Source organism: Achromobacter sp. ACM03 (assembly GCF_014851665.1).
Taxonomy (GTDB): domain Bacteria; phylum Pseudomonadota; class Gammaproteobacteria; order Burkholderiales; family Burkholderiaceae_B; genus Achromobacter; species Achromobacter aegrifaciens.
The window spans coordinates 1539091-1595103 of record NZ_JACVAD010000002.1 but is presented as its reverse complement, the minus strand read 5'-3'; the positions used below and the strand labels follow the sequence as shown (position 1 = coordinate 1595103).

The window sequence follows — 56013 nt, the reverse complement described above, 5'->3', positions numbered from 1 at the left end:
TGCGTGATCCTGCTGGTGGTGCCGCTGTTCACCAGCAATATCGTGCGCGCCTTCGGCTGGATGGTGCTGCTGGGCCGCAACGGGCTGGTCAACCAGGCCCTGGTGGGCGCGGGCATCGCCGACCGTCCGATGCGTTTCATCGGCACCGAGCTGGGCATCCTGATCGGCATGGTCTACGTGCTGCTGCCCTTCGTGGTGCTGGCGGTGGGCAATGCGCTGGCGCGGGTCGATCCCGCCTGCGAGCAGGCTTCGGCCGACCTGGGCGCAAGTCCCACGGCGACCTTCTTCCACATCACCTGGCCGCTGACCCTGCCCGGCGTGGTGTCCGGCGCCATCATGGTCTTCACCCTGGCCGTCAGCGCCTACGTGACGCCTGCGCTGCTGTCGGGGGGACGTGTGTCGGTGCTGTCGATGCTGATCTTCCAGCAGTACAGCACGGTGTTCGACTTCCATTACGGCGGCGCGCTGAGCATGGTGCTGCTGGTGTTCACCCTGATCCTGGTGGCGCTTGCCAACCGCGCCGCCGTCCTGCCGGGAGCCGCGCGATGATCGCCCGCAACCTGATCCGCCTGGTCGCCCTGGGGGTACTGGCCTACCTGGCCCTGCCGCTGGTGGTGATCCTGGGTTCCTCGTTCACGTCCACGCCCTACCTGGCGTTTCCGCCCAAGGGCTTCACGCTGGAGTGGTACCGCACGCTGCTGATCGAGGCCGGCTACGTCGCCGCGTTCACGACCAGCACGGTGCTGGCGCTGGCGGCCACGGCCGCGGCCGTGCTGCTGACGGTGCCGGCCGCGCTGGCGGTGGCGCGCTACGAGTTCCCGGGCAAGGCCGCGCTGACCTCGGTGCTGATGTCGCCGCTGGTGCTGCCGCACATCGTGCTGGGCGCGGCGCTGCTGCAATACGGCGCGTACTTCGGCCTGACGCGCAGCTTCCTGTCCCTGCTGATCGGGCACATCGTCATCATCGCGCCCTTCGTGCTGCGGTCCACGCTGACCCTGCTGACGCCGGAGCAGCGCGCGCTGGAAGAAGCCTCGGCCGACCTGGGCGCGAACCCGTGGACGACCTTCTTCCTGGTGGTGCTGCCGCAGATCCGTCCAGGCATCGTCACCGGTTCGATCTTCGCGTTCATCTCTTCCTGGATCAACGTGGAGCTGTCGATTTTCAACACCACGGCGGACTTGAACACCATCCCCGTGAAGCTCTTCAACTACGTGCAATACACGATAGATCCGACCATCGCAGCCGTATCGGGCGCCACGATCGTGGTTGCGGTGATCGCCATCGTCATCCTGGATTTGACCGTCGGGCTGGACATGCTGTCCGAACGCGGCAAGTAACCTTTCTTCCCTACCCTACTGTCTGGAGCCACAGTCATGCGCAAGCAAGACGCGTTCGATGTCATCTATACCCATACCGAAGGCGAGCCCCTGTGCATCGTGCATAGCGGCATCCCCTACCCCGCCGGCTCCACCATCCTGGAGAAGCGCGCCTTCCTGGAGCAGAACTACGACTGGCTGCGCAAGGCGCTGATGCGCGAGCCGCGCGGCCACAAGGACATGTTCGGCGTGTTCCTCACGCCGCCGTCCAGCCCCGAATACGACGCGGGCCTGATCTACATCGACGGCACCGAGTATTCGCACATGTGCGGCCACGGCACCATCGCGGTCAGCATGGCCATGGTGGCCAACGGCCTGGTGCCCCGCGGCAAGGACTGCATCACCAAGATCCGCTTTGAAACCACCGCCGGCCTGGTCGTGTCGGAAGTGGCTTCCGAGGGCGACAACGTGCTGTGGACGCGCTTCGAGAACGTGCCTGCCTACGTGGCCGCGCAGGACATTCCGGTGGAATTGCCCGGCTACGGCAAGCTGTCGGCCGACATCGTCTGGGGCGGCAATTACTTCGGCATCGTCGACCTGTCGGGCTGCGACCTGCGCATCTCGCCGGACAACGGCACGGAGCTGTCGCGCATGGGCCTGATCGTGCGCGACCAGCTCAATGCCCGCCACCGCATCCAGCACCCGACCGAGGCCCACATCAACAACCTGAACTTCATCACCTTCTGGCACCAGCCGACCATCGAAGGCGCGTTCTACAAGAACGTGCACGTTTTCAGCGCCGGCCAGCTGGACCGTTCGCCCGGCGGCACCGGCACCAGCGCGATGATGGCCATGTTCGAAGCGCGCGGCAAGATGGGCTTGAACCAGCCGATCAAGTCGGAAGGCCTGCTGGGCAGCGGCGTGTTCGAAGGCTGCCTGCTGGGCGAGGTGGACCTGAACGGCACCCGCGCCGTGCGTCCCACGGTCAAGGGCACGGCCAGCATCCTGGGCACGGCGCGCTGGGTGATCGACAAGAACGACCCCGTCGGCGCCGGCTTCCTCATCCGCTGAAGTGCAAAGGCGCACGGACCGGTTGGCCCCGTGCGCCTTTTTCCAATGAGGGTACGGCTAGGCCTGCGCCGCGTCCTCCAGGATCATCTCGGCCCCCCGCTCGGCCACCATCATGACAGCGCCCTGCGTATTGCCGGACACCATCTTCGGCATCACCGAGGCATCCACCACGCGCAGGCCGGACAGGCCGTTCACGCGCAAGCGCACGTCAGTGACGGCTGCGGCATCGGAACCCATGCGGCAGGTGCCTATGGGGTGGTAGATGGTCTGGCCGTTGTGCCGCGCGAAGTCCAGCCATTCGTCGTAGCTGTCCACCGCCGCGCCGGGGCTGATCTCCGATTCGACATAGCGCCGCATGGCCGGCTGGCCGACGATGCGCCGGGCCGCCAGCATGCCGCCCACCAGGCTGTCACGGTCCACCTGGGCCGACAGGAAGTTGGGCCGGATCGCCGGCCCCGCCTGCGGGTCCGCGGACTTGATGTGGATGGATCCGACCGACTCGGGCCGCAGCTGCGCCACGCCTATCGTCATGCCAGGATGCCGGTCGAGGATGCGTTCGGCCGCGTTGGCGTAGCTGGCGTGCACGAAGAAGTACTGCACGTCGGGCGTCGGCAGGTCCGGCGCGCTTTTCACGAAGCCGTGCACCAGTCCCGTGCCCAGGGTCAGGATGCCCTTGTGGCTGGCGTAGTAGCGCGCCACCTGCTGCGCCAGACGCCACCCACGCGACATCTCGTTCAGCGTCACCGTGCCTTTCACTCGCCAGTTCATGCGCGTGGCAAAGTGGTCGATATAGTTTTCACCGACCTGCGGCTGCGCCAGCACCGGTGCGATGCCGAACGCTTGCAGCAAGGCGGGATTGCCTACGCCGGACAGCTCCAGCAGTTGCGGCGACTGCACCGCGCCCATGCACAGCAGCGTCTCGCGCCGCGCGCGCACGATGTGCTCCTGTCCATTCTTGCGGTAGGCCACGCCCACGCAGCGCTTGCCCTCGAACACCAGCCGCGTCACGTGCGCGCCGCATTCTACGGTGAGATTCTTGCGGCCGGAAGCGGGTTTCAGGTAGCCGTCCACCACGCTCCAGCGCCTGCCCCGGTGCTGCAGCACCTGGTAGTAGCCCACGCCCTCCTGGCTGCCGCCGTTGTAGTCGGGATTCAATGGCTGGCCGTCTTCCTGCGCCGCCTGTAGGAAGGCGTCCGATATGGGAAAGCGTTCGGCGACTTCTTCCAGATGCATGGGACCGTTCTTGCCGCGGCTGGCGTCGCCGGGTTCGTAGCATTCGATCTTGCGGAAGATGCGCTCGGCCTGGCTGTAGCCCCAGCCGGTGGCGCCCGCGGCCTCCCAGCCGTCGTAATCCTGCGGCTGGCCTCGGACGTAGATCATGCCGTTGATCAACGTCGACCCGCCCACGCCCTTGCCGCGCGGCACGGCGATGGTGCGGCCATGGACGTTGTCTTCCGGCTCGGTGGCGAAGCGCCAGTTGTATTCCGGGTTCACCAGCAGCTTGGAAAAGCCCGCCGGAATCGAGATCCACATGCTGCGGGCTTCATGCCCGGCCTCCAGCATCAACACGCGGTACTTGCCGTCGGCGCTCAGGCGGTTGGCCAGGATGCAGCCCGCCGTGCCGCCCCCGGCAATGATGAAGTCGTAGTCGCTCATACCCGTCAGCGTCCTGCGCCGGCCGGCTGGTCCGCCGCCACGCCCAGCATCTGCGCCATCAGCTCGATCTGGCAGGCCAGCATCGGCGCGCCGTAGTGCACCTTGCAGCCGCGAGCCTGCGCCGCCAACAGCAAGGCCGTGTCCTTGGGTTGCATGATGACTTCGCAGACCAGTTGGTCCGGCGTCATGCGGCTGGCGTCCAGCGGCAAGGCATCGTCCGGCTTCATGCCCAGCGAAGTGCCGTTGACCACCAGGTCATGCCCCGAGGGGTCGGCCGTACCCACATCGATCCGGGCGCCGGGATGCAGCGACAGGATGCGCGCCTTCAGATCCTCGGCCTTGGCCGTGGTGCGATTGGCGATGGTCAGCCGCGACACGCCGGCCTGGACCAGCGCGAAACCGATAGCGTTGGCCGCGCCGCCCGCCCCCGCCAGATAGGCGCTCTTGCCCTGCGGCGACACGCCCGCGCTTTGCAGGCCGCGCACGAATCCCTCGCCGTCCAGCATGTGCGCCACCAGCTTGCCGTCGGCCTCGCGGCGCACCACGTTGGCCGCGCCGATCTTGCGCGCCACGGGGGTGGCGTCGTCCACCAGGTCCAGTATCGCGGTCTTGTGCGGCACCGTGACGATGACGCCGCCCAGGTTCTCCAGCCGCCGCAGCCCGGCGACCACCTCCGCCAGGTTGTCCGGCCGGGCGTGGAACGGCACGCACACGCCGTCGAAGCCGATGGCGGCGAAATGCTCGTTCATGCGCTGCGGCGTCTTCACGTGGTGGATGGGATCGGCCAGGATGCCGAACAGGCGCGTGGTGCCGGTGATTTCCTTCATGTCTGTCTCCATGTCTCAGGGCCGGAGCGTGGCGCGCGCGACGTCGGCGATGCCGTCCGCGTCCAGCTTGTAGTGCGCATACAGGGTGGTGGGCGGCGCGATCAGGCTGTATTCATCGTAGACGCCATGGCGGCGCAGGCGCGTGCCTGTGCCCGCGTCGGCCAGCACCTCGGCCACGGCCGAGCCCAGCCCGCCCAGCACGTTGTGCTCTTCCACCGTCATCAGCACGCGGGACTTGCCTGCCGCGGCCAGCACGGCGTCGCGGTCCAGGGGCTTGATAGTGGGCATGTCTATCACGCCCACCGACAATCCTTCACCGCGCAGCTGCTCGGCGGCGGCCAGGGCCGCGTGCACGGTGATGCCGCAGGCGATGATGTTCAGGTCCGAGCCGCTGGAATGGACGATGGCGCGGCCGAACTCGAACGGCACGCCATCTTCGTAAACCTGCGGGTCGCGGCCGCGGCCGATGCGGAAGTAGATCGGCTCGGGCCAGTCCACCGATGCCTTGATGGCGGATGCCAGCTGCGGACCGTCGGCAGGCGAAACCACCGTCAGGCCCGCCAGCGCCCGCATCGTCGAGATATCTTCGGTGGCGTGGTGCGAGGTGCCGTAAAAGCCCAGGCTGATGCCGGTGTGGTGGCCGATCAGGCGCACGGGCAGCTTGGTATACGCCACGTCCATGCGGATCTGTTCGCAGCACAGAAGACCCAGGAAGGACGCGAAGGTCGCGACGAAGGGCATCATGCCCGTGGTCGCCAGGCCTGCCGCGGCCGACACCATGTTCTGCTCGGAAATGCCGAACTGCACATAGCGGTCGGGATAGGCCTGGGCAAAACGGTTCAGGCCGTTGGAGTACTGCAGGTCGGCCGAACCCGCGACCACCGGATGGCCGGCCGCAGCCAATTCGATCAGCGCGTCGGAAAGATAGGACAGCCCGGGGTTCACCGCGTTCAGTGCGCGGTACTGCCAGGAATCGGGAGAGAGAACTTGTGCCTGTGCCATTCAGATCTCGCGGGAAAGGATTTCTTCGACGGCGCTTTGCGCATCTTGCGGCGCCAGGTAGCCCAGGTGCCAGCCCGGCTCGGTTTCCATGTAGGAGACGCCCTTGCCCTTGATGGTCTTTGCGATCACGCAGGCCGGCCTGGCGCGCGATTCGTCCGCGCGCAGGCGGCGCAGCAAGGCGGTCAGTTCCGCCAGGTCATGGCCGTCCACTTCGTGCACCTCCCAACCAAAGGCCTGCCATTTTTCCTTCAGCGATTCCACGCCCATGACGTCGTCGACCTTGCCGTCCAGCTGGTAGCCGTTGCGGTCGATGATGGCGACCAGGCGCGACAGGCGGTTGTGGGCGGCAAAGAGCGCCGCCTCCCAGACCTGGCCTTCCTGCATCTCGCCATCGCCCAGCAGCACGAAGACGTTGAAGTCGCGCCCGCTCATGCGCCCGCCCACCGCCATGCCCACGCCATTGGACAAGGCATGGCCGATGGAACCCGAGCTGAAATCCACGCCCGGCACCTTGCTCATGTCGGGATGGTCCCCCAGCGGGCTGCCCAGGCGCGTGTAGCCGTCCAGCAGTTCGCGGGCAATGAAGCCATGGTCGGCCAACACCGGGAACAGGCCCACCGCCGCATGGCCCTTGCCCATCAGGAAGCGGTCGCGGTCGGGCCACTGAGGCTCGCCCGGACGCAGCCGCATCACGTCGTAGTACAGCGCGGCGAAGATTTCCGCGCACGAGAACACCGAGCTGTAATGCCCGACCTTGGCGATCTCGATCAACCTGATGGTCTCCAGCCGGATGTGGCGGGCCTTTTCCCGCAGCAGCCCGACCTCCCCTTCGGTGGGGACCTCCCTGTCACTCCTCATGGCGCTTCCTTTTCGCTGTTAGGATATATGATATATAATATACCCATCGCGCTCGAATTTGCCATGGCGGGATAGAATTCATCCCGAATCCACCCGCCCCCATCAATACAGCAAGCCTGAGCCTGTCATGTCCAGCCTTAAACCGGTCAAGAAAGAGAACCTCTCCGTCAGGGTCTACAACGAAATCCGCAATGCCCTGATCAACGGGCAGTACGAACCCGGCGAACGCCTGATCATTGGCGAACTGGCCCAGGAAATGGGCGTCTCCATCACGCCTGTACGCGAGGCCATCTTCCGGCTGATCAGCGAGCAAGGCCTGGAAATGCAGGCGGCCACCGCGGTCTACGTGCCTTACGTCAATTCGGAAAAGCTGCGTGAAATCCAGCAGATCCGCTTCCACCTGGAAGGCATGGGCGCGGCCGAGGCCGCCCAGCACATCACGCGCAAGCAACTGGACAACCTGATCGCGCTGCAGCGGGACTTCATCTCCTGCACCGCCAGCGATCCCAAGCGCGCCAGCTACCTGAACCGCAAATTCCACTTCGCCATCCTGGAAGCCAGCAACAAGCCCATCCTGCGCGCCACGGTGGAATCGTTCTGGGTGATCACCGGCCCCATCCTCAAGGTGTTCCACGTCAAGACCTCGGGCCTGGACTATTCGCAGAACGAGCACCGCCACGAAGCGGTACTGGAAGCCCTGGAAGCGCGCGACTCCGAAGCCGCCAGGCAAGCCATCCAGGCCGATCTGGTCTGGGGCGGCAAGATCATGATCGACTGGCTGGTCGAGCGCGAAAAGGAACTCGACTACCGCCCCCCTGCTGCCCGCAAATAGGCAAACCCGAAGGAAAATCCGATGCTGAAGATTTTTGGCGCGCCCAGCCGCTACATCCAGGGCGCCGGCGCCCTGGACACCCTGGGACAGTACGCAGCCCTGTTCGGCCGCCGCGCGGCCCTGGTCATCGACAGTTACGTGCATGGCGTGCTGGGGCCAAGAATCGAAGCCTTGTGCGCGGCGCAAAACGTGTCGCTGATACCGCTGATGGTCGAAGGCGACCTGACGCCGGCCGCGATCACGCAATTGCGCGCGCAGGCCGCGCCGGCCGGCATCGACATGGTCATCGCGGTGGGCGGCGGCAAGGCGCTGGACGCGGGCAAGGCGGTGGCCAAGTCCTCGCACTGCCATCTCATCACCGTGCCGACCGTCGCGTCCAACGACGCGCCGACCAGCAAGAACTACGTCCTGTACGACGCCCATCACAACCTCCTGGCGGTGGAGCACATGTTGTTCAACCCCACCATCGTGCTGGTCGATACCGCCGTCATCGCCACCGCGCCGGCGAATTTCTTTCTCGCCGGGCTGGGCGACGCGGTCTCGAAGAAATTCGAGGCAGAGCAATGCGGCCGCAACGGCGGCCGCAACATGTATGACGGCGCGCCGCCTCTCACCGCCCAGTTCATCGCCGACGGCTGCCTGCGCACCCTGCTGGCCGACGGCGCGGATGCCGTGGCGGTTGCCGGCAGCGGCCAGCCTACGCCGGCCTTTGAACGCGTGGTGGAAGCGATGATCCTCATGAGCGGCCTCGGTTTCGAAAGCGGCGGCCTGTCCATCGCCCACGCGCTGACGCGCGGACTGCCCAAGATCAGCGGCGTGGCGAGCGCCCCGCATGGCCTGCAGGTGGCGGTCGGCCTGCTGGTGCAGTTGGACCTGGAAAGCCGGACGGACGGCATGCTGGACGAGCTGACCCGCTGGTATGCCCTGGTGGGCCTGCCCACCACCTTGCGCGAACTGGGTGCGGCCGACATGCCGGACGACGCGGAACTGCGGCTGGCTGCGGAGCTGAGCCTGAAGGCCCGCCACGCCGCCAACTTCGACCGCGCGCTCGACACCGACACGCTGGCTGCCGCGCTGCGCCGCCGCGCCTGACGCGACAAGGAGCCGGATAGCGGCCGGCCCCTGGCCGCATCAGAACGCCACGTTGTCCTTGCCCTTCAAGTCCAGCTTGGCGCGCGCTTCTGCGGGCGTGGCGATTTCCAGGTTCAACGCCTCCAGGATGGTGCGGATGCGCTCCACCTGCACCTGATTGGATTGCGCCATCTCGCCCGGGCCGATCCACAGCGAATCCTCCAGCCCCACCCGCACGTTCGAGCCCATGGCCGCGCCTATGGTGGCCAGCGGGATCTGGCCGCGGCCGGCGCCCAGGATCGACCACTCATAGTCGTTGCCGAACAAGCGGTCGGCCGTGCGCTTCATGTGCATCAGGTCTTCGGGGTGCGGGCCGATGCCGCCGAGGATGCCGAATACCGACTGGATGAAGGGCGGCGACTTGACCAGGCCGCGGTCCACGAAATGGGCCAGGTTGTACAGGTGGCTGATGTCGTAGCACTCGAACTCGAAGCGGGTGCCGTTGGCGTTGCCCAGTGCGAGGATCGATTCGATGTCCTGGTAGGTATTGCGAAACACCAGCGAGCGGCTGTTCTCCAGATGCTCGCGCTCCCAGTCGTGCTTGAACTCCTTGAAGCGGCCCAGCATGGGGTACAGGCCGAAGTTCATGGACCCCATGTTCAGGGACGCCAGTTCCGGCTTGAAGGTGGTGGCCGGGCGCATGCGCTCTTCCACCGTCATATGCGGGCTGCCGCCGGTGGTGATGTTGATGATGGCGTCCGTTTCCCGCTTGATCCGCTCCAGGAAGGGCTTGAACAGCGCCGGATCCTGCGACGGCTTGCCGGTCTGCGGATCGCGCGCATGCAGGTGCAGCACCGCCGCGCCCGCCTTGGCCGCGCCGATGGCAGCCTCCGCGATCTCGTCGGCGGTTACCGGCAGGTGCGGCGACATGCTGGGCGTGTGGATGGCGCCCGTCACGGCGCAAGTGATGATGACTTTCTGCTTGGGCTTAGCCATTGTTGTCTCCGTTGTCCTGTTTATGGCGCATGAGGCGCATCAGTTTTTCATCGCGCCAGAAGCGGCGCTTGGCAAGATCTTCCTGCGGCAGCAAGCCGCGGCGTTCCTCCGACAGCGCTTCGACCAGCGCGCCGTCCCAGGCGACGGGTTCGCCCTGGGTCGCGCCGATGGACTGGTACAGCCCGCCGTAGCGCGCGCAATAGTCGGCGATGCCGCCCGGCGCGTTGAGGTCTATGGTTTCGAACGGCCCCATGAACGACCAGCGCAGGCCCAGGCCGTCCTTCACCGTGGCGTCGATGTCCTCGGCGCTGGCGATGCCCGCGCTGGCCAGGCGGAACGCCTCGTGCAGCAGCGCGCCCTGCAGGCGGTTGAGGATGAAGCCTTCGATTTCGCGCCGCACCAGCACCGGCTTCTGGCCGATGCCGGCCATGACGGCGCGGGCGGAATCGACGGCCTGCGGGCTGGTCCAGGGTGCGGGGCACAGTTCCACCACCGGGATCAGGTACGGCGGATTCACCGGGTGCGCCACCAGGCAGCGGTGGCGCCCGGCCAGGTGCCCGGTGAATTCGCTGGCGGGGATGCTGGACGTGGAACTGCCGATGATCGCGTCGGGTTCGGCCGCCGCGTCCAGTTCGGCAAACAGCGCCCGCTTGATCTCGACGTTTTCGGGCGAGTTCTCCTGGATGTAGCTGGCGCCCTTCAAGGCATCGGCCAGGTTGCTTGCCACATGGACGCGCCCGCCTATGGCCTCGGCGTCCTGCAGCAAGCCCTGGGCTTCAAGTTCGCGCAGCTGCTGCAGGATCAGGCCGCGGGCTTCGGCCAGCATTGCGGCGTTGACGTCATACAGGCGCACTTCCCAGCCCATGCGGGCGAACACGATGGCCCAGCCCTGGCCGATCAGGCCGGTTCCGATGATGGCGGCGCGCTGCGCCTTGGACCCGGCGTCCATCAGTAAAGCTTCTGTGTGAAGCCGTCCACCACGATGGCCTGCCCCGAGACGCTGCGGGCGGCCTCGCTGGCGTTGAACAGCACCATGTTGGCGATATCGCGCGCCGTGACCATGCGGCCCAGCGCGGCCTGGTTCTCGTACTGCGCGGCAATCTCCTCCACCGGACGGCCCAGCGTATCCGCCTTCGCCGCGATCACGGCGCGGATGCGCGGCCCTTCCACCGCGCCCGGCAGGATGGCGTTGACGCGGATGCCATAGGGACCCAGTTCGATGGCCAGGGATTTGGTGAAGCCAATCACTGCCCACTTCGAGGCGGAATAAACCGAGCGCCCGGCAAAGCCCAGATGGCCGGCCGCGGACGACAGGTTGATCATCACGCCGGCCTTGGACTCCTTGAGCAGGCCGATGGCCTGGCGCGCGCACAGGAACTGTCCGGTGATGTTCACGGCCAGCGTGCGGTCCCAGTCCGCCTTGGACAGGGTTTCGACGTAGCCAGTGGGACCGGCCACGCCGGCGTTGTTGACCAGGATGTCCAGGCCGCCCAGCTTGGCGCGGACCTGATCGAACAGCGCGGCGACGCTGTCTTCGTCCGAGACGTCGGCCAGGGCCGCATGCACGCCAGGCAATTCGGCCGGCAGCGCGGCCAAGCGCTCCTGGTTCACATCGCATACGAACACGGAGGCGCCGGCATGGCGGAACACCTTCGCCATCTCCAGGCCCAGCCCGTCCGCGCCGGCGGTGATGAGCACCTTTTTCCCGGCGAAATCCACTTCCTCGAACATGCCTCTGTCTCCTGATTCTTATGAAAAACGGCCGATTGATGATATACGATATATGAAAAAAACTGCCAGCTTATGACGTTTATTGCAACCGGGCCGTACATCGAAAAGTGTCATCCCGAAGTAGCAAAAGCACCTGGATTTGCTCGACGTCAGCCCGCTAAGTCTTTATTCATGCGGCTTTAGGGAATTCCCCGATTCGGCGGGTTACGGCCCCCACTAGAATCCAAGGCGGGGTTTGCTACCCGCCCGGCCGATATATCATATATTCAAAAAAACGGACCAAACAAGAAAGTCCGCATCCCATACCGACAAAGGAGCGTAGACAGTGTTCAAGTTCAACAAAATTGCTTTGGCGCTGGGCGTATGCGGCGCGCTGGCAAGCGGCACCGCAGCGGCCGACATGAAGGTAGGCGCCCTCTTCCCGTTCAGCGGCGCGCTCGCGCTCCTGGGACAAGAGAGCTATCGCGGCCTGGAGCTGGCCGTCAATGAAATCAACGCCGCGGGCGGGGTCAACGGCGAGAAGATCGAAATCATCAAGGCCGACGCCGTCGATCCGACGCAAGCCGTGTCGGAAACCAAGCGCCTGATTTCCTCCAACGTGGTCGGCGTGTTCGGCAGCTACGCTTCCGGCATTTCCTACGCGGCCTCGCCCGTGACCGAGCTGGCCGGCGTGCCCTATTTCGAACTGGGCGCCACCGCGCACAAGATCACCACCCGCGGCTACAAGTACCTGTTCCGCAGCAACCCCAACACCGCGCTGTACGGCGTGTCGGTGGTCAACGCGCTGCACGACACCATCGCGCCGGGCATGGGGCTGAACCCCAAGGACATCAAGATCGGCATCATCCACGAGGACGGCCCCTACGGCACCGACGTGGCCGCCACCGAGAAAAAACGCGCGCAGGAACTGGGCTATACGGTCGCGGAAGTGCTGCCGTACTCGGCCAAGACCGTCGACCTGTCCTCGTTGATCCTGCGCCTGAAGGGCGCCAAGGTCGACGTGGTGCTGCAGACGGCCTACCAGAACGACGCCATCCTGTTCTTCAGCCAGGCGCGCGCCGCGGGCTTCAAGCCCAAGGTCGTGATCGGCGCGGGCGGCGGCTATTCGCTGGCGGACACGGCCAAGGCCGTGGGCGCCGACATGAACGGCGTGTTCGACCTGGACTTCCCGCAATCCTCCATCAATCCCGCAGGCGCGCCCGGCCTGGACAAGTTCCTCGAAGCCTACAAGGCCACCTACAAGAGCGATCCCCAATCCGGCCACAGCCTGACCAACTACGTCGGCGCCAAGGCCTTCTTCGAAGCCATCGGCAACGCCAAGTCCACGGATAAGGACAAGATCCGCGCCGCCGTCCTGGCCTACAAAAAGCCGGCCGGCCAGACCGCCAACGGCTGGGCCTTCGACTTCGGCGAAGACGGCCAGAACAATGCATCCACGTTCTACGTGATGCAGTGGCAGGACGGCAAGCTGGTCACCATCGCGCCCAGCAACCTCGCACTCGGCAAGCCGGTCTTCAAGAAATAAGCGCCACGCCAGTGCTCAGGCGCTCGGGGGCGCCTGACGTATCCCGGGGTCCGCGCGCCCCGGTCCGGCCGACAACACGGCCGGGCCGGGGCCGCTACCCGCTCTAAGAGGTTGCAACATGGAACTATTCATTCAACTGGTCATCAACGGCCTGTTGCTGGGCGGCGCGTACACCATCATCAGCCTGGGGCTGACGCTGATCTTCGGCGTGGTGCGCGTCGTGAACTTCGCGCACGGCGAGTTCCTGATGATAGGCATGTACATGGTCTATCTGATCGCGGCGCAATTCGGCGTGCACCCCTATGCCGGCCTGGTGCCCGTCGCCGTCATCCTGTTCGCGCTGGGCGCGCTGACGCAGAAAGGCATCATCCAGCCGCTGCTCAACGCCGACCAGCATATCCAGATCTTCGCCACGGTGGGCGTGTCCACCATCCTGCTGAATCTCGCCCTGGTCATATTCGGCGCCAACGTCTATCGCGCGCCGGTGGAACTGGGCACGAACGCCATCGACATCGGCCCCTATTCGATGGTGACCGGGCAGCTCGTCACCTTCGTGATCGGCCTGACCCTGGCGGTGCTGCTGCACCTGTTCATGCACCGCACCTACCTGGGCCGCGCGCTGCGGGCCGTGGCGCAGCACCGCTACGCCGCCACCCTGATGGGCGTGAACGTCAACAACGTCTACGCCATCGCCTTCGGCCTGGGCACGGCCTTTGTCGGCATCGCCGCCGGCCTGCTGGCGCCGCAGTATCCGGTGTTTCCCACCGTGGGCACGTACTTCGTGCTGACGGCCTTCGTGATCGTGGTGCTGGGCGGCCTGGGCAGCCTGTACGGCGCGGTGGCCGGCTCCATGATCATCGGCATCGTGGACACGCTGGCTGGCTTCTACATCGCCCCCGACCTGAAAGAGGTCGTCTATTTCGGGATCTTCCTCTTGATCCTGGTGCTGCGTCCGAACGGCCTGTTCGGCGTCGGCACAGAGTGATCAGAGCAACAAGGAGCGAGATGTGTTTCCCGATATCCGACACCCCAAGACCTACGTCAGCCTCATCCTGCTGATTGCGATGTTCCTTGTGCCTGTGATCATGGGCACGCCCTTCTGGACCAACCTGTTCGTCCTGCTGTTCGTGTTCTCGGCCCTGTCCGTGGCCTGGAACATCGTCGGCGGCTACGCCGGCCAGCTATCGCTGGGCCACGCCGTGTTCTACGGCATCGGCGGCTATACCGCCACGCTGCTGACGCAGAACTTCGGCATTTCGCCGTGGTTCGGCATGCTGGCGGGCGCGGCGATCTCGGGCGCGGTCGCCATCCTCATCAGCTACCCCACGCTGCGGCTGCGCGGCCCGTTCTTCGCGCTGGCCACCATCGCGATCCTGGAAGTGGTGCGCCTCCTGGTGATCCACGAAGAAAGCTGGACGGGCGGCTCCAGCGGCATCAGCCTGCCGCTGAACATAGGCTGGACCTGGATCGTGTTCCGCGAGAAGGTCAATTACGTGATCATCGCCTTCGGCCTGTTCCTGCTGGTGACCTGGGCCTCCTGGTACATCCGCAAGTCGCGCATCGGCCATTACCTGATCGCAATCCGCGAACGCGAGGACGCGGCGCTGGCGGTCGGCATCCATACCGTGCGCATGAAGATCATCGCCGCGGTCGTGTCCGCCATGCTGACCAGCATCATCGGCACCTTCCACATCACCTACCTGACCTTCGTGGACCCGAGTTCGGCGTTTTCGCTGGAGCTGTCGATCCAGGTGGCCATGTTCGCGCTGATTGGCGGGCTGGGTACGGTGGCCGGCCCCATCGCCGGCACCTTCCTGGTGCTGCCCATCGCCGAACTGGCGCGCGGCTGGCTCAGCAGCGTGGGCAACGGCATGCACGGGCTGATCTACGGCCTGATCCTGGTAGCGGTGGTGCTGACCATTCCGCGCGGCCTGGCCGGCGCCTTCGGCCCGGCCATCGAGCGCTGGCTATCGCGCCTGCCCTATCTGGGCGCGCCCCGCGCCAAGCTCAAGCTGGCCGATGAACTGCGCCTGCACGGCGCCGAACGCACGGACCAGCCGGTGCTCAAGGCCGACAAGCTATTCAAAAGCTTCGGCGGCCTGCGCGCCACCAACGACGTGTCGCTGACGCTGAACCAGAACGAGATCCTGGGCATGATAGGCCCCAACGGCGCGGGCAAGACCACGGTTTTCAACCTGCTGTCGGGCTTCCTGTCGCCGGACAAGGGCGGCATCACCATGCTGGACGCGCAAGGCAACTGGGTCACCTGCAAGACGCCCGACGAATTCGCGCACCAGGGGCTGGGCCGCACCTTCCAGATCGCCAAGCCGTTCACCGGCCTGACCGTGCTGGAGAACATCATGCTGGGCGCCTTCATCCGCACGTCGAACCGTGACGAAGCCGAGCAGATCGCGCTGAAGGTCGCCGAGCAGACCGACCTGGTGAAGTACCTGGACATCGAGGCGCGCAACCTGACCGTGGGCGGCATGAAGCGCCTGGAGGTCGCCCGCGCGCTGGCGATCAAGCCGCGCATCCTGCTGCTGGACGAGGTGATGGCGGGACTGAACCCGACCGACATCGAGAAGTCGATCCAGATGATCCGCCGCATCCGAGATTCCGGCGTATCGGTGCTGCTGATCGAGCACATGATGCAGGCCACCATGGCGCTGTCCGACCGCATCATCGTGCTGAACGAAGGCGCGGTGCTGGTCAGCGGCGCGCCCAAGGACGTGGTGGAGAACCCCGCCGTCATCGAGGCCTATTTGGGCAAGGAGTACCAGGATGCTTAAGGTTTCGAATCTGTCCTCGGGCTACGGCAAGAGCCAGGTCCTGAACGGCCTGAACTTCGAGGTCCATGCGGGCGAGATCGTCACGCTGATCGGCGCCAATGGCGCCGGCAAGACCACCACCTTGAAGACGCTGTGCGGCGTCATCGCCGCCATGGAGGGCAAAGTCGAGTTCGAAGGCCAGGACTTGACCAACCGCAAGCCCTACGACATCGTCGACGCGGGCATCACCATGATTCCCGAAGGCCGCCAGCTGTTCCCGCATTTCACGGTGCGCGACAATCTGCTGATGGGTTCTTACAAGCGCGCCGCCCGCCCCATCGTGCAACGCAAGCTGGACGAGGTGCTGGGTATCTTCCCGCGGGTGCAGGAACGCCTGAACCAATACGCCGGCTCGCTTTCCGGCGGCGAACAGCAGATGGTGGCGATCGCGCGCGGCATGATGGCCGATCCCAAGCTGCTGGTGTTCGACGAGCCCTCGCTGGGCCTGTCGCCGCTGCTGGTGCAGCAGATGTTCGACATCATCCGCGGCGTCACCGCGCACGGCGTGACCGTGCTGCTGGTGGAGCAGAACGTGTTCCGCACGCTGCGGCTGGCGGACCGCGGCTACGTGCTGGAGAACGGCGCCATCGTACGCACCGGCACTGGCGCGGAGCTGCTGAGCGACCCGCATGTGAAGAAGGCCTACCTGGGCCATTGATACCAAGGATTCCTTATGTCTTTACGCTGCACATACATCGACCACGGCCAGGGCGGCGCGCCCGACTGCATGCGCCTGGCCGAACGCGACATGGAGGCCCCCGCCGGCCGCCAGGTGCTGATCGAGGTCGCCTACGCCGGGGTCAACCGCCCCGACGTGCTGCAACGCTCCGGCTCCTATCCGCCGCCTCCGGGCGCCTCGCCCCACCTGGGGCTGGAGGTTTCCGGCACCGTCGTCGCCACCGGGCCCGACGCCAGCCTCTGGAAAGTCGGCGACCAGGTCTGCGCGCTGACGCCGGGCGGCGGCTACGCCCAATACTGCCTGGCGGACGAACGCCATTGCCTGCCCGTGCCGCGCGGCCTGGACCTGTTGACGGCCGCCGCCATCCCCGAGAACTACTACACCGTCTGGACCAATGTGTTCGACCGCGCCCGTCTGGCCGCCGGCGAACGCTTCCTGGTGCACGGCGGTTCCAGCGGCATCGGCCTGACCGCGATCCAGCTGGCGCGCGCCTTCGGCGCCGAAGTCTGGACCACGGTAGGCAACCAGGAGAAGGCCGACGCCTGCCTGGCCGCCGGCGCGCACCATGCCGTGCTGTACCGCGAGGCCGACTTCGAGGCGGCGGTGCGCCAGGGCAGCGGCGGCGCGGGCGTGGACGTGATACTGGACATGGTGGGCGGCGCCTACATCAACAAGAACCTGCGGCTGCTGGCGCTCAATGGCCGGCTGGTGCAGATCGCTTTCCTGGAGGGCAGCAAGGCCGAGATCGACGCCATGCCCATCATGCTCAAGCGCCTGCAATTCACCGGCTCCACCCTGCGCCCCCGCTCCGACGAGGACAAGGGAGCGATCACCCGCGCGCTGGCGGAAAAAGTGTTGCCGCTGATGGAACAGGGGCAATGCCTGCCGCGCATCCACAAGGTGTTTCCGCTGGCGGAAGCGGCCCAGGCGCATGCGCTGATGGAAAGCAGCAAGCACATCGGCAAGATCATGCTGAAGGTGGCCGCATGAGCGGGCGCTTCAAGGACCAGGTGGCCATCGTGACGGGCGCGGTCGGCGGCATAGGCTCGGCCATCGTCGAAGGCTTCCTGGCGGAAGGCGGCCGCGTGGGTCTCATCGATTTCAATGCGCAGGGCGGGCAGGCTTACGAAAAGGAACTGCGCAAGCGCGGCCATGAAGCCTGCTTCGTGCACGCGGACGTCGCGCGCTTCGAGGAGTGCCAGGCAGCCTACGAACGCATCAGCGCAGAGCAGGGTCCGGCCACCATCCTGGTCAACAACGTCGGCATTTCACCGAAGACCGATGGACGCGCGCTGAAGGTCTGGGAGATGCCGCCCAGGGAATGGGAGAACGTGGTCGCCGTCAACCTGAACAGCGTGTTCTACATGACGCACCTGGCCACGCCGCACATGGTGCGCGAGCGCCAGGGCCGCGTGATCAACATGTCTTCCGTGGCCGGCCGCGCCTATTGCGACATCGTGGCGGCGCATTACGCGGCCACCAAAGCCGGACTGATCGGTCTGACGCGCCATTGGGCCGCCGAACTGGGCGAGCACCAGGTCACCGTCAACGCCCTGGCGCCTGGACGCATCAGCACGCCCTTGCTGAAAACCGTGCCCAAGGAAATCAATGACGCGGTTGCGCAGGTAACCGCGCTGCGCCGCCTGGGTACGCCGGAAGAAGTAGCGGATGCCTGCCTGTTCTTCGCGTCGGATCAAGCCCGCTTCGTCACCGGCCAGGTGCTGGACGTGGCCGGCGGCTGGCTGATGACCTGAGAGCATGGCGCCCGCCTGTGCTCAGGCGGGCGCCGTCTTCATTCCTGCGCGCCCAGGTGATAGACCACGGTGTCCAGCCGGCTGACGCCGGCCGCCAGGAACTTCGGTTCCTTTTCCAGGATGTCGCGGCGGTCGATGATCCTGGCGGGCGACACGCCCGCAAAAATGTTCTGCACTTCGCTGTCCACGACAGAGAACGGCGGCCCCGCCATTTCTTCCTGCGGGTAGTCCAGCGTGATCAGCAGTCCCTGATAGGCGGGCGACAGATTGCCGTAGACGTGGCGCACGTAGTCTGCGCGCATGGTGTCCGGCAACGCCACCAGCGCGGCGCGGTCATAGGCGCCCAAGCAATGCGACAGCAGTTGCGCATCCAGTTTGAAGATGTCGCCGCAGATGATTTCGATGCTGCCCGCCACGTAGTGCTTGCCATAGACGGACACGTGCGTGAGCGGCTTGAGTTCGTTTTCTTCGAAGAACTGCTCGACCGCAAGCTCGGACAGCTCGACGCCCAGCACGGAATGCCCCTGCGCCGCGATCCACACCATGTCCAGCGACTTGCCGCAAAGCGGCACCAGCACCCGGCCGTCCTTGGGCACGCCCAGCGTCGGCCAATACTTCTGCAATAGCGGCGTGACCCGCGATTGATGAAAATGCGTGCGCCCTTCGCGCCAACGCTCCAGCCAGAATTCCGCGTCCATGCCTGGTCTGCCTCCTGTGTATCGGTGCAGGGCATTGTAGTTCGGCGGCGGGCGCACAGGCCCTACATGCGCGGCAGCAGACTGCGGATGTCGTCCACGATGGGTACGGCGGCCAGCACCATGAGCACCAGCGCCAGCGGCACCGTCGAGCCGAACCCGAAGTTGAAGAAGGAATATGCCCCCGTCACGCCGCCGACGAAGAACAGCGACACCAGCACGGTGAGCACGACAAGCTTGCTGCGGTCCGCGCGCACCGGCTGCATGGAGGCCGGATCGCCCTGGGCCACGTTCCAGTAAAACAGCTTGCCCAGTTCTATGCCGATATCGGTCACCATGCCCGTCACATGCGTGGTGCGGATCTCGGAGCGCGACAGCTTGGTGATCATGGCGTTCTGCAGACCCATGATGTAGCAAAGCAGCATGACCGTGCCCGGCACGTAGAACCAGCGCAGCGTTTCCAGGTTGGCGCCCAGCAAGCCGAAGCCCAGCAACAGCACGGCTTCGTACAGCAGCGGCATCGCGTATTCGCTGGTCAGGTGCGAGCGGCGCCCAAAGTTGATCAGGAAGGCCGAGCTGGCGGCGCCGGCCAGAAAGGACAGCAGCGCCGCCAGGCCCTGCAGCACCACGATCACCCCGCCCAGCGCCAGATGATCGGCCATCATGGAGACGATGCCGGACATGTGCGAGGTGTATTGCTGCACGGCCAGGAAGCCGCCGGCGTTGACCGCGCCGGCGGTGAAGGTCAGGATGTAAGCCAGGTGCCTGTTGGCCTGGGGGCTGCGGCTGACGGCCGTCAGACGGCGTAGATACGGAATGGCCACGCGTGTCCCTTGAAGACAAGAATCCATACACAGCAATGTGCATGACATTCTAGTCGCCGCGGCACGGCGCGAGGCCTGGCACGCCCGCCGGCAGCCACGCCGGCGGCGGCCCCGCCTGTCCCCGGCGTTTTACGCCCCGCCGGATTCGCTCAGCTGCTTGCGCCGGTATTCGCCCTGGCGCACATGCATCCAGCCCGGATACTCCGGCGGCAAGGCGCTGACCTGGTCCAGCTCGGCCAGTTCGTCCGCCGTCAGGCGTATCGCCGTGGCCGCCAGGTTGTCGTCCAGCTGGTCGACGCGCTTGGCGCCGATGATGACGCTGGTCACGGCCTGCTGGTGCAACAGCCAGGCCAGGGCCACCTGCGCCACCGATACGCCGCGCGCGCCGGCGACGCGCCGCAGGACGTCGATGCTGTCGTAGGCGCGTTCCTGGTCCACCGGCGGGAAGTCGAAGGCGGCGCGGCGGCTGCCGGCTTCGGCCTGCCCGTCGCGGCTGTACTTGCCGCTCAGCAGGCCGCCTGCCAGCGGGCTCCACACCATCAGCCCCACGCCTTCGCTTTGCAACATGGGCAGGATCTCGCGCTCCAGGTCGCGGCCGGCGATCGTGTAATAGGCCTGCAGCGACTCGAAGCGCGCCAGCCCCAGGCGTTCGGCAATGCCCAGCGCCTTCATGATCTGCCAGGCGGCCCAGTTGGACACGCCAACGTAGCGCACGTGGCCATGCTGCACCAGATTGTCCAGCGCCCTGACCGTTTCTTCCACCGGCGTGGCGGGATCGAAGCCGTGGATCTGGTAGAGGTCGATATGGTCCAGCTGCAGGCGCGACAGGCTTTTCTTGACGCCGTCGATGATGTGCGAACGCGAGTTGCCGCGCGCATTGACGCCGGCGCCCGTCGGTCCGAACACCTTGGTCGCGATCACGACGTCCTCGCGGGCCACCTTCAGGTCGCGCAGCGCCTGCCCGGTGATGACCTCCGAGCGGCCCTCGGAATACACGTCGGCCGTGTCGATGAAATTGACGCCGGCATCCAAGGCACGGCCCACCAGCCGATTGGCCTCTTCCTGCTGCAGGCTGCCGATGTTGCTCCAAAACTCGCCGCCGCCGCCGAAGGTCATGGTGCCCAGGCAGAGTTCCGACACGAACAGGCCGGTGCTTCCGAATTTCTTGTACCGCATGGTTGCGCTCCTTCAAGGGCTGGGCGGGAGCCGGCGCTCCGGGATGGAATGGCCGCGGCCCGCCTGCCGGGATGAAGGAAAGTATGCGTCCAGGGGCCGGCGCGGACGCTGCTTGATCCTGCCCTTTTTTTGCCCAATCCTGCAGCGCTGGCCAGTCTGTGGCGCCTGGCCGCTCATTCCTCCGAATTTTCTGCCCATTTCTCCATGAAAAGCGCCGCAGCCTGGATGCAGGCAAGCTTAGGCATAAACTGAAAGCCACCCAATCCTCCGACTTTCTGCCGCCAACGCCCATCCGGCACGGCGCGCCACGGGAGCCCCCATGACCATCACATCCGCACTTGCCGCCAGAGTCGCCGTCCCGCCCCTGGACGTCGCCTATGAGCCGGCGCGGCGCGAACTGCTCTGCACGCTGGAACGCATGACCGGCGACCTGGAGGGTTCGCTGGACACGCCCATCGAGGGCCTGTTCCTGCACCGCATTTCGCAGCCCACCGGCGCCAAGCCCGGACTGCAGAAGGCCGCGCTGGGCGTCATCGCCCAGGGTTCCAAGCGCTTGCTCATCGGCGACGATGCCTACGAGTACGACCCCTTCCATTACCTGATTTCCTCGGTGGATCTGCCGGTCGTGGCCAAGGTGTCCGTCGCCAGTCCGACGCTGCCCTATCTGGGCTTGCGGCTGGAGCTGAACGTGGAGGAGATCACCTCGCTGATCAGCGACGAAAGCCTGCCGCCGCAGCCGCCAGCCGAGGCCGCGCGCGCGCTTTGCGTCAATCCGCTGGGCGGCGCGCTGCTGGACGCGGTGCTGCGCCTGTTGCGCCTGCTGGACACGCCACGCGACATTCCCATCCTGGCGCCCCTGGTCAAGCGCGAGCTGCTGTACCGCCTGCTGATGAACGGCCAGGGCGCGGTGCTGCGCCAATCGGTGCTGCAGGACAGCCAGCTCAACCGCGTGGCCAAGGCCATCCGCATCCTGCGCGACAACTATGCCCAGCCCCTGCGCGTGGAAGAAATCGCGCGCGACGTGCACATGAGCGTGTCTTCGCTGCACCATCATTTCAAGCAGGCCACCGCCATGAGCCCGCTGCAATACCAGAAGCACCTGCGCCTGCAGGAAGCGCGGCGCCTGATGCTGACCGATGACGCGGGCGTGGCGCTGGCGGCGCATTCCGTGGGCTACGAAAGCTCGTCGCAGTTCAGCCGCGAATACAGCCGCCTGTTCGGTTCGCCGCCCTTGCGCGACAAGCAGCGCTGGAAGGACGAAACCGCGTCGGCGCCGGCCTGAGCCGCCGGTCGGGCATCCCTAGGGGATTGCCCTAATCCTAATTTGACAACGTTACCATTAGACTGCCGCCATCAAATGACAACGTTGTCATAACCCTGATCTTTCTTCGGCGGCCACATGAATCCCTTCCTGGAAACCCTGCTCGATACTCCACTGGACGATACCTACCGGGGCATTCCTCCGGGCGAGCCCGCCGTCCCGCTGCGCGGCGTGGCGGCCCGGGGCTGGCAGCCCAGGAGCGGCAACATGGCCCTGCCCGTCCTGACGCTGGATGAGGCCGCCTTCGCCCATAACGTCGAGCAGATCTTCCAGTACGCCCGCAGCCACGGCGCGGCGCTGGCGCCGCATGCCAAGACGCCGATGTCGCCGCAGATCGTGCAGCGCCTGCTCGATGCCGGCGCCTGGGGCGCCACCGTCGCCAACCTGCAGCAGGCCGCCGTGCTGCTGCGCGCAGGCGTAACCCGCCTGATGCTGGGCAATGAGATCGGCGGCGCGGCCAGCGGCGCCCGCCTGGGCAAGCTGCTTGCCGGCTACCCCCATGCGCACCTGCTGGCATTCGCGGACTCCGCCGACACCGTGCGTTCGCTGGCCGCCGCGGCCGCTGAAGCCGGCCGGCCCGTGGAGGTGCTGGTGGAAGTCGGCGGCGGCCGCGCGGGCGCGCGCGACGATGCCGCGGTCGCAGCCATCCTGGCCGCGATCCGTGAGCAGGGCGACAAGCTCGCGCTGGCGGGCGTGGCCACCTACGAAGGCGCCGTCTCCAGCTCGGACGCGGCGCTCACCGCCAGCAATATCGCCGCGCTGATGGAGCGCGCCGCCCGCGCGTTCAAGGAAGTGCGCGCGCTGGCGCCGCACGCGCCTCTGGTGTTCACCGCGGGCGGCTCGGCCTTCTTCGACCATGTCACTCAGGCGGCCAAGGGCTGGCTGTCCGAGGACGGCAATGCCCAGCTGGTGCTGCGCAGCGGCGCCATCTTCTTCCATGACCATGGCACCTATCAGCGCGCGCTGCAGGCCATGGACGCCCGCGCGGGCTTCCTGGTCGACGGCCAGGCGCGCAACGCCGCCACCGACTTCCGGCCGGCCCTGCGCCTGTGGGGCGAAGTCCTGTCGCGACCGGAACCGGGCCTGGCGATCTGCGGTTTCGGCATGCGCGACGTGTCCTACGACCAGGACCTGCCCGCGCCGCTGGCCGCCTTCCGCGGCGGCGCGGCCCTGCCCGGCTGGGACACGCAAGCCCGCGTCACGCGGCTCAACGACCAGCACGCCTTCCTGGCCATCGCGCCGGACAGCGAACTGGCGCCGGGCGACGTGATCGAGTTCGGCATTTCGCATCCCTGCACCTGTCTGGACCGCTGGCGCGTTTTCTTCGGCCTGGACGCCGACGGCCTCGTGCAGTCGGCCTACCGCACGTTCTTCGGATAAGCCATGCAACAGCTGAACTTCCAACAGATCTGGCGCTACCGCGAACAGCTCTGGGACGGCATCCAGGTCACGCTGGAGCTGACCGTCATCGCCGTGATCGCCGGGCTGGCCATCGGCCTGGCCGGCGCCCTGCTGACGCGCCATGGCCCCAAGCCGGTCAAGCTGGCGTTGCGCGCCTATGTCGAGGTGTTCCGCAACACGCCGTCGCTGATCCAGCTGTTCGTCGTGTTCTTCATCCTGCCGGGTCTGGGCCTGCGCATGCCCCCCTTCGTAGCCGCGGCGCTGGCGCTCAGCCTGTATTTCGGGGCCTACGCCATCGAGATCCTGCGCGCCGGCCTGGATTCCATTCCGCGCAGCCAGATCGAGGCCGGCCATTGCCTGGGCCTGAGCACCTGGCAGGTGTACCGCCACATCGTGCTGGCGCCCGCCCTGCGCAACGTCTACCCCGCGCTGGGCACGCAGCTGGTCATCCTGCTGCTGGGCACCTCGCTGGCCTCGCAGGTATCGGCCGAGGATCTGTTCCATGCCGGCAGCTTCATCGAAAGCCGCACCTACCGCAGCTTTGAAGTCTATGCGGTGATCTGCGGCATCTATTTCACGCTGGTGCTGATCACCAAGGCGCTGCTGGCCCTGGCCGGCAGCCTGGCCTTCACCTGGCCCGTGCGCCGCTAGGAGTCGCGAGCATGCGTACATTTACCCTGAGTGATTTCGCCTCCCTGCTCAGCGCGCTGCAATGGACCGTGGCCCTGGTGTTGATTGCGCTGGCCATCGGCGCGCCGCTGGGCCTGGGGCTGGCGCTGCTGCGCGGCCACCGTTCGGCGCCGCTGCGCTGGCTGGCCGCGGCCATGCAGCAACTGGTCCAGGGCGTGCCGCTCCTGGGCCTGCTGATGTTCTTCTACTTCGGCATGCCGGTGTTCCTGGGCATCGAAGTGCCCGCGCTGACCGCCGTCAGCGTCGCCTTCATCATCTACACGGCGGCCTTCCTGGGCCAGATCTGGTACGGCGGCATCCAGGCCGTGAAGCACGAGCAATGGGAAGCGGCCGCCTGCCTGGGTCTGTCCAAGTGGCACCAGTTCCGCCATGTGATCGCGCCGCAGGCGTTCCGCCTGTCGCTGCCGCCCACCGTGGGCTTCCTGGTGCAGCTCGTCAAGGGCACCTCGCTGGCTTCGGTGGTGGGCTTTGTCGAACTGGCGCGCGCCGGGCAGATCGCCAGCGCCGCCACCTTCCAGCCCCTGCTGGTCTATTCCTGCGTCGCGTTGCTGTACTTCGCGGCGTGCCTGCCCCTGACGATGTGGGCCCGTAACCTGGAGGGCCGCTTCCATGGCGCTCGTTGAAGTCTCCAACATCCACAAACGCTTCGGCGCCAACGCGGTGCTCAACGGCGTCTCGCTCGAAGTCAATGAAGGCGAGATCGTCACCATCATCGGCCGCTCCGGCTCGGGCAAATCCACCCTGCTGCGCTGCCTGAACGCGCTGGAAACGGTGGACGACGGCGACATCCGCATCGGCGGCGAACGGATCCACGCCGGCATGCCCGGCCTGCGCCAGTTCCGCCAGCGCGTGGGCATCGTGTTCCAGCAGTTCAACCTGTTTCCGCACCTGAACGTGGAGCGCAACATCACGCTGGCGCCCACGCTCAACGGCAAGATCGCCAAGTCGCAAGGCCGCGCGCTGGCGCTGGACGTGCTGCGCCGCGTCGGCCTGGCCGAAAAGATCGACGCCTATCCGGCCCTGCTGTCGGGCGGCCAGCAGCAGCGCGTGGCGATCGCGCGCTGCCTGGCCATGGCGCCGCAACTGATGCTGTTCGACGAAGTCACCTCGGCGCTGGACCCCGAGCTGGTGGGTGAAGTGCTGAAGGTCATGGAAGACATGGCGCGCCAGGGCATGACCATGGTGCTGGTGACGCATGAAATGGCCTTCGCCCGCAACGTCGCGTCCAAGGTCGTGTTCATGCACCAGGGCCGCGTCTGGGAACAAGGCCCGCCCGCCGAACTCTTCGCCAATCCCCAAACCCCCGAGCTGCGCCAGTTCATCGGCACCGCCGCGCCTTCCACCCACTGAATCATCCGCCACTGGAGTCATTGCATGAAACTGTTCGCCAAGCTGGCCGCCGCCGCGGCCGTCTGTCTCTCCCTGGCCGCGCCCGCCTCGGCTGCCGACAAACTGCAGGACGTACTGGGCGCGGGCAAGCTGCGCGTGGGCGTGCTGATGGACGCCGCGCCCTGGGGCTTCAAGGACGCCAAGGGCGAGGCCGCCGGCCTGGACATCGACCTGGCCAAGCTCATGGCCGCCGACATGGGCGTGAAGCTGGAGCTGGTGCAGGTCACCGGCGCCAGCCGCATTCCCAGCCTGCTGGCCGGCAAGGTCGACGTGCTGATCGCGGCCGCCGGCGCCACGCCGGAACGCGCCCAGCAGGTCATGTTCTCGCAGCCCTACGCCGCGGTGAACCTGGGCGTCTACGGTGGCGCCAGCATGCCGCAAGCCAAGACCGTGGACGAACTGAAGGGCCACAGCATCGCGGTCGCCAAGGGTTCCACGCTGGACATCTGGCTCACCGACAACGCGCCGGGCGCCAAGCTGGTGCGCTTCGAGGACACGCCTTCGGCCGTGGCCGCCTACCTGGCCGGGCAGTCGGAATCGTTCGCCGAGAACAGCGCCATCGCGCTCAAGGTGGCCGAGGACAACGCCGCGAAGGCGCCCGAACTCAAGTTCCTGATCCGCCAATCGCCCGCGCATGCCGCCGTGCAGCAGGGCCAGCAGAACCTGCTGAACTGGATCAACACCTTCCTCTTCACCAACCGCCTGAACGGCAAGCTGCCGGCCCTGCAGCAAAAATGGTTCAAGGAAGCCCAGACCCTGCCGCAGATGTAATCGGCCCCAACAAAGGACTCGCATGATCAAACGCTACAAATCCGGCTCGCGCATGAGCCAGGCCGTCTCGTACAACGGCTTCGTGTTCATCGCCGGCCAGGTGGCCGACAACCGCCAGGGCTCGCTCGAATCGCAGACCCGCGAAGTGCTGGCCAAGATCGAAGCGCTGCTGGCCGAAGCCGGCAGCGACAAATCGCGCCTGCTGGCCGTGGACGTGTTCCTGCCCGCCATCGGCGACTTCGACGCCATGAACCGCGTCTACGACGCCTGGGTCGACCCCGCCAATCCGCCGGCCCGCGCCTGCGTCGAAGCCCGCCTGGCCGACCCCGACCTGCGGGTCGAAATGACCGCGGTCGCCGCGCTGCGCTAAGCGCGCTTTGCTGCAGCCTTCCGATCCCTCTTCGCGCCGCCTCGCGCGGCGCTGTTGTATCTCCCCATGCATACCGGCCTGTTTCACGACATAGATTTCGATGCCGACGGCAAGGCGCTCAGTTTCCTGGGCACCCCCTACTCGGTAGACCGTTCGCCCTACTACCAGATCAAGACGCCCATCTGCCGCATCCGCAACGGCAGCGGCCCGCGCGTGCTGCTCATGGCGGGCAACCATGGCGACGAGTACGAAGGCGAAGTCGCCCTGGGCCGGCTGATCCGCCGCCTGGATCCCTCCCGCATGCGCGGCGAAGTCACCATCCTGCCGCTGGCCAACCTGCCAGCGGTGATGGCGGCGCGGCGGCGCTCTCCGCTGGACAACGGCAACCTCAATCGCGCCTTTCCCGGCGAACCCGGCGGCACCCCGACCGAACGCCTGGCGCACTTCCTCGAACACGAACTGTTCCCGCGCCACGAGGTGGTGTTCGACATCCATTCCGGCGGCACCTCGATGGCGCACCTGCCCACCGCCCTGATCGAGCGCCAGGACTCGCCCGAGCGCATGGCGCGCGCGCTGGACCTGATGGGTTCGCTGGGCATGGGCCACGCCTTCGTCGCCGCCAATGGCCGCGATGCGCCCACCTCCATGGCGGCGGCCGCGCGCGCTGGCGCGATCGGCATCAGCGGCGAGTTCGGCGGCGGCGGCACGCTGACGCCGGCCACGCTGGCCGCGACCCAGCGCGCCATCGACAACCTGCTGCAAAAGCTGGGCGTGACCGATGCGCCCGTGCTCGGCCCGCACCAGCCCGGCGCGCCCGCCATGCAGTTGCTGGAGCTGGACAGCCACGAACAGAACATCTTCGCCACCCGGCGCGGCTGGTTCGAGCCGGCGGTGGACATCGGCGCCAGCGTGCGCGCGGGCGACGTCGCGGGCTACTACCATGACCTCAACCAGCTGGACGCGGAAGAGGAAGTCCTGCGTTTCCGGGTATCGGGTATCGTCATTTCGCGGCGGCTGCATACCGACTGCGAATCCGGCGATAGCCTGATCCAGGTTGCGCGTCCCGTCGGCCAGGCTGATATCCTGACGCCTACCGCCTGATCCCGGAACAATCAAAAGAAATCGCATGACCCACCGGCCCGCGCCTCCTTCCGCCCCCACCTACGACGACGTGCTGCGCGTGCGTCCCGAGGGCGCCGCCGCGCCCGCCCGCGCGGCCGCCCCCGCCAAGCCGCCGCGCATCGAGGAAGTGGCCAGGCTGGCGGGCGTATCGCCCATCACGGTGTCGCGGGCCTTGCGCCAGCCCGAGAAAGTGGCCCAGGAAAAGCGCGACCGTATCCTGCAGGTAGTGGCGCAGACCGGCTATGCCTCGAATCCGCACGCGCGCGCCCTGCGTTCCGGGCAGTCCAGCGTGGTGGCGGCGTTCGTCTCCAACATCCTCAGCCAGCAGTTCGCGCTGGCCGTGCAGGGCTGCGCCGAAGTGCTGGAGCCGCAGGGCTACCAGTTGATGGTCGGACAGACCTCGTATTCCTACGCCAAGGAAACCAGCATGATCGCGTCGCTGCGCGCCTTGCGGCCCGCGGCGGTGCTGTTCACCGGCGTCATCGAGCTCGAGGAAAACCGCCAGTCGCTGCGCGAACTGGGCATCCCCATCATGGAGACCTGGGCCTATCCGCGCGACCCGATCGACATGCTGGTGGGCTTTTCCAACTATGACGGCGGCGTCATGGCAGCGCGCCATCTGGCCGAACGCGGCTACCGCCGCGTCGCCTTCGTGGCGCGCCAGGGCGGCCGCGGCGAACTGCGGCGCCAGGGCTTCAATGCCGCCGCTGCCGGACTTGGCCTGCAGGTGGTGGCCGAACTGGCCGTGGACAATGCGCAAACCATCGCCGATGGCCGCGCCGCCCTGGGCCGCCTGCTCGCCATGGGCCAGGCCTTTGACGCCGTGTTCTGCGCCAACGACCTGCTGGCGGTGGGCGCGCTGTTCGAGGCGCGCGACCGCAAACTCGCAATTCCCCGCGACATCGCCATCCTGGGTTTCGGCGATACCGACATCGCCCGCGAAATCGAGCCCGGCCTGAGCACCATCGGCGTGGACAGCCGCAAGCTGGGCGCCCGCGCCGGGGAACTGCTGCTGCAGCGCCTGAATGGCGGCGCGCCCGCCGCGCGCCAGGAAGTGTTTCCGCTGACCTTGAACCAGCGCGCCAGCGCCTAGCGTCCCTGCGCGCCGGCAACCGGCGCGGGCTCACTCGTCGAACACGATGCGCAGGCCCGGCAAGCCGATGCCGTCCAGCGTGGTGCTCCATGTTTCGCCCGCGTGCACCGGATATGCCTTGGTCAGCGTTCCGGTCGTGACCAGTTCGCCCGCCTGGATCGCCTCGTCGGCCGGACGCTCCCCGAGCACCTCCAGCAGATGGGCCAGCGCCGCCAGCGGACTGCCCAGCACGTTGGCGCCCGCACCGGTTTCACGGCGGATGCCGTTGCAGGACAGCTCCACCCGGAAGTCCGCCAGCCGTTCGATCAAGCCCGGGCCGAGCTCGGCCGGCTCCATCAGCGGCCCGATGTAAAGCGCGCCGTGCAAGGCGTTGTCCGCCACGGTATCGGCGGCCTGGAACTGCCAGGCGGGATAGTGCGACTGCACCAATTCGAACCCATGGGCGATCCAATCCACGCATTCCAATATGGCGGCCAGTTCCCGCGTGCGCGGCGGCGCGCAATGGAAATGCAGCACGATCTCGGGTTCGATGCGCGGCTCGACATAGCGGCCCAGGCGGCAATGGACTTCGCCGGTGTCGTCATAAACCGCGCTGTGTTCATAAACGCGTCCCCACACGGGGAAATCCACGCCCAGCGCCGCCCACATCGCGGCATTGGTGAAGCCTATCTTGCGGCCGACCAGCAGCGCGCCTTCCGCCAGCCGCGCCTGATGGATCCGCGCAGCCACGTCATAGGCGGCATCCAGGTCGAAGCGCGGACGCCGGGCCGTGACCGGCGCGATGTAAGAGGCATGGTCCTGCGCCGCCTTGATTTCACGGGCGAGCGCCGCCGGGTCGGAAGCTGGCATGGTGGCTCCTGAGGGTACGCTCAAATGTAAAAGAAAACCTGCCCGCACAGTGCCGCAGCCGTTATATGCTCCCCTAGACGTCCTATTTTCAGAACAGCGGGGAAGCAATGCATGACTTGAATGACCTCTATTACTTCGTCCAGGTCGTCAAGAACGGCGGATTCGCACCCGCGGGACGGGCGCTGGGCATACCAAAATCCCGCCTGAGCCGGCGCATTGCGCTGCTGGAAGACCGGCTCGGCGTGCGGCTCATCCAGCGTTCCACTCGCAGCTTCGCCGTGACCGAATTGGGGCAGGAATATTACGAGCAATGCCTGTCGATGCTGGCGGGCGCGGAAGCCGCCCAGGAAGTCATCGACCGCACCCGCGCCGAACCGCAAGGCACCATACGCATGAGCGCGCCGCCCGCGCTGATCTACTACTTCCTGGGCGACCTGGTGGCCCGCTTCATGGTCCGCTGCCCCAAGGTCCACGTCTACCTGAAGAGCTTCAGCCGCCCCGTGGACGTGCTGCGCGAGGGCTTCGACATCGCCGTGCGCGTGCGCTTCGGTCCCATCGAGAGCAGCGACCTCATCATGAAACCGCTGGGCATGAGCTGCCAGTGCCTGGTGGCCAGCCCGGCGCTGGCGCGCAGCATCAAGCTGCCTGCGGATCCGCACGCCCTGAGCGAGCTGCCCACGCTGGCCCTGGGTACGGAACAGCGCGAATCCCATTGGCGGCTGGACGGGCCGGACGGCGCGCGCATCGTCGTGCCGTTCACGCCTCGCCTGGTGACGGACGACATGCTGGCGCTGAAGCAGGCCGCCTTGCGCGGCGTGGGCGTGGTCTCCCTGCCCCTGCTGATGATCCGCGAGGAACTGGACGCGGGCACCCTGGTGGACGTAGGCGCCCCCTGGCAGCCGGAAGCCGGCAGCGTGCACGCCATCTTTCCGTCGCGCCGCGGCCTGCTGCCCGGCGTGCGCGAGCTGCTGGACTTCCTCAGTTCGGAGTACCAGGAAGTGGCCAAGCGCGAACACGACACGCAGGTGCGCCACAAGGTGCCCACCCTGAAGTAGCTTCGGGGCCGCCCGCAGCGTCCGACGAATGGGACGCAGAAACCCATTTCTCCCGCCTACCCAGCGGCCAGCGTTGCTCCTAGCATGGTTAGCCCCACGTCAACAGGAGCACACCATGAGCGTCCCCGCCAACTTCAATGGCCAGCGCCCCGTCATCGATCCCAACGATGCCGTCATGCTGCTGATCGATCACCAGAGCGGCCTGTTCCAGACGGTTGCCGACATGCCGATGACCGAGCTGCGCTCGCTGGCCGGCGCGCTGGCCTCGATGGCCACCCTGGCGAGGCTGCCCGTCATCACCACCGCTTCCGTGCCGCAGGGCCCCAATGGCCCGCTGATTCCTGAAATCCATGAAAACGCCCCGCACGCGAAATATGTCGCGCGCAAAGGCGAAATCAATGCCTGGGACAACCCTGAATTCGTTGCCGCGGTCAAGGCAACCGGCCGCAAGACCCTGATCATTGCCGGCACCATCACCAGCGTCTGCATGGCGTTCCCCGCCATCAGCGCGGTGGCCGAGGGCTACAAGGTCTTCGTGGTGGTCGACGCCTCGGGCACCTACAGCAAGATGGCCCAGGAAATCACGCTGGCGCGCGTGGTGCAGGCCGGCGTCGTGCCCATGGACACGGGCGCCGTCGCGGCGGAACTGCAAAAGACCTGGCACCGCGAAGACGCGGCCAAGTGGGCCGAGGTCTATACCAAGATCTTCCCGCCCTATCAGTTGCTGATCGAAAGCTACAACCGGGCCCAGGAAGTCATCAAGAAGGGCGAACAGCTCGACTCGCAGCGTTGAGTCCGCCCGGTTTCCCGCGCGCCGCAGGGCGCGCAATTCCCTCATGGAGTACGCAATGACCAAGCCCTATGTGAAACTCGACAAGACCCAGGCCGCGGTGCTGCTGGTCGACCACCAGGTGGGCCTGCTGTCCCTGGTCCGGGACTTCCAGCCCGACCAGTTCAAGAACAACGTCCTGGCGCTGGCCGACCTGGCCGAATACTTCAAGCTGCCCACCATCCTGACCACCAGCTTCGAAGACGGCCCCAACGGCCCGCTGGTCCAGGAGCTGAAAGACAAATTCCCCAAGGCGCCCTACATCGCCCGCCCGGGCAACATCAATGCATGGGACAACGAAGACTTCGTCAAGGCCGTCAAGGCCACCGGCAAGAAGCAGTTGATCATCGCCGGCGTCGTCACCGAGGTCTGCGTGGCCTTCCCGGCGCTGTCGGCCCTGGAGGAAGGCTTTGACGTGTTCGTCGTGACCGACGCGTCCGGCACCTTCAACGAAGTGACCCGCAATGCCGCCTGGAGCCGCATGGAACAGGCCGGCGCACAGCTGATGAGCTGGTTCGGCGTGGCCTGCGAACTGCACCGCGACTGGCGCAACGACATCGAAGGCCTGGGGACGCTGTTCTCCAACCACATCCCCGACTACCGCAACCTGATGGCGGCCTACTCCACCGTCAAGGGCAGCAGGTAAGGTCCCCGCCGGCCGCGCCCGGGCGCATGGCCGGCTGGCTCGGACTTCCACGGCGGCGCGCATCGGGCGCGCCGCCGTTTCATTTCTTGCGGGCGAAAGGGTACGCCTGCTGCGCCAGGAACGTGCCTGGCATGTCGTTATCTAGGATCCCGTAGTTCTCGGGCAGGCGCTTGCTCACGCCGCGCACCGCCGTGCCGAACGCGTAATCGATGAACGAGAAGTGGGCGGCGTAGTTGCGGTCGATGGCCTCGGTATCCGAGGAATGGTGCCAATGGTGGAAGTCCGGCGTCACAATGATGTAGCGCAGCCAGCCCCACGGCAGCCTCACGTTGGAATGGATCAGCACCGCCTGGAAGCCGACGATGATGATGTAGGCGTCCAGCACCGGCTTGGAAAAGCCCAGCGCGAACAGCACGCCCAGCACCGCGACCCGCGTGATCAGCAATTCGACGATGTGCAGGCGCGAACCGGCCAGCCAGTCCAGGGTACGGGTACTGTGGTGCACCGCGTGGATGCGCCACAGGAACGGCACCTCGTGATAGGCGCGGTGCGCCGCGTACTGCACCAGATCCGCCACCAGCACGGCCAGGAACAGCTCTGCCAGGTAAGGCAGCGACACGATGGCCTGCTGCAGCGGTTCGTAGGCCGCCCAGGAAAACAGCCGGTGCACGAAGAAGTTGATGCACAGCAGCACCGCCCCCACCGACAGGTGGTTGAACAGGAAGTGCTTCATGTCCACCTGCCATTCGCCGCGGAACACCGGCTGGCCCGGATACAGCGGGAACAGCTTCTCGAAAATGATGAAAACCGTGCTGGATGCCAGCAGGTCCAGGATGAACCAATCCAGCCCCAGATAGGGATGGTTGCCCGTATTGGACGTGGTCACCACCACGTTGCTGCCCCCCGCCGCCACTGCGCCGCACACCAGCACGAAGGCCGCGATGTTCAGCCAGCGCTGGCGGCCCAGCACGGTATTGGCCAGCGCGATGCTGCCCGAAATCAGCAGCGCGGTGAACAGCAGGGCCCGCATCGCGTCCACGTTGTAGAAGCTGCGCAGCTCCGGAGTGGTCAGGTAGGCGGGGAAGTGGAACGCCAGGACGCCCAGGACCGCCAGGATCGCCAGGAACAGCGCGATCACGCCGCTCATCATGCCCGTACCCGGATGGATCCTCCCGTCCTGCTTGAAAAGCTGTAAGACTTGGCGAAGGATGGACGCGCGCTGATTCATTTCAAATTTATGGCAGACCACGGGGAAGCGAGTTTATCGCCGGGGACGGATCTTCATGTAATAAAACGTGATCAGGCACGACAGAATGACGCCCCTGCCAGCGCCTTGAGCGACATCAATTCTCGGACGGACTGCAAGCACCCGGATGGTTGACAACGGCGCGGGGTTGGCGTGTCATGGAATCGAAAGCTTTATGGATCATCAGGTTCCCCGGTTTCCCGCAGTGCCCATCAACCGGTTCTTTAAAGAGGCCCCTATGTTCCCTGAATACCGCCACCTCATTACCCAACTGAAATCCGAAAACGCGCATTTCTCCGCGCTGTTCCAGCGTCACAATGACCTGGACCAGGAAATCAAGAACATGGAGGCCGGCATCCAGCCGGCGTCGGGCAACGAGGTTGAAGTGCTCAAAAAAGAAAAACTGCACCTGAAGGACAAGCTGTACGGCATCCTGCGCGCTGCCGACCAGGGCGGCAGCTGAAAGGCATCAACATCACGGGCGGCGCCTGCCCGCGCGGGCGCCCTTGATTTCCCCCTGACTCCCTGAGTACCCGCCATTTCCGGCGCAAGCCGTCCGCGTCAAGGATCGATAAGCGCGAAGGCGTCGCTGCCTGCGGCCTGCGACATCTCGTCGATGATGCGCCGCGACAGTTCCAGCACCAGCGGGCTGCGCGGCTCGCCCGCAATCGTGACCATGCCCAGGCTGTAGCCGATGCGCGGCGCAAACCGCTTGCAGATCACACCAGTCTCCTGGCACAGGCGCGCGAACAGGCCGTTGACCACGGACACGCCTATGCCCCGCGCCACCAGCCGGCAGGCCATTTCCACCGAATGCACTTCCGCCCGGATTTGCGGCACCATGCCGCCCTGCCGGAAGACGTGGTCGATCTGCTGGCGCAGCAGGCGCTGGCGTCCCAGCAGCACCATGTCCACTCCGATTAGATCAGCCGGCCCGACCTCAGGCAGGGCTTGCAGCGCATGCCCGGGCGGCACGATGCACACGGCGTCCGTGCTCAGGCGCGCGACCGTCTCCAACCCGGAATTCAAGGTGGGCGAACGGACCAGGGCCAGATCGGCCTCGCGGCCCAGCACTGCGGCCTCGCTGGTTTCGTAGGTACCCACCAGAACCTCGAGCGCCACCTCCGGATGGTCGTTCAGGAAGGACTCCGCCACGGCCGGCATCACCGTCTGGGCAACCGAACTAGGCAGCTGCACGCGCATCAGCGTGCGTCGCAGTCCGCCCAGCCGCAACTGGTTGACGTGCCGCTGCAGCGACTTGGCATCGAGGATCATGTTCTGCACGTCCGGCAGCAAGGCGTCAGCCTCGCTGCTGGGATGCAGGCGCCCCTTGCGTCGCAGGAACAACGGCAGCCCCAAATCGGACTCGAACTGGCTGAGCAGGCGGCTGACCGCCGGCTGGGACGTTCCCAGCCGCTGCGCGGCCTCTATGGTCGATCCGGTGGTCATGAAGGCCACGAAGGCCTCTAGCTGCTTGAAATTCATTGTTGTCGCGGGCGCGCCGGCGGCGACGCATTGCCCAATACCTAGGGTTAGCACCAAATTTGGCGAAATTCACATAGACGCATGCCGGCCCAGCATACGGTTGCCAAGGCTCCGCGTTGGCTAGAACATGCCGGCAACCGCGGATTCTGCCCATACACGAATCCGCAATCAATCCGTATTAGCGCCGAATCGCAAGGAGCCCCAATGCGCGCCGTAGCCCCACGCCCGTCCTGTCGCAGCGCCGCGCCATGACCGCGTTCATCATCCGCCGGCTTTGCCAGAGCGTCGTGATCCTCGCCCTCACCTCGCTCATCGTGTTCGCCGGCGTCTATGCCATCGGCGACCCCATCGAAATCCTGGTGCCGGCCGACGCCTCGCAGGCGGAAATCGCTCAGGCCGTGGCGTCGCTGGGCCTGGACCTGCCGCTCTATCAGCAGTACCTGAAATTCGTCGGCAACGCGCTGCATGGAGACCTGGGCACGTCCTTCGTCTACAACCAGCCCGCCATCCAGCTCATCCTGCAGCGGCTGCCGGCCACGCTGGAACTGGCTTTCGTCGCCCTGCTGCTGGCCCTGGCCATCGGCCTGCCGCTGGGCCTGGTCGCTGGCCTGAAGCCGGATTCGGCGCTGGACCGCGGCATCATGACCGGTTCCATCCTGGGCTTCTCCCTGCCCAATTTCTGGCAGGGCATCATGCTGGTGCTGATCTTCTCGGTGACGCTGGGCTGGCTGCCATCCACCGGGCGCGGCCCCACCGGCGAAGTGCTGGGCATCCAGACCAGCCTGGCGTCCTGGGACGGCATCCGCCACCTGATCCTGCCGGCGCTGAACCTGGCGCTCTTCAAGATCGCCCTCATCGTGCGCCTGACGCGCAGCGGCGTGCGCGAGACCATGCCGCTGGACTACGTGAAATTCGCGCGCGCCAAGGGCCTGCGCGAATCGCGCGTGATCTATATGCATGTGCTGAAGAACATCATGATCCCCATCGTAACGGTGGTCGGCATGGAGTTCGGCTCGATGATCGCGTTCGCCACGGTCACCGAAACCATCTTTGCGTGGCCCGGCGTGGGCAAGCTCATCATTGACAGCATCATGAAGCTGGACCGTCCCGTCGTGGTCGCCTATCTGCTTATCGTGGTGACCATGTTCATCCTGCTCAATCTGCTGGTGGACATCATCTACTCCGTCCTCGACCCCCGTGTCCGCGTGGGGGCCGCCGAATGAAAACCACCGCCATGAAACTCAACCGCGAAACGACGCTGGGCCAGGCCCTGTACGGCGTGCTCGACAGCCGCGCCGCCAGCATCGCAGCCGCGATCCTGGGCGTGCTGGTCCTGGCCGCGCTGTTCGCCAGCTGGATCGCGCCGCAGAATCCCTATGACCTCGCCGCCATCACCATCCTGGACGGCCGCCTGCCGCCCGGCAGCGTCGGCGTCTACGGCGACACCTACTGGCTGGGCACCGACGCGCAGGGGCGCGACATGCTGTCGGCCATGATGTATGGCCTGCGCACCAGCCTGGGCGTGGGCGTGCTCAGCGGCCTGTTCGCCATGGTGGTGGGCACCGTGCTGGGCCTGGCCGCCGCCTACTTCGGCGGCCGCGTGGACACCCTGATCATGCGGCTGGTCGACCTGATGCTAGGCTTTCCCACCATCCTGGTCGCGCTCATGATGCTGGCCATCCTGGGACAAGGGCTGGACAAGGTCATCTTCGCCCTGGTGGTGGTGCAGTGGGCCTACTTCGCGCGGGCGGTGCGCGCCACCGCCGTGGTCGAACGACGCAAGGAATACATGGAGGCCGCGCTCTGCCTGGGCCTGAGCCACCGGCGCGCGCTCTTCAGCCAATTGCTGCCCAACTGCGTGCCGCCCGTCATCGTGATCGCGATGATCCAGACGGCCAACGCCATCGCGGCGGAGGCCACGCTCAGCTTCCTTGGCATCGGCCTGCCCGTCACCGAGCCCTCGCTGGGTCTGCTGATCGCCAACGGCTACCAGCAGATGCTGGCCGGCCTGTACTGGATCAGCGTCTATCCGGGCGTCCTGCTGCTGACGGTGGTCTTCACCATGAACATCGTGGGCGATCGCATCCGCGAAGCGCTCAACCCCCGCCTGCAGAAATAGGAAGCCCCATGAATCCGGCAATTCCCACGCTTTCCGTCAGGAACCTGCGCACCTGGTTCCACACCCGAGCGGGTGTGGTGCGCGCAGTCGACGACGTGAGCTTCGACGTCCACCCGGGCGAGATCCTGGGCCTGGTCGGCGAGTCCGGTTCGGGCAAGTCCATCACGGGCTTCTCCGTGCTGGGCCTCATCGACCCGCCCGGACGCATCGACGGCGGCCAGATCCTGTTCAAGGGTCGTGACCTGGCCACGCTATCGGCCGAAGAGCTGCGCGAACTGCGCGGCAACCGCATCGCCATGGTGTTCCAGGATCCCATGATGACCCTGAACCCGGTGTTCCGTATCGAAACGCAGATGGTCGAAACGGTGCGGGCGCACGAGCGCTGCAGCCGACAGGCCGCCTGGGCCCGCGCCCGCGACACGCTGGCCGCGGTCGGCATCCCCTCACCGGAAGAGCGCCTGAAGGCCTACCCGCACCAGCTCTCGGGCGGCATGCGCCAGCGCGTGGCGATCGCCATCGCCATGCTGCACAAACCCGACCTCATCATCGCCGACGAGCCGACCACCGCGCTGGACGTGACCATCCAGGCGCAGATCCTGGCCGAGATGCAGAAGCTCTGCGCCGAAACCGGCACCGCCATGGTCTGGGTCAGCCACGACCTGGCCGTGGTCGCCGGCCTGGCCGACCGCGTCTGCGTGATGTATGCGGGCCGGGTGGTGGAGTCCGGCCCCACCGCGGACATCCTTGACCATCCGCGCCATCCCTACACCGTCGGCCTCATCGGCTCGGTGCCCAGCAACGACCAGGGCGGCGCGCGCCTCTACCAGATTCCCGGCATGGCGCCCTCTCCGCTCGCGCTGCCGCAGGGCTGTGCCTTCAGCCCGCGCTGCGCGCACGCCACGCTGCATTGCCGCGAAGAACAGCCGCACATCACGGCCGGGCAGGAACGCACGCTGCGCTGCTTTCATCCCCAGACAGGAGCCCTCTCTTGAACACGCCCATCCTGATGCAGGCCCAGCAGGTATCGCGCCTGTTCGTGAAGCGCCCCGATTACGCCGAAAGGTTGGCCGGGCTGCTGGGCGCGCGCGTGGCGTCGCACACGGTGCACGCGGTGGACCGCGTGGACCTGTCCATCCATGAAGGTGAAGTCGTGGGCCTGGTCGGCGAATCCGGCTGCGGCAAGTCCACCCTGGGCCGCGTGCTGGCCGGCATCCTGCCGCCCACTTCCGGCACCCTGCTGACGCCGGCCGGCGAGCTGTCTTCCCTGACCGGGCAGGCCGCGTATGCCCAGCGCATGTCCACGCAGATGATCTTCCAGGACCCGATGTCCTCGCTGAATCCGCGCAAGCGTGTGCGCGACATCATCGGCGAAGCCCCGCTCGCCCACGGCATCGTGGCGCGCCCCGACTACGACGACTACGTGGTGGAGGTCATGCGGCAAGTGGGCCTGAATCCGGATTACCGCAACCGCTTTCCGCACCAGTTCTCCGGCGGCCAGCGCCAACGCGTGGGCATCGGTCGCGCGCTGGCGGTCAAGCCGCGCTTCCTCATCTGCGACGAGTCCATCGCCGCGCTCGACGTCTCGATCCAGGCGCAGATCCTGAATCTCTTCATGGACCTGCGCGAGACGCTGGGACTGACCTATCTCTTCATCAGCCACGACCTGGGCGTGGTGCAGCGCATCAGCGGCCGCACCGTCATCATGTACCTCGGCCGCATCGTCGAATCCGGCCCCACCGCCGAGATCTTCAAGACGCCGCTGCATCCGTATACCCAGGCCCTGCTGGAAGAGGTCCCGCGGCTGACCAACCGCAAGCGGCGCTTTCACGCCATCAAGGGCGAGATCCCCTCGCCGCTGAATCCTCCGCCAGGCTGCCATTTCCATCCGCGCTGTCCCCATGCCATGGCGCGCTGCAAGACCGAGCAGCCCATGCTGCTGGAGCAGGGCAATGGCCACCGCGCCGCCTGTCACCTGCTGGATGCGCCAGCGCAAGGAACGATCCGTCCATGAAAGCTGCAAGCCTCAAATCCTCCCTGTTGCGCAGCGGCCTGCAGGCCCTGCTCGCCGCTGCGCTGCTGGCGGCCGCCGCGGGCACGTACGCCCGCCCCTTGCTGACGATCGGCCACTCCAGCGAGCCCTCGTCCATGGACCCGCTGTTCTCGCGCACGGGCAACAACCAGGCCGCGGCCGAGAACATCTTCGAGCGCCTGGTATCGACCGACGAGAACATGCAGATCCGCCCAGGCCTGGCGGTGTCGTGGAAGGCGCTGGAGCCGACGCTCTGGGAAATCCAGCTACGCCCCGGCGTGCGCTTCCATGACGGCTCGCCGTTCACGGCCGACGACGTGATGTTCTCGCTGCAGCGCGCGCCCAAGGTGCCGAACAGTCCGGCACCCTTTACCGGCGCGGTGCGCTCCATCGCCGGCATCGAGATCGTGAACCCGCTGACGCTGCGCATCCGCAGCAAGCAGCCCACCCCCGACCTGATGGAGCAGATCGGCCTGGTCTACATCCTGTCGCGCCACGCGGCCGAAGGGCGCAGCTCGGAAGACTTCAATGCCGGCCCGGCCGCCATCGGCACTGGCCCCTACAAGTACAAGCGCTGGCAGCCGGGCGACAGCCTGGAACTGGAGCGCAACGAGCAGTACTGGGGCAAGTCGCCGGATTTCGACCGCGTCGTGATCCGCTACATCTCCAACGACGCCGCGCGCCTGGCCGCCCTGCTGTCGGGTTCGGTCGACCTGATCGACAGCGTACCGCCCACCGACACCAGGAAGCTGCAGAGCCGCCCCGGCTACGCGCTGTATCAGTCGGCCTCGGCGCGCTTGATCTACCTGGCGCTGGATTCGGCGCGCGACAAGAGTCCGTACGTCACCGACGCCCAGGGCAAGCCCATGGACGCCAATCCCTTGAAGGACGTGCGGGTGCGCCGCGCGATCTCCATGATGTTCATGCGCGAGCCCATCACCGACCGTCTGCTGAGCGGCGCCGGCGTGCCTGCGGGCCAGATGGTGCCGCAAGGGCTGGGCGGCTACTCGCCCACGCTGGCGCCGCCCGCCTATGACCTGGAAGGCGCGCGCAAGCTGCTGGCCGAGGCCGGCTATCCCAAGGGTTTCGGCCTGACCGTGCATTCGTCCAACGACCGCTTCGCCAGCGACGGCGACCTGGCGCAGGCGTTGGCGCAGATGATGGCGCGCGCCGGCCTGCGCATCAACGGCGTGGTCACGCAGCCCTACAACGTCTATGCCGGCGCCAGCAGCAAGCAGCAGTACAGCGCCTTCATCTTCTCCTACGGCAACAGCACCAGCGATTCGTCCAACGGACTGACCAACGTGCTAGCCACTTACGACAAGGCCGCCGGCACAGGCGCGTTCAACCGCGCGCGCTACTCCAACCCCGAGGTGGACCGGCTGCTGGCTCGGGCCGCCACCGAATTCGACACGGACGTCCGCAACCAACTGCTGCGCCAGGCCGCCGAAGCCGCCTTCAACGACGTCGGCATCGTGCCCCTCTATTTCCCAGTCGTTTTCTGGGCCGCCCGCGACGGCATCGTCGTGCGCGCCAACAAGCTGGAACGGACCTCCATGGTCTACATACAGGAAGCAAAATGAGCCCCACCCGCCCCCTCGCGGACCTGTCCAACCAGAAAGTGCGCATGCGCGACGGCGTGCTGCTGGCGACCGACGTGTATTTTCCCCCCGGTTACCGGGCCGGCACGGACGCGCCGCTACCCGTGATTCTTGAGCGCACGCCCTATGGCAAGGCCGACATCTCCCGTTCCGAGCAGATCGACGGCCAACAGGGCCAGCCGCGCCCCGCCATCGCGCGCTATTTCGCGCAGCACGGCTTCGCCGTGGTGTTCCAGGACTGCCGCGGCCGCTACGATTCCGAGGGCCAGTTCACCAAGTACCTGTCCGAAGGGCCGGACGGCTTCGACACGATGGCGTGGATAACCGCCCAGCCCTGGTGCAACGGCAAGGTGGGCACCATGGGCCTTTCCTATGGCGCGCACACGCAGATGGCGCTGGCCTGCATGAACCCGCCAGGCCTGGCCTGCATGGTGCTGGATTCCGGCGGCTTTTCCAACGGCTACCAGTGCGGCATCCGCCAATCCGGCGCCTTCGAACTGAAACAGGCGACCTGGGCCTACAAGCAGGCCAAGCTCAGCCCGGCCGCGCAGGAAAACCCGGCAGTGCTGGCCGCGCTCGACGCCCAGGACATCCGCCAGTGGTTCGCGCGCATGCCCTGGCGGCCCGGCCATTCGCCGTTGTCGGCCGTGCCGGAGTACGAAGACTATCTATTCGAACAATGGCGCGCCGAGTCCTTCGACGAATCCTGGCGCCAGCTGGGCATCTATGCCCAGGGCTACTACGACGCCATCCCCGACATTCCGGTCGTGCTGATGTCCAGCTGGTACGACGCCTACGTGCGCACGACCATGGAGAACTACGAGGGTCTGGGCGCCGGCAGGAACGCGCCGCTGCGGCTCATCATGGGTCCCTGGCTGCACGGCGACCGCAACATCACACACAGCGGCGACGCCGAGTTCGGGCCGACGGCGGCCTTCGACGGCCACATCGCCCGCAACTGGCTGGAGTTCCGCCTGTCCTGGTTCCGCCGCTGGCTACAGCAGGACGCCAGCCCCGCCGCTTCCGACCCAGCCGCGCGCCTATTCCTGATGGGTGGCGGCAGCGGCCGGCGCGACACGCAGGGCCGCTTCGAGCATGGCGGCCAGTGGGTGCAGGCCGAGACCTGGCCGGTGCCGCAGGCCCGCGCCACGCCCTACTTTCTGCATCCCGACGGCAGCTTGCGGCTGGACCCGCCGCAGGCCACGCACGCCAGCATTCGCTACCAGGCCGATCCTCGGCGCCCCGTCCCCACCATCGGCGGCGCGCTCACGTCCGGCCAGCCGGTGTTCGTGGGCGGCGGCTTCGACCAGCGCGAGGACGCCCGCTTCTTCGGCATCGAGCAGGCCGGCCTGCCGCTGGCCTCACGCGATGACGTCGTCGTATTCCAGACCGAACCGCTGGAGCAGGACCTGGCCATCGTCGGCCCGGTCGTGGTCAAGCTCAGCATCTCGTCCGACTGCCCTGACACCGACTTCACCGCCAAGCTCATTGACGTCTATCCCGCCAACCCCGACTATCCGCAAGGCTACGCGCTGAACCTGACCGACGGCATCTTCCGCTGCCGCTTCCATGAGTCCTGGGAAAAGCCGGCGGCGCTTGAGCCCGGCAAGGTCTATGAAATCACGATCGAGCCTTTCGCCACCTGCAATCTGTTCAAGCGGGGGCACCGGATCCGCCTGGACATATCCAGCAGCAACTTTCCCAAGTACGACGTCAATCCCAATAGCGGGGAAGCGGCGGCCGATGCCCGCGAGAAACGCATCGCTCTCAACACCCTGCATCTGTCCTCGGTCCATGGTTGCAGCCTCACGCTGCACGTCGCCGATCCGCAAGCGCTGACGCCCTTGCCGGCGCCCTGACCCGGCCACCCGTGTTTTACCCCCAGCCACCCGCGCACCGCGCGGGCGGCTGGGGCCGTTCGTCCATCCGCAACACAACATCAATGGGGATCACCTTGAAAAAAAAGCTGAGACAACGCAAATTCCTGGGCGCGGCGCTGGCCCTTTCTTGCATGAGCCCGGCGCAGGCTGCCGAAACCAGTACGGTCACGCTGTACGGCCTGGTCGACCTGGGCATGCTCTATGAGCGCAAGGATGGCGAATCCAGCCTGCGCCAGAAAAGCGGCAACCAGTCCGGCTCGCGCTGGGGCCTGCGCGGCAGCGAAGACCTGGGCAACGGCTACAAGGCCGTCTTCCGCCTCGAGAGCGGCTTCAATGCCAACAACGGCACCCAGGCGCAAGGGCGCATGTTCGGACGCTGGGCCTACGTCGGCCTGGCGGGCGGCTTCGGTGAAGTGCGCCTGGGCCGCCAGTGGGTCTACGGCTTCGAGTGGGCTGGGGTAGGTTCGCCCTTCGGCACCGGCTGGAGCCAAAGCTCCAACAACGCCGTGCTGGGCTACAACGACGGCGACTTCGGCGCCGGAGGTCGCGTCAACAATGCCGTGTTCTACGCCACGCCGCGGATGAACGGCTGGCAGGCCGGCCTGGGCTACAGCTTCGAAGCCAACGACGGCAACGAATTCGCCACGGACAACCACGACCGCGTCTTGACCGCTGGCCTGCGCTACAACAAGGGCCCCATCGCCGCCGCGCTGACCTACGAACGCCTGAATCCCAACGCGCTGCAGCCCAGCAAAAAGAACGCCACCAATTTCCAGGCCGCGGGCTCCTATGACTTCGAATGGATCACGCTGCACGGCACCTACGGCAATCTGCGCAACGCCAATAGCGGGCCCTCGGCCGGTTATGACAACGTCAACTCCTATATCGCCGGCGTGACCGTGCCGACGGGCAAGGCTGGCAAGGTGATGGCCTCTTACCAGCGCGCCACGTCCTCCGACATCACCGGCTGGGCGCTGGGTTACCAGTACGACCTGTCCAAGCGCACCAACCTCTACGCTTACGTGAACCGGCTGGACGTCCGGGAATCCCATACGCTGCAGACCTCGGCGGGCATCCGCCACATGTTCTAAGGTCTGGCCTGGCGGCGCGTCCGAGTGCGTTCGGACGCGTCCAGGATAATTAGTAAAACTGAATATAGATTAGAATAATTAGCTGTCCTAATCGTTCAGCCCAGGCTAGTCTGTCGCCCTTGATTCAAGGTTGACGATGACCACCGCCTACATTCCCGGATTCCTGCTCGGCCTGAGCCTCATCATGGCGATCGGCGCGCAAAACGCTTTCGTCCTGCGCCAAGGCCTGCGCCAGGAACATGTCTTTGCCGTCTGCCTGACCTGCGCCCTGTCCGACGCCATCCTGATCAGCGCCGGCGTGGCCGGCTTCGGGTTGGCCGTGGGCGCACTGCCCTGGCTGGAACCCGCCCTGCGCTACGGCGGCGCGCTATTCCTGTTCGTCTACGCCGCGCGCAGCCTCATAGCGGCGCTGCGGGCCCGCCACGACAGCCTCAAGCCCTCATCCACCCAGACCGCCGGACGCGCCGCCGCGCTGGCGACCTGCCTGGCCCTGACCTGGCTCAATCCGCACGTGTACCTGGACACCGTGGTGCTGCTGGGTTCGGTCTCCAGCCAGTACGACGGCCACAAGACCGCCTTCGCGCTGGGCGCGATCACGGCGTCCTTCGCCTTCTTCTTTGCGCTGGGCTATGGCGCGCGCCTGCTGCGGCCCATCTTCGCCAATCCCAATGCGTGGCGGGTGCTGGACGGCTGCGTCGCCGCGGCCATGTTCGCCATCGGACTGAAGCTGGTGCTCTGAACACCTGGGCCGAAGCCCCTGCGCGGCCTAGCGGCTCTTGCCGGACCCGGCGGACGCGTTCACGTAGTCCTTCACCGTGCGGTCCTTGTTGAAGATCACGGTCAGCGTCTGCTGGTTGTCCATCGCGCCGTAGGCGCTATTGTCGAAATAGAACCAGGTGGCCGTCGTCAGCCCATCGCGGCCGACGCCCTGCGACCGGGGCGGGCCGTAGTCCCGGACCATCTCTTCGTAGGTGGTGACGTTGAGCTTGATGGCGGCCACCTTCGATTCGGTCAGCAGGTCGCTGGAACCGCTGGCGCAGCCCGTCACAAGGGCGGCCACGAAAAGCAAGGATGTTCTCATTCTGTTTTCCCCGGTCTGGCGGGCCGCGCAGGAGCGGCCAGCGTATTTGCGCTTGCTGGATAGACCGAGATTAGAACGTAAATTTTCGCCCTGCGGTGCGCCTATTCCACCTGCATCTTGCCGATGTCGGGTGCGAACGCCTCGGGCGGCTTGCTGGCGATGGAGCGGCACAGGAGTTCGGACATGCCCTTGGCCAACTGCTTGTTGTTCCATTCACCCGCGTCCGAATACCACTTCGGCACCCAGTTCACCGCGCCAAAAATGGAAAAGATAGCCAGCTTGGGATCGCACTGGATGATGCTGCCGTCCTCCATCCCTTCGCGCACGAAGGCGCGCAGCTTGGCCTCAAAGCGGTCGCGCTGCTTGACGATCTCGGCGCGGTCATCGGGTTCTAGCGCGTGTTCCTCGGTGATGATGACGCAGCGGCTCATTTCGCTGAGCGTCACCTCCAGGTACTCGCGCAACGCCAGCTGCAGCTTTTCCAGGCCGGTGCCGCCATGGCGTTCCGCCGCTTCGATGGCCTCGAAGCCTACTCTCAAAGCCTCGGCGAACGCCTCGTACAGCAGGGCGTGCTTGTTCGGAAAATAGTGGTAGAGCGCCGCCTTGGTAACGCCCAGGCTGGTCGCGATGTCTCCCAGCGAAGTGGCGTGGAACCCTTTCTGGTTGAATGCGGCAATCGCCTGGCGCAACAGCGCTTCGCGCTTCAATTGGTGCATCGCCTTGTGCGTGGGCACCGAATTATTCCATGTTGCCACTGATCAAACCCTCCCGGTGAATTGCGTGGACCGGCCGCATATTTAACTTTTTTTCCCGGAGAGGAACAACTCGGTGAGCGTCCCCTCGTATGCCTCGGCCGCGAATGCCAGCGTCTCCGACAAGGTCGGGTGCGGGTGTATGGTGAGCGCAATGTCGCCGGGCTCCGCCCCCATCTCGATGGCCAGCGCCGCCTCGGCGATCAGGTCGCCCGCCTGCGGCCCCACCATGCCTACCCCCAGCAAGGCGCGGGTCTGCGGATCGACCAGGATCTTGGTGAGTCCTTCGCCGCGCCCCAGGCTCAGCGCTCGGCCGCTGGCGGCCCACGGAAAGCTGGCCGACTCGAACGCCACGCCATTGCGGCGCGCGGCTGTCTCGGTCAAACCTACCCAAGCCACTTCCGGATCCGTGTAAGCGACCGCGGGAATGACCTTGGCATCGTTGGCAGCATTCTTGCCCGCCGCGATCTCGGCCGCCACCTTGCCCTCGTAGGCCGCCTTGTGCGCCAGCATCGGTTCGCCGACGACGTCGCCTATGGCAAGAATATGGGAGACATTGGTACGCTGGCGCTCATCGACGGGTATGAAGCCGCGTTCATCCACATGGACTCCCGCCCGATCCGCGCCGATCCTGGCCCCGTTGGGCCGGCGGCCGGCCGCAACCAAGACGGCATCATACACCTGGGGTCCGGCGTCTTGCGGCCCGCTGAACACGACGTGCACCCCATCCTCCCGGGCGCTGGCCGACACCACCCGCGTCCCCGTCAGGATGGCCTCATAGCGGCCCGCCACCCTCTGCGCCAGGGGCTGCACCAGGTCGCGGTCGCATCCCGGCAAAAGACCGTCGGTCAGCTCCACCACTGTGACGCGGACGCCTAGCGCCGCGTACACCGTCGCCAGTTCCATGCCAATGATGCCCCCGCCCACCACCAGCAGGCGCCTGGGCACATCCGCCAGCGCCAGGGCGCCGCTCGAATCCATGATGCGCGGATCTTCCGGCCAGTCCGGCAGGCGCACGGGGTGCGAACCCACTGCAATGATGGCCTGGCGAAAGTGCACAGAGGGGCCGCCGGCGACCTCCAGGGTGTTGGGTCCTGCAAATTGCCCCCTTCCGTGCACGACACGGACCTTGCGCCGTCGGGCCAGGCCCGCCAGTCCGCCGTTCAGCTTGGCGACCAGCGCTTCTTTCCACTGTCGCAGCTTGTCCAGACGAATGCGGGGCTCGCCGAATTCGATGCCCAGCTCGTGCAGGCCGCGCGTCTCTTCCAGGGCGCGGGCTGCGTGCAACAGCGCCTTGGAGGGAATGCAGCCCACATTCAGGCATACGCCTCCGAGGCCGGGCCGATCTTCGACCAACGTCACCGACAGCCCCAGGTCAGCGGCGCGGAAGGCTGCTGTATAGCCGCCCGGCCCACCGCCCAACACCAGCAGCTCGGTATCGATACTCCCGCCCGTGGGCGGCCTGTCCTTCTTTTCCGTCTGCATGTCTGCCTATTCCGTTCTGCCCGCGCCCAGATAGGCGCTGGAAAGCTCAGCGCCGGCGCTGCCCGTCAGCACGTCGCGCGTGCCCTCGAAGACTGTCTTGCCGTGTTTGAGCACATAGCCGAAATCCGCCACCCTGAGCGCCAGGCTGGCCATCTGCTCGCTGAGCAGCACCACGCGGCCGCCCTGCGCGCAGTACTGCTTGATGAAATCGAAGATCTGCGCCACAACAATGGGCGCCAGTCCCAGGGAGGGCTCGTCCAGCAACACGCAACGTGGTTCGTGCAAAGTGGCCATGGACAGGATCAGCATCTGCTGCTGGCCCCCGCTAAGGGTCCCAGCCTTCGCCGTTCGGCGTTGCGCCAGGACCGGGAAATTGCCGTACACCTGTTCCACGGCGACCTTGAAGTTTCCCTTTGGTTTGCGGAAATGCCAGGCTGTGATCAGATTTTCCTCGACGGTGTGCTGGTGGAAGATGCGCCGACCCTCCATGGCATGAGCCAGCCCTCGCCGCGCGCGTTCATGCGGCGGCAAGCGGGATATGTCTTCTCCATCCAGCAGGATCTGCCCGCCTTTGATCGGCGTGACTCCGGATATCGCCCGCATCAGCGACGATTTGCCGGCGCCGTTGGCACCGATCAAGGCGGTGATGCCATCGGGGCGCGCGGTCAGGCTGACACCGCGCACGGCGTCGATTGCACCGTAACTTACCTGCAGATTGCGGACTTCAAGCATGGACGGGCTCCTCAACGCCAAGATAGGCCTGGATCACGGCCTGGTCGGCGCGCATGCCGTCCATGTCGCCCCGATAGATTTCCTCGCCGGCTTCGAACACCACCACCTCCTCAACCAGTTCGGCCAGGAAATCCATGTGGTGATCAATGATCATGATGGCCACGCCATGGTCACGCGCCAGGCGGACCAGCCTGATAAGGTGTTCCGACTCCACCTCCGACAGGCCGGCGGCAGGCTCATCCAGCAGCAGCAGCTCCGGATCGCTGGCCAGGGCGCGGGCGACCTCGGCCAGGCGCTGGATGCCATAGGGCAGTTCGCTCATGATGGCGTCCGCATGGCCGGCCAGCCCGGCCGCCTGCATCAAGGCTTCGACCTGGCGCAGCAATGCGCCCTCTTCGCGCCTCGCGCCTGGGGTGTTGAACGCCGCGGCCAGCGCGCCATGCCGATAGCGCCGATGGGCTCCCATCAGGATGTTCTCGCGCACGGTAAAGCTGGGCACGTTGCGCGGATCCTGGAAGGTACGGGTAATGCCCGCCTGCGCAACCTTGTACGAGGGCCAGCCCGCGATGTCCCGGCCCTTGTACAAAATGCGCCCCGAGGTCGGCGCATAGATGCCGCTGATGACATTGACCAGGGTGCTCTTGCCGGAACCATTGGGCCCGACCAGCGCGGTGATGCTGCCGGCGCGCAGCTCGAGCGACACGCCCGCCAGCGCGCGCAGGCCCGAGAATTCCATGACCACGTCTTCAACCCGCACCAGCGCTTGCTGCCTTTCGGCGCCCGCGGCGGCCTGCCGCTGCGACAAAGGCGGCTCAGCCTCGACCGGCGCCGCGAGGCGCAACTGGTCGAACTTGCTGTAGCGCGTCTGCGTGCGCAGCAGGCCCGCAAGCCCTTTGGGCAGCAAAGTGAAGATGAACACCAGGATCAGGCCGTAGACGATGTACTGATAGTCATTGAAGGCCTGGAGCTTCTGCGGCAAGTAGGTGAACAGCACCGCCCCATACACCTGGCCTGCCAGCGAACCCAGCCCGCCCACGATCGACATCACCAGGATCTCGATGGACCGCATCAGGCCAAAGCTTTCCGGCGTCAGGTAGCCGATCATGTGCGCATAGAAACCGCCAGCCAGGCCGGCCAGGCCGCCGCTGATCGCATAGGCCGCGCGCTTGACGGCAGCCTGGGAGATGCCCAGCGATCCCGCCGCGATTTCGCTGACGTGCACGGCATAGAATGCCCTGCCGAAATGGCTTTTGACGAAGTTGCGCAGCATCAGCATGACCACCAGCAACACTGCCAACAGGATGCGGAAATAGGCCACGGTATCGATGGTCCAACCGAAGATCTGCAAGGTGCCGATCTGCGACGAAGGTATGCCCCGCATGCCCATCACTCCTCCCGTCACGCCGCGCAGTTCGCGCGCCAGCTCGTAGACGATCAAGCCGAAACCCAGCGACATCATCGCCAGGTAGAACTCGCGCACGCGGCCCGCCGGGCCCGCCAGCAGCAGGCCGACTGCGGCCGCCCCGAAGGTTGCCAGGAACAGCGCCACCGGAAACGGCACTCCCCAGGACTTCATCGCGATCGCGCTGGCATATGCGCCGATGGCGAAGAATCCGGCATGGCCCAGCGAGATCTGCCCGCTGATGCCGGTCAGCAGATTGATGCCCTGGGCGAGCAGGATATTGATGATGACGAAACTCCACATCTGCACCGTGCCAGTGGCGACATGGCCGGCGCCTATCGCCAGCGCCACGGCCAGCACGCCCAGCGTCCAGGAGTTCGACAGGATTTTCCCCAGCTGTTTCATCGTCCTCACACCTTCACGGTTTCGCGCTTGCCGAACAGGCCCTGCGGCCGGATCGTCAACACGCCTATCAAAAGCACGAAAGCCACGACCTCGGCCGCGGCGGGCGAGACGTAGCCCCCCACCAGCTTCTCCAGGATGCCGAGGATCAGCCCGCCCACCAGGGAGCCGAACGCGCTGCCCATGCCGCCCATGACCGCGGCGACAAATGCCAGGATCAGCAGATGCAGGCCAAAATTCGGATCCACCGTTCCCGACACCTGCGACACCAGGATGCCGGCGATGCCAGCCAGCACGCCGCTCACCAGAAACGAGAAGACCACCACGCGGTAGACCGGTATGCCCATGAGCGACGCCAGGTCGCGATCGTGCGCGACCGCGCGCACGCCGTAACCCCAGATGGAATGGCGCAGGAACAGCTCCATCAGGCCGACGATCATCACACTGATGACGAACACGGCGATGTACTGCAGCGAAATGTAGGCACCCATGAACTCCACCGTGTCGGTGCTGCTGAAGAGCACGTCCGGAAACGCCACAGCCTGTGTCCCGAACAGCCAGCTCGCCACACCCTGCAGGAAGATGCCTATGCCGAGGGTGGAGACCACCCACCCCATGCTGCCGGCAATGCGCCGCGTGGGCCGCACGCCGACCACCTCGACCACCCACAGGATGAAGGCCGTGGCCAGCAGCGACACGCCCACCGCCAGGAACACGTTGACCCCGGCGCCGACCATGACGGCCGTCAGCATCGCCCCCGCCATCAACACCGAACCCTGTCCGAAATTGAGCACGCGCGTGGTCCAGAACGTCAGGTTCAGGCCCAGGCCGATCAACGCATAGGCGGCGCCGACGCTCAGGCCTGACACGATCATTTGGATAAAGAAATCCATATCACCATCATCCATACAGACGGGCGCGGCCCAGCGCCTCATGGCGCCGGACGCGCGACGTGCCAGTTACTGGGCGACCGGCTGCAGCCGGACCTTGTCGTCCTTCTTCACGTACTCGAACACCTTGACGCCATCCGTCTCGATGCCGTGATGACGGCTCTTCGAGAAGTTGTAGGTGGTGTTGACGCCCTGGAAGTCCTTGATCGATTCGATCGCCGCGATAATGGCCTTGGGATCGGTGGAGTTGGCCTGGCGTATGCCTTCGAACAGCACATTGGCCGCGTCGTAGCCGTTGGACACCGAGATCGCCATGAACAGCTGCGGATTCTCCGGGTCGTTGCCCCACCAGCGGTCGGCGCCGTACTTCGCCTTGTAGGCCTTGGCGAAGTCCGCCGCCGCCGGACGCATGGGATTGCCGAACGCGCCGATCATCGTGCCCAGGGTGCCCAGGGTCAGATCGCCCGCGCCCTCCTGGTAGGGTTGCCCCAAGGCGCCATTGGAGGCGACCAGCGGCACGTTCACGTTCAGCCGCGCCATGGTCCTGCGCAGCACGGCCAGGTCCTTGCCCAGGCCGATGGCGGCGATCGCATCGACGTTGGCGCGCTTCATGCGCGCCACCTGCGCGGTCATGTCCTGCGCACCCTGGTTATAGGAGTCCGTCGCGACAGGCTTGGCGCCGCCGTTCTTGCCTATGGAGGCAGACAGGTAATCGACTCCGGTCACGCCGTAGGCCGTGCTTTCGTGCACGATGCCGATGCGCTTGAAGCGCTTGGCCAGGTATTCGCCCATGGCCACGGCCTCGATGTCGTTCTGCAGCGCGAACGAAAACACATTGGGCCGCGGCTTTTCTCCGGTCTTCTCGCCCGCATAGGTCACGACCGGCGTCTGCGCGATGGGGTTCATGTAGGGGCGGCCGTCGGCCTGGGCCATGTCGATCACAGCCAGGGTCGGTCCGCTGCCCGCCGGACCGATGATGCCGACAATATCCTTGTTGTCCAGAATGGCGCGCATGTTCTGCACCGCGCGGTCCGGATTCAGCTGGTCATCCAGCAGCATCGCAATCTCGATCTTCTTGCCGTTGATGCCGCCCTTGGCGTTCCATTGTTCGACGGCGAGCTCGACGGCGCGCCGGTTGCCTTCGCCAAACTCGCTATAGGGGCCGGTCAAGGCCGAGGTCATGCCGATCTTGACCGTATCCGCCGCCAACGCGGTCCCCGAAACCAAGGCCGCCACGGCGGCCGCCAACCACGCAGGCGTGGATTTCCTGTACCAGGACATGTCGTCTCCTCCTAGGTTCATGCACGTTGTAGTAACGCGCCCCGAATTCTCGAAGCGCCATCCACTGGCCTCTCAGCGGGCCGTCTGGATCTCTTTGAAGGCGGCAAGGACGTCTGCCATTTCCGCCCGTGGCAGTTCGGCCGCGAAACGTTCGATATGGTCATAGGCGCGCTGCGCCACACCGGTCTCTTCGCCGATGCCGCGTATCAGCGCGGACACCCGGGTCCGGTCGTAGCTGTATTCCGTGTGGTCGGTGTCCAGCCGCACTATCAGAGGTTCGCTCTCACCCTCCAGTTCCGCTTCGAGGCGGCAGGCCAGCAAGCCGAGAGCATCGTCGGCATGCAGCCGGATCCGCGGGATCAGGCTTGCCACGGCCGTGTCGCCGAATCGCGCCATATGCGCGATGGTTGGCGTTCCATGCAGCAAGGTCGTGGCAACGCAGAACTGCGTGCTCATGAGCGTTCCGGAAATGCTCTGGAACGGTCCCTCCTTGTCCATGCCCGCATAGCCCACGACCGTAGGGTTCAGGTATACGCGCAGGGTCCTCAGGGCGCTGCCGCGCGTGCCCAGCAGGTCCCGCAGCCGCAGGCAGGCGCGGACCGGCGTCTGGTTGAGTGCGCAGACGGGGTATGGCTTGAAAGTCACCTTGAGCAGCGACCAGTCCTTGCCCAAGCCGCCGGCTATGGCAGCGACATCGCATTCGGCCCTGACGAAGGCACGTGCGAAGCCGGACTTGCCCTCGAAGGCGCCGTCCGCGGATACGGAACCATGGGCCGCCAGCGTCGCCGCCGCCAGCCCGTTGCGCCCGGCCATACCAACCTGGTAGCGCCATTCGTCGGTGCCATCGCCGAAAGACTGCAGGATGCCGCCTGTGAACGAGGCGGCGTTGGACAACGCCGCGGCAGTGCGGTCCTCGGACAAGCGCCATAACCGGGCAACGGCAGCCGCGGCGGCGACCGTGCCGTACAGCGGCGAAGCGCGCAAGCCTGCGGCGGTCGTCCGGGCCGAATAGGCAGATTCCAATGCGCCGCCGATCTCATAGCCTGCCACCAATGCGGGCAGGAAATCCTCCATGGCCCCTTCGCCGTGCTCCACCAGCGCTGTCAGGAGCGGCAGCAGGATGGCGCCGAAATGTGCCACGCCGCAGGTATCTTCCTGCGCCCTGCCATGGAACAGCGCGGCATTGGCAAGCGCCGCACCCGCCACCGTGCTGCGGCGGCCGCTGCCAAGCAGCGTGGCGCCGCCGGGACGTTCACCGTCCATCGCCAGGACGGCCCGCTCGGCCACGCGGAAGAACGGCGTGGGATGCGAGCCCAATGCAATGCCGTAACCATTGAGCACGCAGGCGCGGGCCTTTTCCACCACGGGTTCAGGAAGGTTGTCGACGGTCAGACCCGTCGAAAACGCCGCGAATTTTCTGGCCAAACTCATGTCTTCTCCCCTGCTTTCTTATGTGTTTGCCGCGTGTCAGCCGTTGTAGCGATCGCGTAGCACGCGCTTGAGGACCTTGCCGGAAGGATTGCGCGGCAGTTCCTCCACCACCTTCAATTCCCGGGGCACCTTGAAGTTGGCCACGCGCTTGCGGCAATGCCGGTCCAGCTCTTCCAGCGTCAGCGTGTGCCCGGGGTTGAGCACCACCACCGCAGTGATCCGCTCGCCCCACTGCTCGTCGTGCACGCCGATGACCGCGGCTTCGGCGATCTGCGGCATTTCGTAGAGCACGGCCTCGACTTCGCTGGAGGCCACGTTCTCCGCGCCAGTCAGGATCATGTCCTTGGTCCTGTCGGTGACGAACAGGAATCCCTCATCGTCCAGGTAGCCCACGTCCCCGCTGCGCAGCCAATCTCCGAAGAAAGCTTCTGCGGTTTTCTCGGGTGCGTTCCAGTAGCCCTTGGTCACCTTGGGCCCGCGCACGCAGATCTCGCCTTTCTCTCCGGCGGACAACCAGCGGCCCTCATTGTCCGCAATGCGGATCTCCACATGCGGCAATGCACGCCCGGTTGAACCTATCTTCTCGAGCTCACGGCCGGGTTCCATGAGCGTGTCGCCGCTGCAGGTTTCCGTCATGCCGAAGCCATCAATAAAGCGTCCCCGGGTAAACACGCGGGTGAAGTCTCGGATGCGGGATTCCGGCGTCTTTTCGCCTCCGGCAATGCACCAGCCGAAGGTATCGAGGGAGTACCGTTCGGGGTGCTGCACGGCCAGCACGCGGCTCAACATGACAGGGGCCATCCAGCCGCAGGTGAGGCCATGGCGCTCGATGGAAGCAAGCACCGCTTCCGGGTCGAACTCTCGGTGCACGCACAGCGTGCCGCCCACCCACAGCACCGCGATACCTGGCAGGTCGAAGGCGCCGACGTGATAAAGCGGGCCCACCACCAGCAGGCGCTCCTGGCGCGTCAGACCCAGCGCGATCACATGGTCGATCGATTTCCAGTGGAGGTTGCCGTAGGTATGCATCACGCCCTTCGGGCGCGAGGTGGTGCCGGACGTGTACATCAGCCGGACCAGGTCGTCCTGTGCCGTGGCGGCCGGTTCTGGCACTTCCCGCCCTGGCTTGCCAAGACTGCGCGAATCGGCCTGGCCCTCCGCGTTCAGCACTACCTTCGGCACTTCCAAGGCCGCCACCTCCGCGAACTCCTCGTCCACGAAAAGCAGCCTGGCGCGGGCGTCGGCAAGAATGTAGGCGGCCTCGGGCGCCGCCAGCCGGTAGTTGATGGGAAGGAACACCGCGCCCAGGTAGCTGGCCGCGAACGCCAGTTCCAGGAAGGCGGCGCTGTTCTTCATGAAGAGCGCCACCACGTCGTTGCGGCCTATGCCATGCGACTGAAGCAACGCCGCCGCCTGGCGGATGCGTTCATGGAAGTCGGCATAGCTGATGGCTTCATCGCGATAGATGATGGCGGCGCGATCGGGGGTGCGCCGGGCGTGATAGGCGATGGCTGCGCTCAGATTGAGCATGGTGGGTCTCCCTTGGATGGCGGCTCGGCGCGGGTGGCGGCCTGGGCCGGTCCCGCGTCTCGATTCTGGCGCTTCAGTATGACTTCGGCATGCCGAGATCGTGTATGGCGATGTAGTTCAGGATCATTTCTTCCGACACTGGCGCGAACTTGAACAGCCTGGCGTCGCGCCACAAGCGCTCCACATGGAATTCACGCGCATAGCCCATGCCGCCCATCGTCTGCATGCTGCGTTCGATGGCATGGCTGGCAGCCTGGGAGCCTATCAGCTTGGCAATGTTGGCCTCGGTGCCATAGGGCAAGCCCTGGTCGCACAGAGAGGCCGCGTTCAGGTTCATGAGCCGCGCGCACTGCAGTTCCGCATGCGATTGCGCCAGGGGGAATTGCAGACCCTGGTATGCACTGATGGGCTTGCCGCCAAACACCTTGCGGTCGTTCGCGTACTGCACCGCCAGGCGCTCCGCCAACCTGCCCGCGCCGACCAGGCTGGCAGTCGTCACGATGCGCTCGGTATTGAGCACGTCCAGCAATTCGCGAAAGCCCTTGTCCAGCGTGCCCACCAGTTCATGTGCTTCGATGCGGACATTGTCGAAGAACACCGAACATGCGCTGAGCGTCTGGGTGCCCACCTTATCGATGGCCGAGTAACTCAGGCCCTCGCGTTCGACGTCGATCATGAACATGGAGATACCGTCCGTTGGCCGCGCCCCTTCGACGGGTTTGGCGGTGCGCGCCACGACCAGCATCTTCTGCGCGGCATCCACGGCGGTGATCCAGATCTTCCGTCCATCCAGGCGCCAGCTGCCATCGGGCTGGGCAGCGGCGAAGCTCTTCATGGCCAGCGTGTTGGTGCCGGCATCGGGTTCGGTAAGCGCCATGCAGAAGTTGATCTTGCCGCTGGTCAGGCCGGGCAGCAATTCGCGCTTCATCTGCTCGCTGCCGAACCTGGAAATCGGCACGCCGCCGAAGATGGGATTGATCATGAATAGCTGGCCCAGCGTCGAACCGCCGCCGCCTGCGGAAAGTTCCTCGACGATGAGCGCCAACTCCACCATGCCCAGGCCGGATCCGCCATGTTCCTCGGGCAGCGCCGCGCCTGCCAGGCCGGCCTCGCAAATGGCTTGCCAGCACGCCTGGGGGAACGCGTTCTTGCGATCCTGTTCGTACCAGTATTCCACGCCATACGTTTCACCAATGCGG

54 protein-coding genes and 1 pseudogene (2 of these 55 cut by a window edge) are annotated in these 56013 nt (G+C 66.0%); 32 read left to right on the top strand and 23 right to left on the bottom strand.

What is annotated here, in order from left to right; translation table 11 throughout:
- The 3 genes in view from IB257_RS15625 to IB257_RS15615 are tightly spaced (at most 36 nt apart) and all read left to right on the top strand, a layout consistent with a single transcriptional unit that may run on beyond the window.
- Positions 1-549 carry the 3' portion of an ABC transporter permease gene (locus tag IB257_RS15625; protein WP_054457807.1) on the top strand. 300 nt of this gene lie to the left of the window's left edge, so the window shows 549 of its 849 coding nt (coding positions 301-849); its start codon lies off the left edge, out of view; its stop codon occupies positions 547-549.
- Positions 546-1337, top strand: coding sequence for an ABC transporter permease (locus tag IB257_RS15620; protein ID WP_054457808.1), 792 nt, complete (start codon positions 546-548; stop codon positions 1335-1337). The genes IB257_RS15625 and IB257_RS15620 overlap by 4 nt, the downstream gene beginning before the upstream one ends.
- A 36-nt stretch (positions 1338-1373) precedes the next feature.
- Positions 1374-2387, top strand: coding sequence for a proline racemase family protein (locus tag IB257_RS15615; protein WP_192492522.1), 1014 nt, complete (start codon positions 1374-1376; stop codon positions 2385-2387).
- Positions 2388-2444: 57 nt separating this feature from the next.
- Here IB257_RS15615 and IB257_RS15610 read toward each other — a convergent pair whose 3' ends face one another.
- Genes IB257_RS15610 through IB257_RS15595 form a run of 4 tightly spaced genes read right to left on the bottom strand, consistent with a single transcriptional unit; the run spans position 2445 to position 6730 of the window.
- The gene (locus IB257_RS15610; protein ID WP_192492521.1) at positions 2445-4043 is read right to left on the bottom strand and encodes a GMC family oxidoreductase; all 1599 of its coding nucleotides are present in this window, start codon (positions 4041-4043) and stop codon (positions 2445-2447) included.
- Positions 4044-4048: 5 nt separating this feature from the next.
- Positions 4049-4870, bottom strand: a complete 822-nt coding sequence (locus IB257_RS15605; protein ID WP_192492520.1) for a shikimate dehydrogenase — start codon at positions 4868-4870, stop codon at positions 4049-4051.
- A 15-nt stretch (positions 4871-4885) separates the two neighbouring features.
- On the bottom strand, positions 4886-5872 hold the full coding sequence (locus tag IB257_RS15600) for a transketolase family protein (RefSeq protein WP_192354063.1): 987 nt from the start codon (positions 5870-5872) through the stop codon (positions 4886-4888).
- On the bottom strand, positions 5873-6730 hold the full coding sequence (locus tag IB257_RS15595) for a transketolase (RefSeq protein ID WP_119450650.1): 858 nt from the start codon (positions 6728-6730) through the stop codon (positions 5873-5875).
- 127 nt (positions 6731-6857) lie between these two features.
- Between IB257_RS15595 and IB257_RS15590 the strand changes: the two genes are divergently transcribed.
- Both IB257_RS15590 and IB257_RS15585 read left to right on the top strand, forming a co-directional pair.
- Complete coding sequence (locus tag IB257_RS15590) at positions 6858-7562, top strand: GntR family transcriptional regulator (RefSeq protein WP_054457814.1); 705 nt, start codon at positions 6858-6860, stop codon at positions 7560-7562.
- A gap of 21 nt (positions 7563-7583) precedes the next feature.
- A complete protein-coding gene (locus tag IB257_RS15585) occupies positions 7584-8654 on the top strand; it encodes a glycerol dehydrogenase (protein ID WP_119450649.1) in 1071 nt (356 codons plus the stop codon).
- Positions 8655-8693: 39 nt separating this feature from the next.
- On the opposite strand, the gene IB257_RS15580 is transcribed toward IB257_RS15585, so the two are convergent.
- The 3 genes from IB257_RS15580 to IB257_RS15570 are packed head-to-tail and all read right to left on the bottom strand — an operon-like array spanning position 8694 to position 11360.
- A complete protein-coding gene (locus tag IB257_RS15580) occupies positions 8694-9629 on the bottom strand; it encodes a 3-keto-5-aminohexanoate cleavage protein (RefSeq protein ID WP_054457816.1) in 936 nt (311 codons plus the stop codon).
- On the bottom strand, positions 9622-10578 hold the full coding sequence (locus IB257_RS15575; protein WP_054457817.1) for a 3-hydroxyacyl-CoA dehydrogenase: 957 nt from the start codon (positions 10576-10578) through the stop codon (positions 9622-9624). The genes IB257_RS15580 and IB257_RS15575 overlap by 8 nt, the downstream gene beginning before the upstream one ends.
- Complete coding sequence (locus IB257_RS15570) at positions 10578-11360, bottom strand: SDR family oxidoreductase (RefSeq protein WP_054457818.1); 783 nt, start codon at positions 11358-11360, stop codon at positions 10578-10580. The genes IB257_RS15575 and IB257_RS15570 overlap by 1 nt, the downstream gene beginning before the upstream one ends.
- Positions 11361-11685: 325 nt before the next feature.
- Here IB257_RS15570 and IB257_RS15565 point away from each other — a divergent pair, with 325 nt between their 5' ends.
- The 6 genes from IB257_RS15565 to IB257_RS15540 all read left to right on the top strand — a co-directional run bounded on the left by IB257_RS15565 (position 11686) and on the right by IB257_RS15540 (position 18146).
- Positions 11686-12885 (top strand): ABC transporter substrate-binding protein, encoded by a 1200-nt coding sequence (locus tag IB257_RS15565; protein WP_013395477.1) that lies wholly within the window; start codon positions 11686-11688, stop codon positions 12883-12885.
- A gap of 118 nt (positions 12886-13003) precedes the next feature.
- Positions 13004-13870, top strand: coding sequence for a branched-chain amino acid ABC transporter permease (locus IB257_RS15560; protein ID WP_054457820.1), 867 nt, complete (start codon positions 13004-13006; stop codon positions 13868-13870).
- A 22-nt stretch (positions 13871-13892) separates the two neighbouring features.
- Positions 13893-15674: a branched-chain amino acid ABC transporter ATP-binding protein/permease gene (locus IB257_RS15555; RefSeq protein WP_192492519.1), complete on the top strand. Its 1782-nt coding sequence runs from the start codon at positions 13893-13895 to the stop codon at positions 15672-15674.
- Positions 15667-16371, top strand: a complete 705-nt coding sequence (locus IB257_RS15550; RefSeq protein ID WP_054457822.1) for an ABC transporter ATP-binding protein — start codon at positions 15667-15669, stop codon at positions 16369-16371. The genes IB257_RS15555 and IB257_RS15550 overlap by 8 nt, the downstream gene beginning before the upstream one ends.
- A gap of 15 nt (positions 16372-16386) precedes the next feature.
- Complete coding sequence (locus tag IB257_RS15545) at positions 16387-17382, top strand: NAD(P)H-quinone oxidoreductase (protein ID WP_054457823.1); 996 nt, start codon at positions 16387-16389, stop codon at positions 17380-17382.
- The gene (locus IB257_RS15540; protein ID WP_119450645.1) at positions 17379-18146 is read left to right on the top strand and encodes an SDR family NAD(P)-dependent oxidoreductase; all 768 of its coding nucleotides are present in this window, start codon (positions 17379-17381) and stop codon (positions 18144-18146) included. The genes IB257_RS15545 and IB257_RS15540 overlap by 4 nt, the downstream gene beginning before the upstream one ends.
- A gap of 38 nt (positions 18147-18184) precedes the next feature.
- On the opposite strand, the gene IB257_RS15535 is transcribed toward IB257_RS15540, so the two are convergent.
- The 3 genes and pseudogenes from IB257_RS15535 to IB257_RS15525 form a co-directional block, all read right to left on the bottom strand.
- The gene (locus tag IB257_RS15535; RefSeq protein ID WP_192492518.1) at positions 18185-18844 is read right to left on the bottom strand and encodes a thiopurine S-methyltransferase; all 660 of its coding nucleotides are present in this window, start codon (positions 18842-18844) and stop codon (positions 18185-18187) included.
- A gap of 83 nt (positions 18845-18927) precedes the next feature.
- Positions 18928-19665, bottom strand: a pseudogene (locus IB257_RS15530) (YoaK family protein); the annotation flags it as partial.
- 129 nt (positions 19666-19794) lie between these two features.
- The gene (locus IB257_RS15525) at positions 19795-20841 is read right to left on the bottom strand and encodes an aldo/keto reductase (RefSeq protein ID WP_054457827.1); all 1047 of its coding nucleotides are present in this window, start codon (positions 20839-20841) and stop codon (positions 19795-19797) included.
- Between the two features lie 319 nt (positions 20842-21160).
- Here IB257_RS15525 and IB257_RS15520 point away from each other — a divergent pair, with 319 nt between their 5' ends.
- The 9 genes from IB257_RS15520 (at position 21161) to IB257_RS15480 (ending at position 28998) form a co-directional block, all read left to right on the top strand.
- The gene (locus tag IB257_RS15520; protein WP_054457828.1) at positions 21161-22123 is read left to right on the top strand and encodes an AraC family transcriptional regulator; all 963 of its coding nucleotides are present in this window, start codon (positions 21161-21163) and stop codon (positions 22121-22123) included.
- Between the two features lie 117 nt (positions 22124-22240).
- Entirely contained in the window at positions 22241-23542 is a 1302-nt protein-coding gene (locus tag IB257_RS15515; RefSeq protein ID WP_192492517.1) for an alanine racemase, read from the top strand.
- Between the two features lie 3 nt (positions 23543-23545).
- Positions 23546-24214: an amino acid ABC transporter permease gene (locus tag IB257_RS15510; RefSeq protein ID WP_175181996.1), complete on the top strand. Its 669-nt coding sequence runs from the start codon at positions 23546-23548 to the stop codon at positions 24212-24214.
- A gap of 11 nt (positions 24215-24225) precedes the next feature.
- Positions 24226-24876: an amino acid ABC transporter permease gene (locus tag IB257_RS15505; RefSeq protein WP_054457830.1), complete on the top strand. Its 651-nt coding sequence runs from the start codon at positions 24226-24228 to the stop codon at positions 24874-24876.
- Positions 24863-25603: an amino acid ABC transporter ATP-binding protein gene (locus IB257_RS15500; protein ID WP_054457831.1), complete on the top strand. Its 741-nt coding sequence runs from the start codon at positions 24863-24865 to the stop codon at positions 25601-25603. The genes IB257_RS15505 and IB257_RS15500 overlap by 14 nt, the downstream gene beginning before the upstream one ends.
- 24 nt (positions 25604-25627) lie before the next feature.
- Positions 25628-26413: a transporter substrate-binding domain-containing protein gene (locus IB257_RS15495; protein ID WP_059379547.1), complete on the top strand. Its 786-nt coding sequence runs from the start codon at positions 25628-25630 to the stop codon at positions 26411-26413.
- A 22-nt stretch (positions 26414-26435) separates the two neighbouring features.
- On the top strand, positions 26436-26783 hold the full coding sequence (locus IB257_RS15490) for a RidA family protein (RefSeq protein ID WP_054457833.1): 348 nt from the start codon (positions 26436-26438) through the stop codon (positions 26781-26783).
- A gap of 66 nt (positions 26784-26849) precedes the next feature.
- Positions 26850-27884, top strand: a complete 1035-nt coding sequence (locus IB257_RS15485) for a succinylglutamate desuccinylase/aspartoacylase family protein (RefSeq protein ID WP_192492516.1) — start codon at positions 26850-26852, stop codon at positions 27882-27884.
- A 25-nt stretch (positions 27885-27909) separates the two neighbouring features.
- Positions 27910-28998, top strand: a complete 1089-nt coding sequence (locus tag IB257_RS15480) for a LacI family DNA-binding transcriptional regulator (protein ID WP_054457835.1) — start codon at positions 27910-27912, stop codon at positions 28996-28998.
- A 30-nt stretch (positions 28999-29028) separates the two neighbouring features.
- Here IB257_RS15480 and IB257_RS15475 read toward each other — a convergent pair whose 3' ends face one another.
- Entirely contained in the window at positions 29029-29847 is an 819-nt protein-coding gene (locus IB257_RS15475; protein WP_119450638.1) for a 2-keto-4-pentenoate hydratase, read from the bottom strand.
- A gap of 107 nt (positions 29848-29954) precedes the next feature.
- Here IB257_RS15475 and IB257_RS15470 point away from each other — a divergent pair, with 107 nt between their 5' ends.
- From IB257_RS15470 to ycaC, 3 genes are all read left to right on the top strand, one after another.
- Positions 29955-30902 carry a LysR substrate-binding domain-containing protein gene (locus tag IB257_RS15470; protein ID WP_054457837.1) on the top strand — a complete coding sequence of 316 codons (948 nt, stop codon included), beginning with the start codon at positions 29955-29957 and terminating at the stop codon, positions 30900-30902.
- 115 nt (positions 30903-31017) lie between these two features.
- Positions 31018-31695 (top strand): hydrolase, encoded by a 678-nt coding sequence (locus tag IB257_RS15465; RefSeq protein WP_192492515.1) that lies wholly within the window; start codon positions 31018-31020, stop codon positions 31693-31695.
- Positions 31696-31750: 55 nt separating this feature from the next.
- Complete coding sequence (ycaC, locus tag IB257_RS15460) at positions 31751-32377, top strand: isochorismate family cysteine hydrolase YcaC (RefSeq protein WP_054457839.1); 627 nt, start codon at positions 31751-31753, stop codon at positions 32375-32377.
- Between the two features lie 79 nt (positions 32378-32456).
- Here the strand turns inward: ycaC and IB257_RS15455 are convergent, their stop codons facing one another.
- Entirely contained in the window at positions 32457-33605 is a 1149-nt protein-coding gene (locus IB257_RS15455) for a sterol desaturase family protein (RefSeq protein WP_054457840.1), read from the bottom strand.
- Positions 33606-33861: 256 nt separating this feature from the next.
- On the opposite strand from IB257_RS15455, the gene IB257_RS15450 reads away from it, so the two are divergent.
- The gene (locus tag IB257_RS15450; RefSeq protein ID WP_013395499.1) at positions 33862-34086 is read left to right on the top strand and encodes a YdcH family protein; all 225 of its coding nucleotides are present in this window, start codon (positions 33862-33864) and stop codon (positions 34084-34086) included.
- Positions 34087-34184: 98 nt separating this feature from the next.
- On the opposite strand, the gene IB257_RS15445 is transcribed toward IB257_RS15450, so the two are convergent.
- Positions 34185-35108, bottom strand: a complete 924-nt coding sequence (locus IB257_RS15445; protein WP_192492514.1) for a LysR family transcriptional regulator — start codon at positions 35106-35108, stop codon at positions 34185-34187.
- A gap of 248 nt (positions 35109-35356) precedes the next feature.
- Between IB257_RS15445 and IB257_RS15440 the strand changes: the two genes are divergently transcribed.
- From IB257_RS15440 to IB257_RS15405, 8 genes are all read left to right on the top strand, one after another.
- Entirely contained in the window at positions 35357-36331 is a 975-nt protein-coding gene (locus IB257_RS15440) for an ABC transporter permease (protein WP_175181993.1), read from the top strand.
- An 11-nt stretch (positions 36332-36342) separates the two neighbouring features.
- On the top strand, positions 36343-37227 hold the full coding sequence (locus IB257_RS15435; RefSeq protein ID WP_223283369.1) for an ABC transporter permease: 885 nt from the start codon (positions 36343-36345) through the stop codon (positions 37225-37227).
- 8 nt (positions 37228-37235) lie between these two features.
- Positions 37236-38219: an ABC transporter ATP-binding protein gene (locus IB257_RS15430; protein ID WP_175181991.1), complete on the top strand. Its 984-nt coding sequence runs from the start codon at positions 37236-37238 to the stop codon at positions 38217-38219.
- A 14-nt stretch (positions 38220-38233) separates the two neighbouring features.
- Entirely contained in the window at positions 38234-39238 is a 1005-nt protein-coding gene (locus IB257_RS15425) for an ABC transporter ATP-binding protein (protein ID WP_192492555.1), read from the top strand.
- Positions 39235-40839: an ABC transporter substrate-binding protein gene (locus IB257_RS15420; RefSeq protein ID WP_192492513.1), complete on the top strand. Its 1605-nt coding sequence runs from the start codon at positions 39235-39237 to the stop codon at positions 40837-40839. The genes IB257_RS15425 and IB257_RS15420 overlap by 4 nt, the downstream gene beginning before the upstream one ends.
- Entirely contained in the window at positions 40836-42716 is a 1881-nt protein-coding gene (locus tag IB257_RS15415) for a CocE/NonD family hydrolase (RefSeq protein WP_192492512.1), read from the top strand. Before IB257_RS15420 ends, IB257_RS15415 begins: the two co-directional genes overlap by 4 nt.
- Before the next feature lie 95 nt (positions 42717-42811).
- Positions 42812-43828, top strand: a complete 1017-nt coding sequence (locus IB257_RS15410) for a porin (protein WP_175181988.1) — start codon at positions 42812-42814, stop codon at positions 43826-43828.
- Between the two features lie 136 nt (positions 43829-43964).
- Positions 43965-44567: a LysE/ArgO family amino acid transporter gene (locus IB257_RS15405; RefSeq protein ID WP_192492511.1), complete on the top strand. Its 603-nt coding sequence runs from the start codon at positions 43965-43967 to the stop codon at positions 44565-44567.
- Positions 44568-44594: 27 nt separating this feature from the next.
- On the opposite strand, the gene IB257_RS15400 is transcribed toward IB257_RS15405, so the two are convergent.
- From IB257_RS15400 to IB257_RS15355, 10 genes are all read right to left on the bottom strand, one after another.
- Entirely contained in the window at positions 44595-44909 is a 315-nt protein-coding gene (locus tag IB257_RS15400; protein WP_054457842.1) for a hypothetical protein, read from the bottom strand.
- Between the two features lie 101 nt (positions 44910-45010).
- A complete protein-coding gene (locus IB257_RS15395; RefSeq protein ID WP_054457843.1) occupies positions 45011-45664 on the bottom strand; it encodes a TetR/AcrR family transcriptional regulator in 654 nt (217 codons plus the stop codon).
- A gap of 42 nt (positions 45665-45706) precedes the next feature.
- Positions 45707-47146 (bottom strand): dihydrolipoyl dehydrogenase, encoded by a 1440-nt coding sequence (lpdA, locus tag IB257_RS15390; RefSeq protein ID WP_192492510.1) that lies wholly within the window; start codon positions 47144-47146, stop codon positions 45707-45709.
- 6 nt (positions 47147-47152) lie between these two features.
- The gene (locus IB257_RS15385; protein WP_054457845.1) at positions 47153-47878 is read right to left on the bottom strand and encodes an ABC transporter ATP-binding protein; all 726 of its coding nucleotides are present in this window, start codon (positions 47876-47878) and stop codon (positions 47153-47155) included.
- On the bottom strand, positions 47871-49685 hold the full coding sequence (locus IB257_RS15380; RefSeq protein WP_166738336.1) for an ATP-binding cassette domain-containing protein: 1815 nt from the start codon (positions 49683-49685) through the stop codon (positions 47871-47873). Before IB257_RS15380 ends, IB257_RS15385 begins: the two co-directional genes overlap by 8 nt.
- 5 nt (positions 49686-49690) lie before the next feature.
- Positions 49691-50575, bottom strand: a complete 885-nt coding sequence (locus IB257_RS15375) for a branched-chain amino acid ABC transporter permease (RefSeq protein WP_054457847.1) — start codon at positions 50573-50575, stop codon at positions 49691-49693.
- Between the two features lie 66 nt (positions 50576-50641).
- Positions 50642-51853, bottom strand: a complete 1212-nt coding sequence (locus IB257_RS15370) for an ABC transporter substrate-binding protein (protein WP_175181985.1) — start codon at positions 51851-51853, stop codon at positions 50642-50644.
- A 72-nt stretch (positions 51854-51925) separates the two neighbouring features.
- Complete coding sequence (locus tag IB257_RS15365) at positions 51926-53284, bottom strand: MmgE/PrpD family protein (RefSeq protein ID WP_192492509.1); 1359 nt, start codon at positions 53282-53284, stop codon at positions 51926-51928.
- A 36-nt stretch (positions 53285-53320) separates the two neighbouring features.
- The gene (locus IB257_RS15360) at positions 53321-54814 is read right to left on the bottom strand and encodes a long-chain-fatty-acid--CoA ligase (protein WP_192328974.1); all 1494 of its coding nucleotides are present in this window, start codon (positions 54812-54814) and stop codon (positions 53321-53323) included.
- Between the two features lie 73 nt (positions 54815-54887).
- Positions 54888-56013, bottom strand: partial view of an acyl-CoA dehydrogenase family protein gene (locus tag IB257_RS15355; RefSeq protein ID WP_175161576.1) — the 3' portion only. The gene runs 50 nt beyond the window's last position; the window shows 1126 of its 1176 coding nt (coding positions 51-1176); the start codon falls outside the window, past its right edge — the gene reads right to left on this strand; the stop codon is at positions 54888-54890.

Excerpts from the sequence above, each read along its gene's own strand:
- IB257_RS15620 (WP_054457808.1), top strand. The coding sequence starts at position 546 with ATGATCGCCCGCAACCTGATCCGCCTGGTCGCCCTGGGGGTACTGGCC.
- IB257_RS15615 (WP_192492522.1), top strand. The coding sequence starts at position 1,374 with ATGCGCAAGCAAGACGCGTTCGATGTCATCTATACCCATACCGAAGGC.
- IB257_RS15610 (WP_192492521.1), bottom strand. The coding sequence starts at position 4,043 with ATGAGCGACTACGACTTCATCATTGCCGGGGGCGGCACGGCGGGCTGC.
- IB257_RS15605 (WP_192492520.1), bottom strand. The coding sequence starts at position 4,870 with ATGAAGGAAATCACCGGCACCACGCGCCTGTTCGGCATCCTGGCCGAT.
- IB257_RS15600 (WP_192354063.1), bottom strand. The coding sequence starts at position 5,872 with ATGGCACAGGCACAAGTTCTCTCTCCCGATTCCTGGCAGTACCGCGCA.
- IB257_RS15595 (WP_119450650.1), bottom strand. The coding sequence starts at position 6,730 with ATGAGGAGTGACAGGGAGGTCCCCACCGAAGGGGAGGTCGGGCTGCTG.
- IB257_RS15590 (WP_054457814.1), top strand. The coding sequence starts at position 6,858 with ATGTCCAGCCTTAAACCGGTCAAGAAAGAGAACCTCTCCGTCAGGGTC.
- IB257_RS15585 (WP_119450649.1), top strand. The coding sequence starts at position 7,584 with ATGCTGAAGATTTTTGGCGCGCCCAGCCGCTACATCCAGGGCGCCGGC.
- IB257_RS15580 (WP_054457816.1), bottom strand. The coding sequence starts at position 9,629 with ATGGCTAAGCCCAAGCAGAAAGTCATCATCACTTGCGCCGTGACGGGC.
- IB257_RS15575 (WP_054457817.1), bottom strand. The coding sequence starts at position 10,578 with ATGGACGCCGGGTCCAAGGCGCAGCGCGCCGCCATCATCGGAACCGGC.
- IB257_RS15570 (WP_054457818.1), bottom strand. The coding sequence starts at position 11,360 with ATGTTCGAGGAAGTGGATTTCGCCGGGAAAAAGGTGCTCATCACCGCC.
- IB257_RS15560 (WP_054457820.1), top strand. The coding sequence starts at position 13,004 with ATGGAACTATTCATTCAACTGGTCATCAACGGCCTGTTGCTGGGCGGC.
- IB257_RS15550 (WP_054457822.1), top strand. The coding sequence starts at position 15,667 with ATGCTTAAGGTTTCGAATCTGTCCTCGGGCTACGGCAAGAGCCAGGTC.
- IB257_RS15545 (WP_054457823.1), top strand. The coding sequence starts at position 16,387 with ATGTCTTTACGCTGCACATACATCGACCACGGCCAGGGCGGCGCGCCC.
- IB257_RS15540 (WP_119450645.1), top strand. The coding sequence starts at position 17,379 with ATGAGCGGGCGCTTCAAGGACCAGGTGGCCATCGTGACGGGCGCGGTC.
- IB257_RS15535 (WP_192492518.1), bottom strand. The coding sequence starts at position 18,844 with ATGGACGCGGAATTCTGGCTGGAGCGTTGGCGCGAAGGGCGCACGCAT.
- IB257_RS15525 (WP_054457827.1), bottom strand. The coding sequence starts at position 20,841 with ATGCGGTACAAGAAATTCGGAAGCACCGGCCTGTTCGTGTCGGAACTC.
- IB257_RS15520 (WP_054457828.1), top strand. The coding sequence starts at position 21,161 with ATGACCATCACATCCGCACTTGCCGCCAGAGTCGCCGTCCCGCCCCTG.
- IB257_RS15515 (WP_192492517.1), top strand. The coding sequence starts at position 22,241 with ATGAATCCCTTCCTGGAAACCCTGCTCGATACTCCACTGGACGATACC.
- IB257_RS15510 (WP_175181996.1), top strand. The coding sequence starts at position 23,546 with ATGCAACAGCTGAACTTCCAACAGATCTGGCGCTACCGCGAACAGCTC.
- IB257_RS15505 (WP_054457830.1), top strand. The coding sequence starts at position 24,226 with ATGCGTACATTTACCCTGAGTGATTTCGCCTCCCTGCTCAGCGCGCTG.
- IB257_RS15500 (WP_054457831.1), top strand. The coding sequence starts at position 24,863 with ATGGCGCTCGTTGAAGTCTCCAACATCCACAAACGCTTCGGCGCCAAC.
- IB257_RS15495 (WP_059379547.1), top strand. The coding sequence starts at position 25,628 with ATGAAACTGTTCGCCAAGCTGGCCGCCGCCGCGGCCGTCTGTCTCTCC.
- IB257_RS15490 (WP_054457833.1), top strand. The coding sequence starts at position 26,436 with ATGATCAAACGCTACAAATCCGGCTCGCGCATGAGCCAGGCCGTCTCG.
- IB257_RS15485 (WP_192492516.1), top strand. The coding sequence starts at position 26,850 with ATGCATACCGGCCTGTTTCACGACATAGATTTCGATGCCGACGGCAAG.
- IB257_RS15480 (WP_054457835.1), top strand. The coding sequence starts at position 27,910 with ATGACCCACCGGCCCGCGCCTCCTTCCGCCCCCACCTACGACGACGTG.
- IB257_RS15475 (WP_119450638.1), bottom strand. The coding sequence starts at position 29,847 with ATGCCAGCTTCCGACCCGGCGGCGCTCGCCCGTGAAATCAAGGCGGCG.
- IB257_RS15470 (WP_054457837.1), top strand. The coding sequence starts at position 29,955 with ATGCATGACTTGAATGACCTCTATTACTTCGTCCAGGTCGTCAAGAAC.
- IB257_RS15465 (WP_192492515.1), top strand. The coding sequence starts at position 31,018 with ATGAGCGTCCCCGCCAACTTCAATGGCCAGCGCCCCGTCATCGATCCC.
- ycaC (WP_054457839.1), top strand. The coding sequence starts at position 31,751 with ATGACCAAGCCCTATGTGAAACTCGACAAGACCCAGGCCGCGGTGCTG.
- IB257_RS15455 (WP_054457840.1), bottom strand. The coding sequence starts at position 33,605 with ATGAATCAGCGCGCGTCCATCCTTCGCCAAGTCTTACAGCTTTTCAAG.
- IB257_RS15450 (WP_013395499.1), top strand. The coding sequence starts at position 33,862 with ATGTTCCCTGAATACCGCCACCTCATTACCCAACTGAAATCCGAAAAC.
- IB257_RS15445 (WP_192492514.1), bottom strand. The coding sequence starts at position 35,108 with ATGAATTTCAAGCAGCTAGAGGCCTTCGTGGCCTTCATGACCACCGGA.
- IB257_RS15440 (WP_175181993.1), top strand. The coding sequence starts at position 35,357 with ATGACCGCGTTCATCATCCGCCGGCTTTGCCAGAGCGTCGTGATCCTC.
- IB257_RS15435 (WP_223283369.1), top strand. The coding sequence starts at position 36,343 with ATGAAACTCAACCGCGAAACGACGCTGGGCCAGGCCCTGTACGGCGTG.
- IB257_RS15430 (WP_175181991.1), top strand. The coding sequence starts at position 37,236 with ATGAATCCGGCAATTCCCACGCTTTCCGTCAGGAACCTGCGCACCTGG.
- IB257_RS15425 (WP_192492555.1), top strand. The coding sequence starts at position 38,234 with ATGCAGGCCCAGCAGGTATCGCGCCTGTTCGTGAAGCGCCCCGATTAC.
- IB257_RS15420 (WP_192492513.1), top strand. The coding sequence starts at position 39,235 with ATGAAAGCTGCAAGCCTCAAATCCTCCCTGTTGCGCAGCGGCCTGCAG.
- IB257_RS15415 (WP_192492512.1), top strand. The coding sequence starts at position 40,836 with ATGAGCCCCACCCGCCCCCTCGCGGACCTGTCCAACCAGAAAGTGCGC.
- IB257_RS15405 (WP_192492511.1), top strand. The coding sequence starts at position 43,965 with ATGACCACCGCCTACATTCCCGGATTCCTGCTCGGCCTGAGCCTCATC.
- IB257_RS15400 (WP_054457842.1), bottom strand. The coding sequence starts at position 44,909 with ATGAGAACATCCTTGCTTTTCGTGGCCGCCCTTGTGACGGGCTGCGCC.
- lpdA (WP_192492510.1), bottom strand. The coding sequence starts at position 47,146 with ATGCAGACGGAAAAGAAGGACAGGCCGCCCACGGGCGGGAGTATCGAT.
- IB257_RS15385 (WP_054457845.1), bottom strand. The coding sequence starts at position 47,878 with ATGCTTGAAGTCCGCAATCTGCAGGTAAGTTACGGTGCAATCGACGCC.
- IB257_RS15380 (WP_166738336.1), bottom strand. The coding sequence starts at position 49,685 with ATGAAACAGCTGGGGAAAATCCTGTCGAACTCCTGGACGCTGGGCGTG.
- IB257_RS15375 (WP_054457847.1), bottom strand. The coding sequence starts at position 50,575 with ATGGATTTCTTTATCCAAATGATCGTGTCAGGCCTGAGCGTCGGCGCC.
- IB257_RS15370 (WP_175181985.1), bottom strand. The coding sequence starts at position 51,853 with ATGTCCTGGTACAGGAAATCCACGCCTGCGTGGTTGGCGGCCGCCGTG.
- IB257_RS15365 (WP_192492509.1), bottom strand. The coding sequence starts at position 53,284 with ATGAGTTTGGCCAGAAAATTCGCGGCGTTTTCGACGGGTCTGACCGTC.
- IB257_RS15360 (WP_192328974.1), bottom strand. The coding sequence starts at position 54,814 with ATGCTCAATCTGAGCGCAGCCATCGCCTATCACGCCCGGCGCACCCCC.